The organism is Lachnospira hominis (ex Hitch et al. 2025), from assembly GCF_040096395.1.
GTDB lineage: Bacteria > Bacillota > Clostridia > Lachnospirales > Lachnospiraceae > Lachnospira > Lachnospira hominis.
This window is the reverse complement of sequence record NZ_JBBMES010000018.1, coordinates 1-49,892: the sequence shown is the minus strand read 5'-3', so window position 1 is coordinate 49,892 and position 49,892 is coordinate 1. Positions and strand designations below refer to the sequence as shown.

At 36.3% G+C, this 49,892-nt stretch carries 40 protein-coding genes; 5 read left to right on the top strand and 35 right to left on the bottom strand.

What is annotated here, in order from left to right; translation table 11 throughout:
* Nucleotides 1-357: hypothetical protein (locus WMO38_RS12730; protein WP_349162958.1), on the top strand; the 357-nt coding region annotated here is incomplete at its 5' end.
* A gap of 105 nt (nt 358-462) precedes the next feature.
* Here WMO38_RS12730 and WMO38_RS12725 read toward each other — a convergent pair.
* The 19 genes from WMO38_RS12725 to WMO38_RS12635 all read right to left on the bottom strand — a co-directional run bounded on the left by WMO38_RS12725 (nt 463) and on the right by WMO38_RS12635 (nt 25,275).
* Nucleotides 463-1,077 (bottom strand): hypothetical protein, encoded by a 615-nt coding sequence (locus WMO38_RS12725; protein ID WP_021865894.1) that lies wholly within the window; start codon nt 1,075-1,077, stop codon nt 463-465.
* A gap of 154 nt (nt 1,078-1,231) precedes the next feature.
* A complete protein-coding gene (locus tag WMO38_RS12720; RefSeq protein WP_349162957.1) occupies nt 1,232-2,581 on the bottom strand; it encodes a hypothetical protein in 1,350 nt (449 codons plus the stop codon).
* Nucleotides 2,582-2,683: 102 nt separating this feature from the next.
* Nucleotides 2,684-4,102, bottom strand: a complete 1,419-nt coding sequence (locus WMO38_RS12715; protein ID WP_349162956.1) for a LuxR C-terminal-related transcriptional regulator — start codon at nt 4,100-4,102, stop codon at nt 2,684-2,686.
* Nucleotides 4,103-4,136: 34 nt separating this feature from the next.
* Nucleotides 4,137-5,051 carry a DMT family transporter gene (locus WMO38_RS12710; RefSeq protein ID WP_349162955.1) on the bottom strand — a complete coding sequence of 305 codons (915 nt, stop codon included), beginning with the start codon at nt 5,049-5,051 and terminating at the stop codon, nt 4,137-4,139.
* A 13-nt stretch (nt 5,052-5,064) separates the two neighbouring features.
* Nucleotides 5,065-6,627, bottom strand: coding sequence for a Na+/H+ antiporter NhaC family protein (locus WMO38_RS12705; RefSeq protein ID WP_349162954.1), 1,563 nt, complete (start codon nt 6,625-6,627; stop codon nt 5,065-5,067).
* A 36-nt stretch (nt 6,628-6,663) separates the two neighbouring features.
* Nucleotides 6,664-8,010, bottom strand: coding sequence for an MATE family efflux transporter (locus tag WMO38_RS12700; protein WP_349162953.1), 1,347 nt, complete (start codon nt 8,008-8,010; stop codon nt 6,664-6,666).
* 44 nt (nt 8,011-8,054) lie between these two features.
* A complete protein-coding gene (locus WMO38_RS12695; protein WP_349162952.1) occupies nt 8,055-10,583 on the bottom strand; it encodes an ATP-binding protein in 2,529 nt (842 codons plus the stop codon).
* Entirely contained in the window at nt 10,584-11,183 is a 600-nt protein-coding gene (locus WMO38_RS12690) for a substrate-binding periplasmic protein (protein ID WP_349162951.1), read from the bottom strand.
* A complete protein-coding gene (locus WMO38_RS15305; protein ID WP_349162950.1) occupies nt 11,165-11,428 on the bottom strand; it encodes a transporter substrate-binding domain-containing protein in 264 nt (87 codons plus the stop codon). The genes WMO38_RS12690 and WMO38_RS15305 overlap by 19 nt, the downstream gene beginning before the upstream one ends.
* Nucleotides 11,429-11,748: 320 nt before the next feature.
* Nucleotides 11,749-12,615: an N-carbamoylputrescine amidase gene (gene aguB, locus WMO38_RS12680; RefSeq protein WP_349162949.1), complete on the bottom strand. Its 867-nt coding sequence runs from the start codon at nt 12,613-12,615 to the stop codon at nt 11,749-11,751.
* A gap of 33 nt (nt 12,616-12,648) precedes the next feature.
* A complete protein-coding gene (aguA, locus tag WMO38_RS12675) occupies nt 12,649-13,803 on the bottom strand; it encodes an agmatine deiminase (RefSeq protein ID WP_435391021.1) in 1,155 nt (384 codons plus the stop codon).
* Entirely contained in the window at nt 13,781-14,962 is a 1,182-nt protein-coding gene (gene nspC / locus WMO38_RS12670; RefSeq protein WP_349162947.1) for a carboxynorspermidine decarboxylase, read from the bottom strand. Before nspC ends, aguA begins: the two co-directional genes overlap by 23 nt.
* A 51-nt stretch (nt 14,963-15,013) precedes the next feature.
* Nucleotides 15,014-16,273, bottom strand: coding sequence for a saccharopine dehydrogenase family protein (locus WMO38_RS12665; protein ID WP_349162946.1), 1,260 nt, complete (start codon nt 16,271-16,273; stop codon nt 15,014-15,016).
* On the bottom strand, nt 16,273-17,127 hold the full coding sequence (speE, locus tag WMO38_RS12660) for a polyamine aminopropyltransferase (protein WP_186835758.1): 855 nt from the start codon (nt 17,125-17,127) through the stop codon (nt 16,273-16,275). The genes WMO38_RS12665 and speE overlap by 1 nt, the downstream gene beginning before the upstream one ends.
* A gap of 49 nt (nt 17,128-17,176) precedes the next feature.
* On the bottom strand, nt 17,177-18,631 hold the full coding sequence (locus WMO38_RS12655; RefSeq protein WP_021865880.1) for an aminotransferase class I/II-fold pyridoxal phosphate-dependent enzyme: 1,455 nt from the start codon (nt 18,629-18,631) through the stop codon (nt 17,177-17,179).
* A 565-nt stretch (nt 18,632-19,196) separates the two neighbouring features.
* The gene (locus WMO38_RS12650; protein WP_349162945.1) at nt 19,197-21,572 is read right to left on the bottom strand and encodes a glycoside hydrolase family 31 protein; all 2,376 of its coding nucleotides are present in this window, start codon (nt 21,570-21,572) and stop codon (nt 19,197-19,199) included.
* Nucleotides 21,573-21,735: 163 nt separating this feature from the next.
* Entirely contained in the window at nt 21,736-23,373 is a 1,638-nt protein-coding gene (locus WMO38_RS12645; RefSeq protein ID WP_349162944.1) for a glycoside hydrolase family 43 protein, read from the bottom strand.
* A gap of 113 nt (nt 23,374-23,486) precedes the next feature.
* Entirely contained in the window at nt 23,487-24,041 is a 555-nt protein-coding gene (locus tag WMO38_RS12640; protein ID WP_349162943.1) for a DUF4352 domain-containing protein, read from the bottom strand.
* A gap of 85 nt (nt 24,042-24,126) precedes the next feature.
* A complete protein-coding gene (locus WMO38_RS12635; protein WP_349162942.1) occupies nt 24,127-25,275 on the bottom strand; it encodes a protein kinase domain-containing protein in 1,149 nt (382 codons plus the stop codon).
* Between the two features lie 84 nt (nt 25,276-25,359).
* Here WMO38_RS12635 and WMO38_RS12630 point away from each other — a divergent pair, with 84 nt between their 5' ends.
* Nucleotides 25,360-25,827 (top strand): hypothetical protein, encoded by a 468-nt coding sequence (locus WMO38_RS12630; RefSeq protein ID WP_349162941.1) that lies wholly within the window; start codon nt 25,360-25,362, stop codon nt 25,825-25,827.
* A gap of 92 nt (nt 25,828-25,919) precedes the next feature.
* Here WMO38_RS12630 and WMO38_RS12625 read toward each other — a convergent pair whose 3' ends face one another.
* The 6 genes from WMO38_RS12625 to WMO38_RS12600 form a co-directional block, all read right to left on the bottom strand.
* A complete protein-coding gene (locus WMO38_RS12625; RefSeq protein WP_349162940.1) occupies nt 25,920-27,134 on the bottom strand; it encodes an LL-diaminopimelate aminotransferase in 1,215 nt (404 codons plus the stop codon).
* Nucleotides 27,135-27,256: 122 nt separating this feature from the next.
* Complete coding sequence (locus WMO38_RS12620) at nt 27,257-27,592, bottom strand: cupin domain-containing protein (protein WP_349162939.1); 336 nt, start codon at nt 27,590-27,592, stop codon at nt 27,257-27,259.
* Nucleotides 27,593-27,723: 131 nt separating this feature from the next.
* Nucleotides 27,724-28,860 (bottom strand): glycoside hydrolase family 88/105 protein, encoded by a 1,137-nt coding sequence (locus WMO38_RS12615; protein ID WP_021865872.1) that lies wholly within the window; start codon nt 28,858-28,860, stop codon nt 27,724-27,726.
* Between the two features lie 109 nt (nt 28,861-28,969).
* Nucleotides 28,970-30,619 carry a CvpA family protein gene (locus WMO38_RS12610; RefSeq protein WP_349162938.1) on the bottom strand — a complete coding sequence of 550 codons (1,650 nt, stop codon included), beginning with the start codon at nt 30,617-30,619 and terminating at the stop codon, nt 28,970-28,972.
* Complete coding sequence (gene coaBC / locus WMO38_RS12605) at nt 30,616-31,818, bottom strand: bifunctional phosphopantothenoylcysteine decarboxylase/phosphopantothenate--cysteine ligase CoaBC (RefSeq protein ID WP_349162937.1); 1,203 nt, start codon at nt 31,816-31,818, stop codon at nt 30,616-30,618. The genes WMO38_RS12610 and coaBC overlap by 4 nt, the downstream gene beginning before the upstream one ends.
* 81 nt (nt 31,819-31,899) lie before the next feature.
* A complete protein-coding gene (locus tag WMO38_RS12600) occupies nt 31,900-32,694 on the bottom strand; it encodes a type III pantothenate kinase (protein WP_349162959.1) in 795 nt (264 codons plus the stop codon).
* A gap of 172 nt (nt 32,695-32,866) precedes the next feature.
* Between WMO38_RS12600 and WMO38_RS12595 the strand changes: the two genes are divergently transcribed.
* Nucleotides 32,867-33,718, top strand: coding sequence for a patatin-like phospholipase family protein (locus WMO38_RS12595; RefSeq protein ID WP_349162936.1), 852 nt, complete (start codon nt 32,867-32,869; stop codon nt 33,716-33,718).
* Between the two features lie 33 nt (nt 33,719-33,751).
* Here WMO38_RS12595 and WMO38_RS12590 read toward each other — a convergent pair whose 3' ends face one another.
* Entirely contained in the window at nt 33,752-34,498 is a 747-nt protein-coding gene (locus WMO38_RS12590; protein ID WP_349162935.1) for a YdcF family protein, read from the bottom strand.
* A 152-nt stretch (nt 34,499-34,650) separates the two neighbouring features.
* On the opposite strand from WMO38_RS12590, the gene WMO38_RS12585 reads away from it, so the two are divergent.
* Nucleotides 34,651-34,974, top strand: a complete 324-nt coding sequence (locus WMO38_RS12585) for a cupin domain-containing protein (RefSeq protein ID WP_021865866.1) — start codon at nt 34,651-34,653, stop codon at nt 34,972-34,974.
* A 99-nt stretch (nt 34,975-35,073) separates the two neighbouring features.
* Here WMO38_RS12585 and WMO38_RS12580 read toward each other — a convergent pair whose 3' ends face one another.
* From WMO38_RS12580 to WMO38_RS12550, 7 genes are all read right to left on the bottom strand, one after another.
* Nucleotides 35,074-36,030 carry an SseB family protein gene (locus WMO38_RS12580; protein WP_349162934.1) on the bottom strand — a complete coding sequence of 319 codons (957 nt, stop codon included), beginning with the start codon at nt 36,028-36,030 and terminating at the stop codon, nt 35,074-35,076.
* A 41-nt stretch (nt 36,031-36,071) separates the two neighbouring features.
* Complete coding sequence (locus WMO38_RS12575; RefSeq protein ID WP_349162933.1) at nt 36,072-37,076, bottom strand: hypothetical protein; 1,005 nt, start codon at nt 37,074-37,076, stop codon at nt 36,072-36,074.
* A 122-nt stretch (nt 37,077-37,198) separates the two neighbouring features.
* Nucleotides 37,199-40,399, bottom strand: coding sequence for a carbamoyl-phosphate synthase large subunit (gene carB / locus WMO38_RS12570; protein WP_349162932.1), 3,201 nt, complete (start codon nt 40,397-40,399; stop codon nt 37,199-37,201).
* A gap of 1 nt (nt 40,400) precedes the next feature.
* Nucleotides 40,401-41,483, bottom strand: a complete 1,083-nt coding sequence (locus WMO38_RS12565) for a carbamoyl phosphate synthase small subunit (RefSeq protein WP_349162931.1) — start codon at nt 41,481-41,483, stop codon at nt 40,401-40,403.
* A gap of 171 nt (nt 41,484-41,654) precedes the next feature.
* A complete protein-coding gene (locus WMO38_RS12560; protein ID WP_349162930.1) occupies nt 41,655-43,091 on the bottom strand; it encodes an exo-alpha-sialidase in 1,437 nt (478 codons plus the stop codon).
* Nucleotides 43,092-43,152: 61 nt separating this feature from the next.
* Nucleotides 43,153-43,971 carry a hypothetical protein gene (locus WMO38_RS12555; protein ID WP_349162929.1) on the bottom strand — a complete coding sequence of 273 codons (819 nt, stop codon included), beginning with the start codon at nt 43,969-43,971 and terminating at the stop codon, nt 43,153-43,155.
* Nucleotides 43,968-44,633 carry an ATP-binding cassette domain-containing protein gene (locus tag WMO38_RS12550; RefSeq protein WP_349162928.1) on the bottom strand — a complete coding sequence of 222 codons (666 nt, stop codon included), beginning with the start codon at nt 44,631-44,633 and terminating at the stop codon, nt 43,968-43,970. Before WMO38_RS12550 ends, WMO38_RS12555 begins: the two co-directional genes overlap by 4 nt.
* A 140-nt stretch (nt 44,634-44,773) precedes the next feature.
* On the opposite strand from WMO38_RS12550, the gene WMO38_RS12545 reads away from it, so the two are divergent.
* A complete protein-coding gene (locus WMO38_RS12545) occupies nt 44,774-45,424 on the top strand; it encodes a phosphatase PAP2 family protein (RefSeq protein WP_349162927.1) in 651 nt (216 codons plus the stop codon).
* Between the two features lie 106 nt (nt 45,425-45,530).
* Here WMO38_RS12545 and glmS read toward each other — a convergent pair whose 3' ends face one another.
* Both glmS and WMO38_RS12535 read right to left on the bottom strand, forming a co-directional pair.
* A complete protein-coding gene (glmS, locus tag WMO38_RS12540) occupies nt 45,531-47,369 on the bottom strand; it encodes a glutamine--fructose-6-phosphate transaminase (isomerizing) (protein WP_349162926.1) in 1,839 nt (612 codons plus the stop codon).
* Between the two features lie 17 nt (nt 47,370-47,386).
* Nucleotides 47,387-49,699 (bottom strand): aldolase/citrate lyase family protein, encoded by a 2,313-nt coding sequence (locus WMO38_RS12535; protein WP_349162925.1) that lies wholly within the window; start codon nt 49,697-49,699, stop codon nt 47,387-47,389.
* Between the last annotated feature and the right edge of the window lie 193 nt (nt 49,700-49,892).

Here is a 49,892-nt window from a genome sequence, read left to right as displayed (position 1 = left end):
GTAAAACACGAATTAAAAACTACCAGGAAGGAAGTTACAGCAGCCAGACAGGAATTAAAAATCACCAAGCAGGAAGTTAATGCCGCTAAACAGGAAGTTAATGCCGCCAAGCAGGAAGTGGATGCTGCTAAACAGGAAGTGGATGCCGCTAAACAGGAAGTTAATGCCGCCAAGCAGGAAGTTAATGCCGCTAAACAGGAAGCAAATGCCGCTAAACAGGAAGCAACAGCTGCCAATGAAAGAGCTGAAAACGAAGCTAAGGCCAGAATCAAGGCTGAAAATGCTAAAGCACAATCGGATGCCAGAATTGCTAAACTTGAGGCCATAATTGAAGAACTTAAAAATAAGAACAATTAGCACATAACTTTAAATAAGGCTTCTTATGTAATTGCAATATGCAATTACCATAAGAAGCCTATACTGTTTAACAAAGCTTAAATGCTATATTTGTATTATTATTTTTTATTCAGACATATCAACAGATGTTCCTCCTACTGACGAATCCGAGCCGCCACTTGTTGAAACATCAACGGATATCTCAGGAAAATCTCCTGATGCCTCGGTATTATCCGCAATCTCATCCGGGTCAGGATTTTCTTTCTTATCATCATCTTCCCATAAAGAATCGTATTTCTTCCTGTCCTTTTCTCTTAATTTCAAAAGCATTGCTGCTGATTTTGCTGCCTGATACAGCTTATCTGAATACTCCATAAGCTTTTTTTCATCTTTATATGGTACTTTACCGCCTGTTGCTATACGCCTTGCAACTTCAAGAATCTTTCCGTATTCGGCCGCCAGACCTGTTTCAGGGTCAGATATCTGCCTGTTTACTTCTGCATTTGCTACATTACAATGCTGTTCGGCAAGATTATCAAGAATATCCTGATTCTTCAGAAACTTATCCTCTGTTTCTTTCAATGTAAGTTCAAGCGATGCAGCTTCATCACTATATGCAGAATCGCCTGTAAGTTCCGCCATTTTTTTTGCCTTATCACGTTGACTTGTTAGTGTTTTTTTCTGTTCTACCAGTGCACTCCTGTTTGCCAGATAGATTTTTTGTGCTTCAATAATTTTCATCTTTTCACATCCTTGTTCTAATGATAAATTAACACATAGTTACATTAATAAATACTTTATAGTAATATTATGTTATTTATATCGGATGTCAGTTTAAATTTTATAACTAATCTATTAAATATTTTAAAAACCTTTTTTAATCCACCCAGCTTCATTATACCCCTGCACTTTTCTTTAATACTGCTGATGAAACAAGAACTGACATAAACATAAGACAAACATACAACCCTGCCATATCATCATATCCTGTAACCGGCGAATCTGTCATACTATTTTTTATTTCTCCTATACCTGCATCAACACCGCTTTCTGCTGTATCACTACTGTCCTGACCTGCACCACTTTTTTCTTTTTTAAGAATAACATATGTTGAAAATCTATTCGTTTCAAATGATATAGTACCTTCATTTGCAGTTGTGTCAAGCTTTGTAATCTCTCCGTTATGATTTCTTATAACAATATAATCATAATTTTCATCATAATCATCTATTGACACATTAAGCGTAACAGGCTTTTCAAATTCCGTCACATCAGATACCCATGCACTTCCATTTCCTTTACTCACAAGCTGCTGTAAAGTAAAATCAACAGCAGATACATAAACCGATCCTTCTGCCACAGCCTGCTCTTTTTGCGAATCATATGAGGTATTATCTGACACTGTAAGTGCAAGATTACCGCTTGCCACAGCATTTTCACCATTGGAAATGCTTACAGATTTGACTGTATTTCCCTTATCAATCTTAATCTCGTCCGATGCCTTTTCAAATAATCCTTTAAGATGAATATTTGAATCTCCCATTACAAATGTGAATGTTGACACATTATCATCATCAGGCGTCAATTTTTCGCCCCCATTTAACGTAAGTCCCGCTACCTGCCAGCCATAATCAGGTATAAGCTTTATCGTTACCTTTCTACCTGTTTCAACCGCAATATGCCCGCCTTTTTCATCTCCGGGATTATTGGCAAATGGAATATCATGAAAATCATTTACGCCCTCTATTGCTGTAATTTGGGCACATCCATGTTCAAGCCATGCATCTTCTCCATATGTTTTCTCATCATATGCCCAGCTTACCGTAAGTACATTTTTATCAATCTGAATACTATATGTTCTCTTTTGTGTAAGCGTCTGTGCATTACTTATGCCTGTATCAAACATATTAAAATCCGTCATAAGCATATACTTGTCTTTATTTAATGTTATGTAAATACTTACAGACGAAACCTCTGCATTAAGGCTGTATACACCATTATTGTCTGATGCAGCCTGTGCAAGCGTTTTATACTCTGTATCACCTTGTGCTTTCACATAGACTTCAAACGAATTATCCTGTGCTTTCATTTCCTCATATGACGAAACCACTCCCTCAAATCTGAACGATATAGCTGTATTTTCTTCAGATGCTGCTATTCCTTTTGCTGGTATAAACTGCATTGTAAAAACAAGTCCCAGTATCAGCACTGTAAACCATGATATATATTTTTTTGAATTTTTCATGTATATCCTCCTTTTTTCTGCATAAAAATGTCGTATATGATACCAATTTAATATCACATACGACATTTTTTTGTAAGTTGACATATGTCTCAAATACACAAATCATCCATTTTCTACTGAATTCCAGGCATAATAATACTGAATAAGACCCACACGTTTATTTGTATTTGTTTTCTGATTGATACTGCTTATATGTCTGTATAAAGCCGCTCTTGATATAAAAAGTGACTCTGCTATATCCTGAACATCCTTATCTGAAAAAAGAAGTGCATGTAAAACTTCTTTCTCTCTTTCTGTAAGCGAATAACATTCACAAAACAGTTCAAATTTCTTTTCCGGACTTATTATTTCTTCTTGAATCTCATCTGTCTGTTCATCACTCTCTACCTGTTTTTGTGGATAATACTGATTAAGGTATATAAAAATAACAATACTTATAAGCACAAACAATATAACAGAAACAACAGTTATAACCATATTACTTCCCGAAGTGAGAAGTTTTACTGATACAGCAGATGTAATAACTGCACACAGATTATTTACTGCACGCCCAAGTCCTGCCCAGAATTCAGGATTTTTCATTTTATATGATAAACTCATAAATGATGCTGTAAAAAATACAGCAAAAAATCCTGCTGATATATAAAATATAACAAGCCCTGCAATAAAAATCCCACCGAAATTAATTATGACTATGCATAATGTTGATATAAGAGTTATACAATACATAATCATGCTCATATAACGTCCATTATGTATATCAAATAAAAATCCTGCACAAAGACCACTCAATGCAAGAAGTATTCTCGGAAGCTGCCCTATGTCAACACTTCCCTGTGCATGAACAAGTGTTACCGCATTATCAAGAGATACAAATATACATGACATAAGTGCAACCATAATAACAAGAAGCATACCTGTAAGCATTTTATTTTTAATCAAATATCCATCCGCACTGTCATATTTATCCACATTATCTTTCTCTTCTGCAAATTTTTTACGATATATAATAAGCCATATAAGGCTGACAGCCAACACTATTATAACCGCTTTTTGTGCGATTTCTTTTTTTATAATATTATTGTTGATAAATTGTAAAAATACACCTGCCGCATATGCAATTCCAACATATGATGATATTTGTGAACTTCCCCTTAAAATAACAGATGAATAATAAATCGCTGCACTTCCTGTTATTCCAAGTAATACAAAAAATATACATCCTATAATAATCATTATTTCATATGACGAATGTCCTGAAATAACAGCAACCGATACAGCTGCAATTATTGAAGCCACAATTCCAGCCACATATTCCAGGTATCCTTTCAGATAACGATTTATAAACGGAAACAATACAAAACCCAAAACACTGGCACCAAGTATATAATTTTGTACAAGAACAACTCCATCTGAATCCACAAGATTCATCATCATATTATCAAATAAATATTCTGTTCCTAAAAATACAAAATTAAATAAAGTGAGAATTGCTGTTACATATATTTTTTTATTTTTCATATTTATGTCATTCCTCTTAAAACTATTGCATGTTTTATTTTTCTTTTTCAGGTATCTGTGCAATTATAACTGCCGCAAACACAAGCACACATCCAACAGCCTCTCTTATGCTTAACACTTCATGCAGAATCAGCCATCCGGCAAGCACTGCAAACACTGATTCAAGACTCATAACTATAGATGCAACCGCCGGTTTTGTATATTTCTGTCCTATTATCTGCAATGTATATGCAATTCCATTGGACATAACACCTGCGTATAATATTGGAACTGCTGCTTTTACAATATTTCCTATATCGGGTTTCTCAAAAACTAATGCCAGAATAAGTGATATTACGGCACATGTTGCAAATTGTATACATGACAGTTTTATTCCGTCTTCAGACGAAAAATGTTCTACCGCAAATATATGGCACATAAAACACACCGCACATAAAAGCAGGCAGATGTCCGCCGCATATATACCTGAAAACCCACCTTTCATGCATAAAAGGTACATTCCGCTTATACATCCAATAACAGACAATACAATTACAGGACGTATTTTTTTCTCAATAAGTGCTGTCAACACAGCAACCATAACAACATATGTTGCCGTCAAAAATCCGGCTCTTCCGGATGCTGCCACTCCCTTAGGATATATGCTTATTCCATATTGCTGTAACGACATTGCAGCACATAATACGCAGCCACATATAATTCCGCCTGTTATCGGCCATTTTATTTTAAACCCATATTCATCTAATCTTACTTCCTGTTTTACATTCTTATTTGCCGACAGATGTACAACCATTATCACTATTACAAGAAATGCCGCTCCTACAAAGGAACGGCTTGCATTGAACGTAAATGTACCAACATTCTGAGAACCGCTTGTTTGTGCAACAAAAGCAGTTCCCCAGATAAAAGCTGCCAGCAGTAAAATCAAGCTTCCTTTAATATTCTTCACTGCATCCTCTTTTCTACATTTCTTTCTTTTTTGAATTAATAGAGGTTATATATTTAATTCCTATAAGTGTTCCAATCATAAGAACGATTCCTATTATAAGCGGAATTACCGGACTTTGAATAAATCCTGCAAGTATATAAGTCATGCATGATATAACCGCAACAACCATAACATACGGAAGCTGTGTGGATACATGATTCATGTGATTACACTGTGCTCCAGCCGATGCCATAATGGTTGTATCGGAAATAGGTGAACAATGATCTCCGCATACAGCACCAGCCATACATGCAGATATTGATATAATCATCATTGTATGATTTATTCCTGAAAATGTTCCTACAACAATAGGTATGAGAATACCAAATGTTCCCCATGACGTACCTGTCGCAAATGCGAGTAACGCACCAATTATAAATATAATTGCCGGGAACAGCGAAAGCCATGGACCTGATATATTTTCAACTAATGATGCAACATATTCTTTTGCACCAAGACTGTCTGTCATTGACTTTAATGTCCATGCAAATACAAGAATAAGAATTGCCGGAACCATCGCTTTAAATCCTTCAGGAATACAATTACAGCACTCTGTAAAACCCAGTACTCTTCTGACAGAATAAAATGCTATTGTTATTATAAGTGCAAAAAAGCTGCCAAGCATAAGTCCCATTGAAGCATCACTTCCTGAAAATGCTTCAATAAATCCTGTTCCGCTAAAAAATCCTCCTGTATAAATCATCCCGATTACACAGCATATTATTAATGTCACAATAGGGAAAATTAAATCTATAACTTTTCCTCTTCCCTTTATCACATCCTGCGATACATTCTCATATGGTCTGTCACCCGTTGTATAAAGGTCTCCATTTACAGCATTAGCCTCATGCTCTGCCATAGGGCCAAAATCAACCTTTAATATTACAAATGTAAGCATCGCAACTATTGTGAGCAACGCGTAATAATTATACGGAATTGCATTGATAAATATTGAAAATCCGTCTTCCCCCGGAACAAATCCGGTAACCGCTGCTGCCCATGAAGATATAGGTGCTATGATACATACAGGTGCTGCCGTTGCGTCAATAAGATATGCAAGCTTTGCCCTTGATACATTATGTTTATCTGTTATAGGTCGCATTACGCTTCCAACAGTAAGACAGTTAAAATAATCATCTATAAATATCAGCACACCAAGAAGTATAGATGCAAGCTGTGCTCCTATTCTTGTTTTAATATGTTTTCCTGCCCATTCACCAAATGCAGCAGAACCGCCAGCCCTGTTCATCATGCTTACCATAATTCCCAGTACAACAAGAAATACAAGAATTCCTACATTATACGAATCCGTAAGAACTCCAAGAATCCCGTCATCAAATATATGAAGAACAGATTTTTCCAGGCTGAATCCCGTCTGGAAAAGATTCCCATAAAATAAACCACCCATAACAATTCCAATAAATAAAGAACTGTAAACTTCTTTTGTTATAAGTGCAAGTATAATAGCCACAAGTGGCGGAATCAAAGCCCAGAATGTGGCATACATATTAGGTAAATATTCTACGATTTCGTTCATGAAATCTCCTTTCAACATTTGTTAATCTGACAGCTATTATACAGGACTGCAATACTGTTTTTCAAGTACCGGAATCATTTTTAATATCTGTATAATGAGTGGAATTACCATAATAAACCATACTATCGGCTCTGCAACAATAACACCAGCATATCCGAGCCACGGAACAAGCGTCGCGGCAATTATAATTTTCCCAACCATTTCCAGAGAACTTGATACAAGCGGTATTATATGTTCACCAAGCCCCTGCATTGCATTTCTTAGTATGCATATAAATGCTGTAACAAAATAAAATACCGTATCAAATTTAAGATAATTCACCGCATTTCTTATTACATTTTCATTATTGCTTCCTGTAACAAGATATATAAGCCAGTCTCCGATTGTATAACTTGCTATTACTGTAAGCACACACCATGAACATGTATATATAAGAGCGGATTTTATTCCTGTTTTAACGCGGTCAATTCTTCCGGCTCCCATATTCTGACCGCAATAAGTAGCCATTGTCTGCCCAAATACAGTAAACATTATCATAAACATCTCTGATATTTTTCTTGCCGCAGTATGTGCAACAATTATATCCTGTCCAAGCTTGTTAATTGCAGTCTGAAGTGTCAGCGAACCGATATTTACAAGTGAACTCATAAATCCCATTGAAAGACCTGAGCCCAGCATATTTCTTACAAGATTACCATCAAGAGATGTAAAATCACTCTTTGTAAGACGCAGTATCTCATATTTTTTAAACATATAAACAAAACATATTACAAATGCAATAATCTGTGCAAGCACCGTTGCTATCGCAGCTCCACGCACGCCGGACTTTAATACTACAACAAAAAATAAATCTCCGGTAATATTAAGAGCAACCGATACAAGAAGTATTATAAGCGGCGTTATTGTATCACCCAGTGACCTTAAAACAGCTGCACATGAATCATAAAGAAATGTTGCCGTCATTCCGGCAATTATAATAAATATGTATGCACCCGCTTCACCATATAGATTATGCGGTACATTTAAAAATCCCAAAAGTGTATTTTTAAATATCATTCCAAGAACAGTAAGCACTATTGATATTCCTGTTCCAAGAAGTATCGATGCCGCAAAAGATTTTTTCATTCCCTTTATATCTTTCGCACCAAATCTTTGTGCAGTTATAATTGCAAATCCGTTGGCAAGTCCAAGCAGAAATCCTATAATAAGATTACTTACTGTACTTGTCGAGCCAACAGCTGCAAGTGCATCTTCACCAAGAAAAGAACCTACAATCCTTGTATCTGCAAGACTGTACGTAAGCTGTAACAGATTTGCAAGAAAAATAGGAAACGCAAAAGATAAAATAAGCGAAGATGGTTTGCCTTTTGTCAAATCTTTCATATATTCAATTCTCCTATACTTCTAATTCTATGACTATAGTCATGTCAGTTTTTATCGCAATATTCTTTTATTGTCGCAAGAAGTTTATCAAAATCAAGCGGTTTTGCCATGTGAACATTCATTCCCGCTGCAAGGCTCTGCTCAACATCATCATGAAAGGCATTAGCACTCATTGCTATCATAGCAACTGTTTTTGCATCCGGTCTGTCCATTTTTCTTATATTTTTTGCTGCTTCAAGTCCACCCATTACAGGCATCATAACATCCATGAGAACAACCTTGTACTCTCCATATTGCGATGTTTCAAATATTTTAACAGCTTCTTCCCCATTGACAGCCGGCATAACCTGTGCACCGGCTCCTTCTATTATAAATCTTGCAATTTCCATATTAAGCTCATTATCTTCAGCAATAATAATTTTATTTCCATCAAGCCTGATTTTTTCATCTACAGCTATTTCCTGTTGTCTGCTTTCATATGAATCATCTATCTCAAAAGGTATTTTTACATAAAATGTTGTTCCATATCCCTGTCTGCTGATAAATTCGATAGTTCCTCCCATCTGGACAGTGAGCTTTTTTGATATTGCAAGACCCAGACCTGTTCCTGCATATGTTGTGCGTACCCTGGTTTTTTCCTGTGCGAATGGTTCAAATGCTTTTTTCTGAAAATCTTCACTCATTCCCTGTCCATTATCAGTACATACAAACTCAAACATTATATTTTTTTCATCTATCCTGTTTTCTGTGCAGCTGACCCTTACATATCCTCCACGCTTATTATACTTTACAGCATTAGATACAATATTTTGAAGTATCTGTTTTATATGAAGTGAACTTCCTATAAGATGGTCATTTTCTATATTAAGCGGAGCTTTTATATAATCCACGCCACTTTCATTTGCCTGCATTTCTATGACACTGTCAACCTCCATCAGTAGTTTTGAAAGACAGAATGGCTCTTTTGTAAGAACTATCTCACCTGATTCAAGCTTATTCATATCCAGAACATCATTAACCAATTCAAGTAAAAATCCTGATGCCGCCATTATCTTATCAAGACATTCTTCCGCTTTCTTTCTATCATTCAAATAAAAACGGCATATTTCAACCATTCCTCTTATACCATTAATAGGGGTTCTTATATCATGACTCATACGCCTAAGGAAATCAGTTTTGGCAACGTTAGCCTTTTCTGCCTGCTGTGCAGCTGCCTTTAACTGATGCTGGTATTTTAACTCCCGAAGCTTTTCTTCTGTAATATCACGAAAAAGCATGAGAATAGCAGCTATATGCCCATTTTTGTCATAACTTTGCGGAACAACTGCAATCATATACCATCTGCTGTTAATATTTTCAACAGTATATTCAAGATAACGGCTCTGCTCCAGACGTGTCATAAGTGTATTAATATCTGCAAACTTTCTGAAAGAATCTCTTTGAGACGGAATAATCCGGTTACTTGTATAGTCTTCAAGCATCTGTTTTACGTTATGTTTCTGGTCAAAAATATAATCGAGCTTTTCTGGAATTTTTATAAGTTCCCACTGGTCATTCTTAATATCGATAAGAATAAGTGCAGAATATATGCTGCTTATCGACTTGATTATACGAAACTGCTTGTCAAGCTGTCTTGTGTTTATATAAAGTATATGCTGCCTTATTGCCATAGCAAGAACAAGCATTGTTATGTATGCACCCGTACAGAATATAACCGCTTTTGTACGGTCACTGTAAATTGATGATGATGGAAAAAATACATATATTCCATATCTTCCATATATCATCCTGCTGCCATACCACTCAGACTGTGACAAACCAAACTTTACCATTTTGTTGCCACCATCATTCCAGTCTCCAAAAAAAACATCTTGATATTCGCTTAAAGTCTTCCCCTGATATTCTTCAATATTACAATTAACAATTTTATCATCACACGATATAAAAACAATTCCATCATTTTCAAATGTAAAATCCGTTATAAGTGATTCCATTGTTATATCACCATTGTTTTCAAATCCCGGCTGTTTCTTTTCATATGCAATGACAATTCCACCTTTATCTCTTCTAGAAACGGCTGCCATATCATATTCACCATCATCAAGTTCAATTCTTGTCATGTATGATTTCAATGGGTATTCTATAATCTGTGTAATAACATTATTATCGATATTAGCACTGTCAGAAATCTTTTTCCACCATATGTCCGAATCCTCAGTAAAATATTCACACTTCATATCCGAATCAAATATACATATTCCTCCGAGTCTCTGTTCATAAACATAATCCTCGAAAAAACTTTCATCATATACTTCTTTGTCAAGGCATCTGGCTGCTTCTGTCGTTTTATCAAGCAGTCTGTACAAACTCTTTACTTTGTCATTTTCTTTATAATCTTCATATCTTAAAATTCTTGCCTTTGCAAAAAGAAGCGTTTTGTCTGCTGCTTTTTCTGTCCTGCGTACACCATACACTGTAAAAAGACCATATACCGCAAATATCAGAAACAATCCTATAAATGTCACAGTATATACCATCTTAACGCTTATTTCATCTTTTTTTATAGCTCTCATTTAATTATCCCCCATAGATATATCTGCGTTAATTCCATATGATTCAGCAATTTTTTTAATCGTTCCATCATCAATCATCTGCTTTAATATATCATTAAGTATATCCGGAATATCATCACACCTTCCCTTTTTAAATGCAACTCCAAGTTCGGATTTATATAATGTCTCATCAAGAATAATAAACTGCTGCGGGTTAGTATCAACAAATCTTTTAATTGCAACCTCATGTCCTGCCGCAGCATCTATATATCCTTTTCTCAGACTCGCATACAATTCACTCATTGTAGACATGCTGTAAACAGCAGAAACTCCCTGAATTCTATCATCTTCACCACTTAATATAATATGTTCCGGTTTTGATGTTGACTGCACTGCAATTCTTTTACCCTTTAAATCAGCAAATGAATTGATTCCTCTGTCTTTCCTTGCAACAACAACCTGACGGCTGTACATATATGGTCCCGCCCATCTGTAATCATCAGTTCTTCCGCTCATTGTAAAACTTCCCCACAGACAATCAATCTCATTACTGTCAAGAAAGCTATCCTTCCTGTCCCATGTAATCTGCTTAAAAACAGGTGTTATCCCCAGCCTGCGCACGCCTCCTTTGCAATATCCACATCAATACCAACATTTTCACCAGACTCATCAATGTAATTATATGGTTCATAATTGTCACTCCCGATTACAAGACTGACAGCACTTATTCCTGACGATTCTTCAGCTTTAATCATATCATCTTCATCTGTATCATTGCTTTCCGAACATCCTGTTAAAAGCAGTATACAAACCATCATTAATACCAAAATATACTCACATGTCTTCTTAAAAATATCTCCTCGCATACATCTCTCCCCATTCTTTATAACCGTATCAATTAATTTACTGTATATTTATTATACAGCAAATATCATAAATTACAATTACAATTTTTATCTGTATGTTTTATTTTTTAAAAAACACAATACGCTTAATATTATTAACTATATTATGGCATACACAAAATTATGGTGCAAAAAAAGAAGACAGAATACGACGCCGCATACTAAGTACCGTCATCACAACTTCTGTCTTCTGTATTATAATAAGCTCCCTGCAGCTATATTTGCAAGTCCGCTCATGATGATATCATAGACATTTATTATTATTTACAAGACAAAAAAATTTAAAAATGATACATTTGGGGACGTCTGTCACGAAACAGCCCCCAGCTCACTCTCAAATCACGGTTTTCATCTAAATCCGACTCGCCATATACTATTTCTTCTTTATCACGTGAAGCCTGCATAACAATTTCTCCTGTGGAATCCGTGACAAATGAAGAACCATAAAATACAAGTGAAGATTTCTGTCTGCCATTTTCATCTGATGGCTCTACACACTCCTCTCCAATTCTGTTAGCAGCGACAACAGGAATTACATTGCAGGCTGCATGTCCCTGCATACATCTTCTCCAGTGTGGCATACTGTCAACTTCAAGAATCGGCTCAGAACCTATCGCTGTTGGATAAAATAATATTTCCGCTCCCTGAACAGCCATTCCTCTCGCAGTTTCCGGAAACCACTGGTCCCAGCATATTCCGACTCCTATTTTACCATATCTTGTATCCCACACCTTAAATCCTGTATCTCCCGGTGTAAAATAAAACTTTTCCTGATAATAATGGTCATCCGGAATATGTGTTTTTCTGTAAATTCCAAGAACACTCCCGTCTGCATCGATAACTGCCGTCGTATTATAAAAAACATTTACATCTTTTTCATAAAAACTTATCGGAAGCACAACTTCAAGTTCAGCCGCAACTTTTTTAAAATGATTAACCGCTTCATCTTCTTCTAAACTGCGTGCGTATAAATAATAATCATAATTTCTTTCCTGACAGAAATATTGTCTTTCAAAAAGCTCTGGCAGAAGAATAATCTTTGCTCCTTCTGATGCTGCTTTGCGAACCATTTTATCCGCTTTTGCGATATTTTCTTCTACAGATTTTGTGCATTGCATCTGGATGCCTGCGTATTTTACTTTTCGCATTTTATCTCTCCTCAAATTTTCAAAAATATAATATCAGTCAAAACCTTCCGCTTTCGGTATCTGCTGTGTAATGCAGTGTATATTGCCGCCTCCGACAATTATATCCCTTGCATACACTGGAATTATCTGTCTTTCAGGAAATGCCTCCGATAAAATATCACATGCTGCTTTATCATTTTTATCACCAAACTGGGGAACTATAACTGCTTTGTTTGATATATAAAAATTGACATATGATGCAGCAAGTCTCTCTCCTGCTTCCCTTTCATCCTCACCGTCCTCAAATTCAAGTCCTTTAAGGTCATACTCCGTTATGCATATATGATTTGAAGGAATTGGAAGTTTCCTAACCTTTATTTTTCTTCCTTTCGCATCTGTTTCATTTTCAAGAACTTTAAGACATGACATGCTCATCTCGTACTGTGGATCATTTTTGTCATCCGTCCATGCAAGAACAACCTCACCCGGCGATGTAAATGCACACACGTTATCCACATGCTCGTTGGTTTCGTCATTATATATTCCACAAGGAAGCCATATTATTTTGTGGACATTGCAATACATTTTAAGTTTTTCTTCAATCTGTGGCTTTGTAAGTTCCGGATTGCGTCCTTTGCTTAAAAGACAATTTTCTGTAACAAGAAGTGTTCCTTCTCCATCTGTGTGTATAGAACCGCCTTCAAGAACAAATGGTGCTGCATTGTAATAATCACATCCGAAATGCTTCATAAACTCTATCGCAATCTTATCATCCCTGCTCCAGTCGGCATACAATCCATCATACTCACCGCCCCATGCATTGAACTTCCAGTTAATTCCTCTTAAAATTCTATCTTTATACGAAACATCAGCATCGCCGCTTACGACAAATGTCGGTCCTGTATCTCTTGCCCATGCATCATCGGAATCCATAATAACTAATCTTATTTTGTCCGAAAGCATTTGAATGGCATTTTCATACTGTCTTTCTGAAACCAGCATATAAACCTGTTCGCTTTCTCCTATCGCTTCTGCTATGGAACAAAATGCCTTTCTCGCCTCTCTTGCTTCATATGCCCACGACCCAGGTCTTTCAGGCCAAATCATAATACATCCATGATGCTGCTCAAATTCCGCCGGCATACGAAATCCGTCGTAAGCTGGATTACATAATAATTCACCCAATTTACAATCTCCTTTTAAACTCATCGTAATCAAAATGTTTCCATACCCTGCAATCGCCATTTGTATCCATAATTGCAATGTCCGGCAATGGTATTCCGTTAAATGTATTGTTTTTTACCATTGAATATATTGCCATATCCTCAAATACAAGCCTGTCTCCTGCATTTACTTCTGAATCGAACTCATAATCACCGGTTATGTCACCTGCAAGACATGTATATGACGATAATCTGTACCTGAATCTTCCATCAGCAGGCTTTTCCCATATATCGGCATTGATATCATCAAGCCTTACGGCATCTCTTAATGGCGGCACATATGGCATTTCAAGCACATCCGGCATATGACATGCCGCTGATGTATCAAGTATAAGTGTTGTTATCCCATTTTCCACCTTATCAAGAACAGTTGTTACAAGATAACCGGCATTTAATGCAACAGCCTCTCCGGGTTCGACATAAACATCCACATTATAAGTTTTTTTAACATGATTTATGCACTTTTCAAGCCTTTTTATATCATAATCATCCCTTGTTATATGATGTCCACCGCCAAAGTTGACCCATTTTATACTGTCAGACTGCAGCAGAAAGCCGAATTTTTGTTCAACAACATTTAGAGTTTTCTCTAAATCATCGGAATTCTGCTCACATAGTGTATGAAAGTGAATACCCTCCATTCCGGCAAGTGCATCAGGATTTTTCTGCAGTGCTTTTTTCAGATTTTCTTCTGTTACTCCAAGTCTGCTGCCCGGGGCACATGGATCATATATTGCATGGTCTCCCTGTGTTGAATGCTCAGGATTAACACGCAGTCCGAAGCTCACTCTGTTATTTATACACTTCTCTTTATGGCATATAAGCTGATTTACTGAGTTAAAGACAACATGGTCACATATTTTTACAAGTTTATCCATATCTTCATCTGTAAATGCAGGTGCAAAAACATGATTTTCTTTTCCCATGCACTCATGCCCGAGTTCTGCCTCAAAAATCCCGCTTGCCGTTGTTCCGCTTATGTATTGCGATATAAGCGGATACAACGCATATGATGAAAATGCTTTCTGTGCAAGAAGTATATGACACCCCGTATGCTCTTCGACACTCTTTAATATTTCAAGATTATGTATAAGTTTTTTTTCATCAATAACATAAGCGGGTGTCTTTAACTCATCAAATTTCATAATAATTCTCCTTGTAATCCGCAAAAATTATCCGTTTACGGCACTTTAATATCAATCAACCAGTACGGGATTTTCGTCAACTTTCCATGGAAGTCCGTATTTGTTAAGTGCGTCCATATATGGATCAGGATCAAACTCATCTGTCGTAAATACTCCCGGTTTATTCCATACTCCTTTTGCAACAAGCATTGTTCCAATCATCGCAGGAACACCTGTCGTATAAGAAATAGCCTGTGAACCGACTTCTCTGTAACACTCCTGATGGTCGCATACATTGTAAATATATATTTTTCTTTCTTTTCCGTCCTTAATTCCCGTAAATATACAGCCAATATTAGTCTTTCCGACTGTTCTTGGACCGAGAGAAGCAGGATCTGGAAGAAGTGCTTTTAAAAACTGTATAGGAACTATCTGCTGACCGTTAAATTCAACAGGATCTGTTCTTAACATACCTACATTTTCGAGGCATTTCATGTGTGTAAGATAACTCTGTCCGAATGTCATAAAGAAACGGATTCTCTTAACATGAGGAATATTTGCGGCAAGTGCTTCTATTTCTTCATGGTGCAAAAGATACATATCCTTCATTCCTACGCCCTCAAAATCATATTCACGCTTGATTGACATAGGCGGAATCTCAACCCAGTGTCCGTCTTCCCAATAAGAACCCGGTGCAGAAACTTCCCTCAGATTTATTTCAGGATTAAAGTTTGTTGCAAAAGGATAACCGTGATCGCCACCGTTGCAGTCGAGAATATCTATTGTATGTATTTCATCGAAATAGTGTTTCTGTGCATATGCTGTAAATACACTTGTAACACCCGGGTCAAAACCAGTTCCCAAAAGTCCCGTAATTCCTGCCTCTTTATATTTTTCCCTGTAAGCCCACTGCCATGAATAGTCAAAATATGCTGTAAAACCGAGGCGTTTGCATCTTTCCTCATACACCTTTCTCCACTCAGGATTATCCGTATCCTCACACTCATAATTTGCAGTGTCAACATAAGGAACTTTGCATGCAAGACATGCATCCATAATCGTTAAATCCTGATACGGAAGTGCAACATTAAGAACAACATCAGGCTTGAATTTATTTATCAATGCAATAACCTCATCTGTGTTATCCGCATCAACCTTTGCTGTTGTAATGTTTGTCTTTGTATTTCCCTTTAATTCTTCTGCAAGCACATCACACTTGCTCACTGTCCTGCTCGCAATACACAAATCAGTAAATACATCACTCACCTGACATATTTTGTGAATTGCAACTGAGGCAACACCTCCACATCCGATTACTAATACTCTGCTCATTATTTTTCCTCCTGTTCTAATAATTCTTCAACATACTTTGGAAGCATAAATGCTCCTGTATGAAGATTAGTTGTGTAATATTCTGTATATATGTCTCTTTTTTTCCACTCGTCTGCCTTAAAATCTTTAAGCGGATGATACTTCTTTGAAGCAAAACCGAAAAGCCAGTAACCTGACGGGCTTGTAGGTATGTGTGCCTGATATACCCTGCTTATCGGAAATGTGTGAAATACTTTTTTATGCATGCTCCTGCATGCATCCTCATCCTCGTCATAAAATGGGCTTCCGTGCTGATACACAAGTATTCCGTCATCTTTTAACGCCTTGTAACAGCTTCCGTAAAATTCTCTTGTAAACAGTCCCTCAGACGCTCCAAACGGGTCAGTTGCATCATTTATGATAAGGTCATACTCATTCATTTTCGAGCGGAGAAATCTCAACGCATCATAATTGTATATATGCACTCTTTCATCATCAAGACCTATTGAGGTCTCCGGGAAATACTCCTTGCACACATCGACAAACATGCTGTCCTGCTCGACAATATCTATATTTTCGATATTGTCATATTGCAATAATTCTTTTGATACGCCGCCATCACCACCGCCAATGATAAGAACATTTTTCACATCAGGGTGCACCGCCATCGGCACATGCACAACCATTTCATTATAAATAAAGCAATCCTGCTCCGAAAATATAACGCTTCCGTTAAGTGTCAGGAATTTACCGAATTCAGGCGATTCAAACACATCTATCCTCTGATAATCGCTTTTTCCTGAAAATAACTGCTTTTCCACACGTATGTCAAACTTAACATGCGGCGAGTGCAGCTCCGAAAACCAAAATTCCATATTGCCCTCCAAATTATACATTGTTTATTTTTTATATTACATTTATTTTTTATATTTTTAATACATTCAAATATTCAAGAGCCGAATCTTCCATTCCCTGCATTGAACATCCTTTTTCAACGGAATATTGTATGTAATCAATAATTTCTTCCGTAATTTCCTCACCCGGTGCCAGTATCGGTATTCCAGGCGGATATGCCATTACAAATTCACCTGAAATATGACCTTTCGTATCGCGTATAGGCATTTTTATTTTTTCGGCGTAAAAAGCTTCCTGCGGAGATGCAAGAACCCTCGGAAGAAGCATCTGCCTGTCTACCTCAAATCTTTTCTCTTCTTTTGAGTAAATACGGCTTATTTCGGCGAGTGCACCGACAAGACGCTCAATATCCTGAATCCTGTCTCCAATTGAAATGTATGCCATAATATTTCCTATATCACCAAACTCAATCTGGATATCATATTCATCCCTTAAAATGTCATAGACCTCTATTCCGTCAAGTCCTATATCTCTTGTATACACGCACAGCTTTGTGACATCATAATCATATACCGTACCTCCGTTTACAAGCTCTTTACCGTAAGCATAATAACCGCCGATTGAATTAATTTCATCCCTTGCATACTGTGACCACTCGCTCACTTTTGCAAATGACTGCCTTCCCCTTAATGCAAGATTACGCCTTGATATATCAAGGCTCGTCATAAGAAGATACGATGCACTTGTGGTCTGCGTGATATTGATAATTGTCTGGACATAATCCGCATTCATTCCGTTATTCGTCAGAAGAATTGAACTCTGTGTAAGCGAACCACCGGATTTGTGCATTGATATAGCTGCCATGTCCGCTCCCGCTTTCATAGAATTCATTGGAAGATTATCCCCGAAATAAAGATGCGTTCCGTGTGCTTCATCGGCAAGCACTTTCAATCCGTATGAATGAGCTATGTCACATATTCCCTTTATGTCAGAGCATATTCCGTAATATGTCGGATTATTTACAAGCACCGCTACTGCCCGCGGGTGCTCCTGAATCGTCTTTTCAACCTGTTCTACGGTTACTCCGAGTACGATTCCTAACTTTGCATTAATCTCCGTGTTAAGATAAACAGGTATTGCACCGCACAAAATCAACGCATTGATAACACTTTTATGAACATTTCTCGGAACAATAATCTCATCGCCTGCCTTACAGACTGAAAGTACCATATTCTGTACTGCCTGCGTTGTTCCACCAACCATAAAAAAAGCATGCTCTGCACCAAACGCATCTGCCGTCAGCTCTTCTGCCTCTTTTATTACCGAAACCGGATGACAAAGATTATCAAGCGGTTTCATTGAATTTACATCAATTCCCACACATCGTTCACCAAGTAAATCGACAAGTTCGGGATTGCCTCTGCCACGTTTGTGTCCCGGAACATCAAACGGAACTATTCTTTTTTTTCTGAATCTTTCGATAGCCTCATACAATGGAGCTGATGCCTGTCTTTTTAAATCCATTTCCTCTCTCCCTGCCATTATATTATCGCAGCGGCCATCAGATTTCCGTATAATACAAATTCTAAATTTTCGTAAAATACGGACTTTGGCTTGCTGCCAACGTAAAATGTGTGCCGTAAGGCACAAAAAGGCGTGATTAATTTAAAATTAATCACGCCTGTAGTATATTCAATCATTCTTTTATTAATCCCTGTACATGTACGTATACATATTACTTCATGTATACAAAGCACTGAGATTCTGACCTTTCAGAGTTTATCCAAGTAAGTCACTGTTACCGCTCTTATTGACCGTTTCACAAGATGATATGCACCTTCGCATGATAATTTTAAAAATCAACTTATAAAATTTGGGCTTCTAACCCAATCAATAATGTGTGCCCTTGTCACACTCGGCAACCGACCCGCCCGTCCGCAAGGCTTAACATGTAATATAACCATGTGGTCTGCATGTTGGATAACTCTTATCCAAATCTTTTATAACTATAATATATCATTTTTTTAATGTCAACAAAAAAATTAAATTTTACTCCGATTTCACTTTATTTTTGCATTATTATGTAATATCACAAAAGATATTCCATAATTGCATCTGTAACTTTATCATTAAGTTTCATAGACATGATATTGGACATAATAACATTTTTGTCCTCACCGGATGTAAATAATCTGTAAATACTTCTCTTGTCATTATTATCCATCTGTGCCTGCAGAAGAAAATCATATATTTTATCATTAACATTTTCACCGTTGTATACAAGATTATTTTCTTCATTATCAGCAAATATTTCAAGCTCTGACGCACCATCACAGTTACATGTAACTGTCCATGTATTTGTTTTTATATCGTATTTGGCATTATCTGCATTTTCAAATCTTATACCACTTGCAAATCCTCTTAATATAAAACGGTACTTTCTGTTTCGTGGAATTACCGATAAGTCACCGCTTACATCTATGCTTATTTTTGCCTTATCTTCATTCCAGTCGAGCACAAACTCTGTCAAAGCATATTCGCCTTTTTCATAGTCAAATCCATCTCCAGAATCTTCGTACATAACAAATGTATTTGATGCACCCGGACATATAACCACATCAACTTTTTTCGGATTAATAATATCATTACTGCCACATTCCGAAGCAAGCGGTATTATTGCACCTGCACGTCCAAGCACAGGAATACTTTGAAGATTTCTACATAAAATCTGACTTTTTCCATTTTTACCGCCATTGTATACATCACCGGTAAATATATCTGTCCATATTCCGGCTGGTATAAAACATTCCTCACCGCTTTTTTGTGAATCTTCATCAATCTTTGTTGTAACAGGACACACAAGCATTTCACTACCAAGAAAATATTGATTTTTATAACTATATGCTTTCTCCTCAAATGGATAATAATAATACATTGGTATTATTACAGGAATATGCTCGCAATGACACCTGTAATTAAGTGTGTACATATATGGAATAAGTGCATGCCTGAATCTTAAAATCTTTTCCATATCACTGCAGTATGGCTCAGGATAATTCCATGGTTCTTTTCCACAGAACGGATTAGAGCTGCTGTGAAGCCTGTTTATCGGTGAAAACACACCAAACTGATACCATCTTAATGCAAGCTCGTTGTCTTTATATCCGTTCATATGACCGCCTATATCATGACTCCACCACGTATATCCCACATTTGATGCCGTTGCTGTAAAATAAGGCTGAAATTCAAGCGATTTCCATGTAACTATCGTATCTCCAGAAAATCCTATCGGATACCTATGGCTTCCAAGTCCGCCATACCTCGAAAGAATAAGTCCTCTTCTGCCTCTTTTTTCCATATCTTTAAAATGAAAATAATTAAGCATCCATAATGGGTCAATTCCGCTTGCTCCTCCGTTGTTGCCCTGTTGCCAGTCTATCCACCAGAAATCAACTCCAGCATTTTCATGTGGATGATGTGCAAACTTAAAATACGCCTCAACAAACTCCTTGTTAGTCATATCAAACTCTATAGTTTTTTTACTGTCAGGATTAATTCCTAGATACTCTGCCATATCTTTATACATTTTTTCAAAATTACGGATACCTGATGCCGGATGGACATTAAGTGTTACATGATAATTATGTTCATGCAGCCATGACAAAAATCTTTCCGGATTCGGAAATAAATCATTATTCCATGTATATCCTGTCCATCCGCCGCCAGATTCCATCGGCACATCAACTATATGCCAGTCCATATCCATAACAGCAACGGAAAATGGTATATTTCTTTTTTCAAATTCCGTCAGCAGCTCCATGTAGCTTTCTTCACTGTATTTCCAATACCTGCTCCACCAGTTTCCAAGAGCGTATCTTGGAAGAAGAGGAACAGCCCCCGATAATTTATAAAAATCACGCAGACACGCAAAATAATCACGCCCATATGCAAGATAATAAACATCAATCTCTTCATGTTTCCTTTTTGATGGCATATTTTCTTCATCAAACACAAACGATTTGCTGTCATCAAAAAACGTCCTTCCACTCTTATCCATAAGCCCGTATTCAAGTTCAACTTCCCCGTCAGCCCTGTCAAGAGTTCTCATTGTGCCTTTGAGATTATGCTCCCGAGGCGGAAAACTATACGTCTTTGCACCAAAATACCACCTTCCACCGTAATTAGTAAAATCATATTTTACATCTATAAAAAGTCCTTCTTCACTAAATTTCTTTTTATCGTATATCATATGAAATGCTTCTGTCTCTATCTCAAGGCGGTCGTCACTTTGTGTCACTGTATATTCCGGTACCGGAAATTCCCTGTTAAGCACAGTCTGTGTCTGTAAATCTTCAAACACACCAGTCTCTGAATATTCCATTCTCATCATAAACGGCGTAAGCACCGAAAAACGATATTTTTCCCCCTGAACAATACATGCTTTGTTACAACAACTTTCAGCCATTTTTTTCCTCCGTTATTAAGATAATCTTTACTTAAAGATTAACACAGTCAGTTATCTTTGTCTCTGTAAATAAAAATCAAAAATGCAAATAATACAGAAAAAAAGCTCCAAAACCCTATCAATTTTAAAATCATTTCAGGGTTCTGGAACTCTCTTCTATAAATTATTTGTATTCTACATAGTCAACAGTAACATATCCTGCTTCTGTTTTTATGCTGTTATCATGGCATGCAAACATACCGCTCTTTACACCAACCCAGCGTCCTGCTTTTGCCTCTGTTTCAATCGCCTTTGTATAATTTACACCGTCAAAACTGTACTCAAGTATAAGTTCTTCCAGCGGTGCATCTTTTACAGGAAGTCCAAGCTCATAATGTGTTATGTGCTCTTTTACGTTCACTTTGTATCTGAACCATATTGTCTTATTTGCATCTGTAAAATCAGAATCTTTAAGAGCTGTTGTCTTTTCAGCTTTTTCGTCTGTATATGCCGCATCGCAGTCAAAATCCTGTAAACCACGCACAAATTTCATTTCAAGATTTCCATTATTATTTGTAACAGAAATTGCAATATATTTCATTCCAAGTGAAATATAACCAGCTGTATCGCCGTCTTTTAATTCTGCAAGATTCATCTTTGTCTCTGCACAAAATTCCGGTGCCGGCCACTTCTGTAACAAAAGATTACGTAAATCGCCAAGAGGTCTTAAAGGTGAAGCTGCAACTGCATTTAACTTTAACTGATTATTTTCAAGTGAATACCACGAATCTTCAAAATTGGCATTCCACTGCCACTGCATTCCAAGCTTATCACCTGTGAAATCGTCGCTTGCATCAGGCTCGCATACCGGATACAGATTCTTATCTGCAAGTTCTGCTTCACTCTTTCCTATATCAGGTTTCTTATATTCCATAACCGGTTCACCATAGTCGTTACCCGGCTTGTTTACACCGATTACAGGCCAGTCATTCTCCCAGTGCATAGGCTGGAGATGAACTATTCTTCCGCCTGCATATACATCCTGAAAATGTAAGAACCAGTCCTCGCCGGTCTGTGTATCTACCCAGGCACCCTGATGAGGACCATTTACAGGTGAGTCACCCTGACGCATAACAACCTTGTACTCATAAGGTCCAAATACATTCTTTGAACGAAGAACTGTCTGCCATCCTGTCTTAACACCTCCGGCAGGTGCAAATACATAATACCAGCCATTTCTTTTATACATCTTAGGTCCTTCGATTGTAACCTGGTCATTTTCGTTGCCGTCAAAAATCTTGACTTCATCGCCGATAAGTCCCATGCCGTCAGGCTGCATCTCAACCATATGAAGCACACTCTTATAACCTATACGGCTCTTTGCCACACCTGCTACAAGATATGCTTTTCCATCATCGTCCCAGAAAGGACATGGATCAATCCAGCCCGCACCCGGTCTTATATTAACAGGTTTGCTCCATTTTCCAAACGGATCTTTTGTCGTAGTCATATAAATTCCCTCATCAGGCATAGGGAAACATACATAATATGTACCCTCATGATAACGGATTGAAGGTGCCCACACACCACAGCCATGAATAGGATTTCTGTATCTGAATTCAGGAATCTTGTCCAAAACATAATTAACTACTTTCCAATTTACCAGATCTTTTGAGTGAAGAACCGGAAGTGCCGGTGCATTACAAAAAGATGATGAAATCATAAAATAATCATCTCCGACTCTTATTGCATCAGGGTCTGAATAATCGGCATAAAGAACCGGATTGCGGTAGTTACCATTTTTTAAATCTGCAAGCCACATAAAAAACCTCCATATAACTGTAAAATAATTTTCTGTAATTTATACTTAGATATTACCGCATTTCCGTAAAGATTTCCATATGTTTTGCCAAATTCTTTTATAAAAGTTTTGTGTTAATTTTTAGGAACTATGAATGTCATAGCCTTACCCCAGAAGCTCGGTGAATATGACACTTCAAGTTCTTTCCAGTCAGACGGCACTTCATATACGATAACGCCGCTTAACTTCTTTCCCGGGGCAACCGTGCCGTCAAGTGTCTTTTTACCATTTTTGTTCCATGCCGATGCACCTGTCATGCTCTGGCTTATCGCATATCCGTCACAATAAGCATTGAAACTTACATAAGAACTTACATTAATCTCATTTTTTGAATTATTGGCAATCTCAAACTCACAACCCACAAATACATATCCGTCCTGCGGTGTAAAGAAATCTGCTCCTCCAAATTCTTCTGCATTGACAAGTGTCATCTGAACAGATTTTAACTCAGCCGTATCGCCAATTCCGAATGTAGTCTTATCGCTTGAAGGTGTTGTATTTGAACTTACTCCCTGTGAAGCACCGTCTGATGACGAAACCTTTTTTGCACTGCTGCCGCCTGCCGCAGCACCGATAATAACAATCACTGCAATCACAATTACAACTATAGGCCATTTTTTCTTTTTCATTTAATACTTCCTCCTGATATTTTAAAAGTTTTAGAATTAAATCTTCTAAGTCTGATTAAGGATAGCATTATATCAGGAGGATTTGTTATGCTGCCAGCACAAACATTACGGCAACCATAAGTACAATAATAGCAATTGCAGCAATAAACCATACCACAGCTGCAGAAATGAATTTTAACAGATTATTTTTCGATTTTCCAAACGGAAGCCTGCTCCTCATTCCAAGATAATCTGTCACCAGAAAAACTGTCATAAGCAGAATCAGGAAAAAAGCAATTCTTGCACAATTAGTTTCAAGCGGTGGCGACTGTGAACCATCTTTTTCTGTCATATTCATAGTCATGGTAAGCCATACCATAAAGCCATAACCCAGTACGGCTGTAATCATTTTCCACCATATAAGAGTACGGAATCCCGGTAAAAATCTGGGATTGGGCTTTATGCCCGCAATATTAAGCTGCGAGTCAAGAAACGATTTTTTATATTGATTTCCACTCTGCTGACGCATTCCAAGTACAACCATTATATCATTCATCAGCTCCCCGACATCATTATAGCGGTTCTGCGGCTCAATATTGATACATTTCTTCACAATCTCCCTGAATCCGTGTGACGTGCACAACTTATCTTTTGGCAATTGTCCGGTAAGGCATACATTAATAAGCACACCCAGTGCATATATATCTGTTCTTTTATCCGACTGTCCAAAACCGAACTGTTCCGGTGCCGCATAATTTTTTGTTCCAAAAAGAATCGTATCTTCACTGCTGTTTTCATGAAATTCTTTTGCAGAATTAATGTCTATTATTTTCATGATGTTGTCATTGGTAATCATGATATTAGACGGTTTAATATCACGATGGATAAATGCAGGAACATGGCTGTGCAGTAAACTAAGTGCCCTGCACAGTCTTATTGCAATGTCTCCTGTCTCCTTTTCGCTGAGCATGCCCCGCTTTCTTATAATCTCTTCCAGCGTATCACCGTTAATATACTCTTCAATTACAATAAGATGATTATCCTTCTCAACACATTCATATATTTTCGGGTAAAATGCACTTCCTGTGCTTTTTATGTATTCATAAACATCCTTGTTATATACAGAAAGTGTCTTTTTCACATATATTTTTTTATCTTCTACATTCTGGACATAATATACGTTATGTTTTTCATTAACCGTTCCTATAACTTTAAAATATGACAACCTGCACTCATTTTCAATTTCACTGCTCATAATTCACCTTCAACTTGCATACTTCATTTTTATTAATTATACTATAATAAACAATTTAATCAAACGCAAAGGGAATTTTGACTTATGATTTCAGACAAAAGAACTTCCGGGCTTCTTGGGCAGCTTGGAAATATAAAAAATGATGAAGAATTTGAAAAATATATTTCTGAAAATACATTTAACAACTATTCTGATGACAAAAATAATGCACTCACATTTTCAGCTTATTACAATTCAATTCTGGCAGAAAAAAGTATTCCATTAAAAAATGCTATAAAAGAAAGCGGTCTGCCCGATTATGCTTATCAGATAGTAAACGGAACACGCAGCAATCCCGGCAGGGAAAAAATCATATGTCTCTGCATAGCCGCACACATGAATATTACAGAAACAAAGAGAGCTCTTGAAATTGCACAGGCAGGAATTCTTTATCCAAAAAATATACGTGACGCCATTATTATAAAACATATAAATACAGATGATTTTTCTGTTATGAATATTAACTGTGATTTGGATAAACACGGCCTTCCATGTCTTAATGATATAAAATAATGAACTATATAAAAAGCTGCCGCCAACGGATATCTGACATTTCCCTTGACGACAGCTTTTATATTACGGATACATATTTAAAATATTATTAATTACATTCTTTTGATTCTTTCAATAGCCTCGACTGTATTCTCATATGAACCAAATGCAGTCAATCTGAAGTATCCTTCACCGCTTGGACCGAAACCTGAACCAGGTGTACCAAGTACATTAGCTTTTTCAAGAAGATAATCAAAGAAATCCCATGATGACATATTATCAGGTGTCTTTAACCAGATATATGGTGCGTTTACACCGCCTGATACAGAATATCCTGCCTCTTTAAGACCTTCCTTGATAACCTTTGCATTCTTCATATAGTAAGCAATCTGCTCTTTTGTCTGATTTTTGCCAGCTTCTGAATATACAGCCTCGCCTGCACGCTGAACGATATAAGGAGCACCATTAAACTTAGTTCCGTGTCTTCTTGCCCAAAGACTGTGAAGTGTTGTCTCACCACTCTTTAAATCTCTAGGAATTACAGTAAATCCAAGTCTTAAACCTGTAAATCCTGCATTCTTAGAAAAGCTTCTAAGCTCAATGGCACATGTTCTTGCACCTTCACACTCATAGATTGAATGTGGAACATCATCTTCTGAAATATATGCCTCATAAGCCGCATCATATATGATAACAGCACCTACTTTATTAGCATAATCAACCCATTCCTGAAGCTGTGATTTTGTGATAGTTGAACCTGTAGGATTATTAGGAAAACAAAGATAAATGATATCAGGTGTTTCCTTTGGAATCTCAGGTGCAAAGTTAGTTGCTTCTGTACATGGCATATAGATTACGTTGCTCCACTTCTGCTGGTCAACAAGATAATCTCCTGTTCTTCCTGACATTGCATTAGTATCAACATATACAGGATATACAGGGTCACAAACTGCAATTTTATTATCTACGGAGAAAATATCCCCAATGTTACCAGAATCAGACTTGGCACCATCACTCACAAAAATTTCATCTGCAGAAATATCACATCCACGGCTCTTGTAATCATTTTCAGCAATTGTGCTTCTTAAAAATTCATATCCCAAATCAGGTGCATAGCCATGGAATGTCTCTGCGTGAGCCATCTCATCAACTGATTTATGCAATGCATCGATTATTGCAGGTGCAAGAGGCTGCGTTACATCGCCAATACTTAACTTGATAACTTTCTTGTCAGGATTGGCAGCCGTAAATGCGGCAGCTTTCTTTGCAACTGTTGAAAAAAGATAACTTCCCGGCAATTTGAGATAATTGTCATTAATCTTAAACATTTTATTTCTCCTTTTCAATCATTCAATTTGTGATTTATTATACATCAACAAAAGTCATGCCACAACTTTTTTATTTTAGTTATTTTGCGTCAGACGATAAAATTTCTCATCTTAATACATTCTTAAATGCCACTGTGAAACCAGAATACTTTTACAGGAGTACATCCTTCTTTAGTTCTTAATGTGTGTTTTACTCCCGCAAGTGCAACAAATGAATCTCCTGCTTTTATCGGAAATACCAAATCATCAAGCTTGGCAAAACCTTCACCTTCAAGCACATAAAAACCTTCCTGATCATCATGTGCACCCGGATGGTCTGAAAATTCTGTATTTGCATAAACTGTTGTTCCTGAAGCACATCCGTTTACACAACCATTTTCTGTTGTAAGAAAACGATATGTTCTCTGATTTTCTCCCTGCTTTTCTATTACTTCTTCCGCTGTTATATATGGCTTCATATTTTTCCCTTTCTTTTGCTTCTTTAGAATGACTTTATTTTATTAATCAAATAATCTTCTGTATAACAAATGTGCCACACAGATTTTTAAAAAAAGGGACGCACATAATTCTTATGCACGTCCCCATCATTTTACTTATTCTGATATCTTAATAATTCTGTATATGCAAGAAGGAATGGTCCAACACCCTTTGCATCATCTTCAACGATTGGTTCTGACATGTAATAATCATATGTACCCGGTCTTCTGTCTTTACCGCCAAGTCCGGCAACAAGACAAATTCCTCCAAGTGACATCTCGCCTTCTTTTGTCTTTAAATACTTGTCACAAATACCATCAATAGCTTTCTTAGCATATTCTACATATGATTCAGGAAGAATGCCAAGTCTTACACCTTTAAGCAATGCATATGCCATAATTGAGCTTCCGCTTGTCTCAAGATAATTCTTGTCCATTCCGCCATAATTAACTATCTGATACCACATACCGCTCTCATCCTGATATTTAATCATTGAATTAATCAAATCAACAAATGCATCCTGTAACATCTTAACTTCTGCATCAAACTTATGGTCTGAATTGTCTACAATTTCGAGGCTGTCAAGAAGTGCCATTGAATACCAGCCAATTGCACGAAGCCAGCTGAGCTGTGAAAGGCCTGTTACCTTATCACACCAGAATGCTTCTCTGCTTGTATCCATTGCATGGAAATATAATCCGTTAAGTGGATTTCTCATATTTTCAATTACAAACTTAAACTGTGAGAAAATATCATCATAGTTCTTTCTGTTATTAAATCTTGTCTCATATTCAAGATAAAATGGCTGTCCCATATACATGCCATCAAGCCATACCTGATTTGGATATATATCTTTATGCCAGAAATTGCCAGATTTACATCTTGGCATAATCTCTATCTGCGAATAAACAAGGTCAATTGCTTTTCTGTACTTTTCCTTTCCTGTCAGGTCATAAAGTTCAAAAAGTGTCTTACCCGCATTAACATTATCGATATTTTTCTCACCAACATTATATCCGTCAATTGTTCCATCCTCAAATACACGATAATCAATAAAATCATCTGCAAATTTAAGATATTTTTCGTCTTTTGAAATTGCATACATCTGAAGTACGGCCTTAATCATACATCCATCAATATAATTCCATTTAGATTTAAGTCCCTGCTTAATCTTTTCAATATTCCACATTGGTGCTTCAGGTGTGCTTTTCTCTAAAAGCTCGTCAATATACTTAACAATAATATCCATTTTCCTTCTCCTTAAAAATTACATTGCTAATTTTGTTCATTATACTACATTTGCAAAAATTTTACAATCAATTTAACCAATTATATCACTTATATTATGTCTGATTATTTTATTTTACAGGTTTTGCATCATTAGTTTTATCATTTTCCGTATAAGACAGTTTTATGACATCACCCACATTATATTTTATTATCTCAGGATTTTCTATCACATTGACATCAAATATTGCATCCGAAGAGTCAATTGTTATATAAAAATGAGAATTGCCATCAACTACTGTCTGTATTATTTTTGTTATTGTTCCGGAAATGTTTTTCTCTTCCTGCTTTTCCTGCGTTATGACACCACTCTGTGACATCATTTTAATATAATTAGCTTCACATTCACTCACTGTTTCGCCGATTGCAACATTCTGATATTTTTCAATATTAAGCATAGCATAAGATTTTACAAGTCCGGCACTGTCCTTTAAAGCCATGAAATATGTCGGCTCACCTCCTACATTAAGAAGCAGCGGAAATGTTGCCGCATAATTAAGATGCTGCACTTTTCCCTCAGCCGAACTCATCGCAGAATTCTCTTCTGCACCGGAAATCTCATAATAACGTGTCTCCATGGTTCTCTGGTTCATAAGAACAAAACCTACGTTGGATTTATCCTGTCCTACTGATGTTATACCGGTATAAACCCATACATCATCATCAAGAGCTATATAATTATAGCCGTCAGTAGTTTTCACACAATCTTTCTGACGCAGTACACTGTTCAAAAATCCGTGTTTGAGTGTTCCATAATAATCATATAGATTTATAAGCATATCAGCCGAATAAACCTTGTCTACCCACTGTGGAACTTCACTTACGTCATAATCCTGCATCTGTCCCGTAACAGCATTGCATAAAACAACACGGCCTACTGTAACACCACCGAAAAGTCCTACATTATATTTCTTTGCCGGACATATCCAGTACGGTGTTCCGTCATCATCAATCTCAAATCTTATATCATCAAACATATATGTCGGATACGCAAATCTTAAATGTCTGTATATATTTCTACCAAAATGGTCACTTGTCGAATATCTGATGCCTTTTTCAAGACGCACAACTTCAGCCTGCTGTGTTGTCATGTCAATTCTTATATATCCCGGTATTCCGTCTGATTTGTTAGTAAGCCACTTTATCAGGCTTCCATATTGTAAAGGTGAAACTCTCACAGGTTTGTTCTTATAATTAATCTGTGTATACATGTCATTTACTTCAAACTGCGATACAAGGTCAACCATTGTTCCCATAACACGATTACCGATTGTCTCTGCCGAATCCTTGTCAAGAATCGGAATCTGATCATACGAAACTTCTTTTATATCATCTTTAAAACTTCTTGTCTCAACATCAAGAAGCTTCTGATATTTTGAAGCATTTATAATCTTTGAAGATAATAGGCTTCCAATGGCAAAAACAGCAGCGACCACAATACATACTGCTGCCATTATCTTAAATATCTTTGCAGACTGCGGTGTCTTAAATTCTATACCAAATCTGTCTGCCGAAAAATACCCACTCCCCGCACTCTGCGTAAAACGAGTCTGAAACAGCAGATATATAATCATTGCGGCAACAAGCACAACTATTATAAACTTCCAGAATCCCGGCGAATGAATATTAATTGCCGGAAGTGCTATATAATAATAAACCGATGCTACAATAAGAAGCAGTATTGTTCCTGCTATAATTGTTTTTGCTTTCCAGTTCTTCATACTATCCCCTTTCTATTTGCAAGAATATTGTTAAAAATCTCATCTGCCACATCTTCCTTACTCATAATCGGAAGCTCTTTTATCTCATCTTTTGTTATCAGTGTTACAACATTCGTATCCGTCCCGAAGCCTGCACCTTTGACTTTCACATTATTGGCAATTATCATATCAAGATTTTTCTTTTCAAGCTTTGCTTTTGAATTCTCAAGCATATGTTCCGTCTCCATTGAAAATCCGCAAAGGAACAGATTATCACGTTTCGTTTTACCAAGTGTGCCTATTATGTCATCCGTTCTTTCAAGTGCAATTGACATATCGCCGTCTTTTTTCTTGATTTTTTCATCTGCCACAACCGCCGGTCTGTAATCAGCAACCGCTGCAGCTTTCACTATTATATCTGCCGTTTCTGCCTCTTTTGTCACCGCTTCAAACATCTGTCTTGCCGATTCAACGTGAACCATTTTTACAAATGGTACATCCTTTAATTCCACAGGTCCCGATACAAGCGTTACATCAGCACCTCTTTCCATGGCATTTTTAGCAAGTGCAAAGCCCATCTTTCCTGTTGAACGGTTAGATATAAATCTCACAGGGTCAATCGTTTCTCTTGTCGGTCCTGCTGTGACACATACTTTAAGCCCTTTCATATCTTTCTCATGTGCAAGTTCTCTTAAAATATATGAAAGAAGCACCTCCGGTTCAGGCATCTTGCCCTCTCCCGTATCACCACATGCAAGATATCCGCTTGCTGGATTTATAACATCAATACCATAACTTTCAAGTTTTTTCATATTGTCTTTGACAACCGGATTGTTAAACATCCTCGTATTCATAGCCGGTGAAACTATTTTTTTACACTCACATGCCATAAATGTTGTCGTAAGCATATCATCAGCTATACCGTTTGCTGCTTTGCCGATAAAATTCGCCGATGCAGGAGCGACAAGAAATAAATCTGCTTTCTTTGCAAGTGAAACATGTTCTACGCTGTACTGAAAATTTCTGTCAAATGTATCTACAAGGCATTTATTTCCCGTAAGTGTCTCAAATGTAATCGGATTAATAAAATTACATGCATTTTCTGTCATAATTACATCAACATTACACGAAAGCTTTTTTAATGCACTTGCAAGACTTGCTATTTTGTATGCTGCAATACTTCCTGTAACTCCAAGAATCACATTTTTACCTTTTAACATATCTTTTCTCTCCCTTATCATGCGGCTGATACCGGAATTCATACCGTCACATATCTACCTGGCCTGCCGCATAAATACAAATCATTCTACATTTTTATCATATATTATCTTCAGACCCTTTAATAACAATGCATGGTCAACTATTATATCATGTCTGCACTCCGGCACAATCACCCTCGACAGTCCACCTGTTGCAACCACCTTGATTCCATGCGGATTTTCCTTTGATGCAAGCGGAATTCCGATTTCATCTGCCATTCTGTCTATCATTCCGTCTATACATGACGCATTGCCATAAACCACACCGCTCTTCATGCAGTCAAGCGTATTCTTGCCGATTACATGTCCGGGAGCTTCAAGGCTTATACGCGGGAGCTGTGCTGTTCTTGATGCAAGTGCATCAACCGATACACGTATTCCCGGAAGAATGACTCCGCCGACATAGCTGCCTTTATCATCAACAATCGAAATTGTTGTCGCTGTACCCATATCAATAATCATTACCGGTGCACCATATTCTTTTATTGCTGCAACTGCATCAACAATCAGGTCACTTCCGACACGTCTTGGCTCATCCATATGTATATTAAGTCCTGTCTTCACTCCCGGTCCAACAACCATCGGTGTTATATCAATAAGCTTCTCGACTGCTTCACGGATTATATTTACAAGCTGTGGCACAACCGATGAAATTATGGCACCGCTTATCTGGCTGCTGTCTATTCCATAAAGTTCAAGCACTGTCTTTATAAGAACTACATACTCAAGTTCTGTCTTTTTCAGATCTGTTGCCAGTCTCTCTTCAAAATAAACTTTATCATCATCTATACAACCGATAACTATATTAGTATTTCCCATGTCAATCGCAAGAACCATTCCGCGTTTATTTGCTCTGTGAATATTATTATCTGTCATTTACCAATTCCTCTATTCCAAAAACTATTGTAACTTCAATTTTATTATAAAGTAAGATTGTCAAAATGTCTATTGACATTAAATCATTTTAAGACGAAAATAGTTTTATCAAAAATAAGGAGAATCTTGATTTATGAAAACTGGAATCGTATTTGAAGGCGGTGCTTTCAGGACTATATTTTCATGCGGCGTAATGGATGCTTTTCTTGAAAAAAATATTATGCCTGACTACATAATAGGTGTTTCCGCAGGTGCTGCATATGGCGTTTCATACGCCTCAAGACAGCCTGGCCGGAATTTGAAAATCATCCTTGATTACTGCGATGATAAGCGTTATATGGGTATCAATAATCTTCTTAATCCCAAAAATAAATGTTATTACGGACTCGATTTTGCATATGACACAATCCCTAATAAACTTGTTCCATTCGATTATGACGAATTTGACAAATTCCATGGTGAATTTTATGCTGTTGTGACAAATGTTTTAACAGGTGAACCTGAATATATGAAATACACAACAGCCGACCGCAGCAATCTTATCCTTAAAGCGACATGTGCCCTTCCAATTCTTTTTCCTAATATATATATTAATGACACACCTTACCTTGATGGTGGTCTGAGTGACTCAATTCCATATGAAAAAGCATTTGAAGACGGCTGTGACAGAGTTGTTGTAGTCCTGACAAGAGAATCAGGATATAAAAAATCAACAACATCATCTACAAAAGCTATGGCAAGAGCTTATCACCGCTATCCTAATATCGCGATAGACCTTGTGAAACGTGCCGGAAGATACAATCACAGCCTGAAAAAATTAAGACGTCTTGAAAAAGAGGGCAAAGTTATTGTCATACGACCTGACTCAACAGAAGGTTTTTCAAGACTTGAAAGAGACAAAGAAAAAATTCTTAATATGTATGATGAAGGATATGCCAAAGGAATTGACATATCCGGCAAAGTAGCTGAATTTTTTGCAAAATAAGGTGCAAATATTCATATACGCACCTTTTTCCATCTAAAAATTATGGCAGATAAAATCCTTTAATATTCCTATAGCTTCTCTTACCATATAATTAGTTATAAGAACTTTATCGCTGCCTGCGGCAATTCCATAAGTATTTGTTATGCCTTTTGCCGCAGCCAGCTTTTTTGCCCGGTATACATGAAAATTACTTGTGACAATGGCTGTCTTTGCTGTTGTATCATCCATCAGTTTTGCACTGTATCTCATATTCTGGTCTGTATTGTAAGATTTATCTTCCTGTATGATTCTTTCAGGGCTGATTCCTTTTTCAACGAGATAGTTAAACATAGCTTCTGCTTCTGTCGTATTTTCGCCATTGCCTTTACCACCTGATACAATTATAACCGCATCTTCATGTTTTTTGCCGTAATCATAAGCTTTGTCAAGCCTTTTCCTTAATGACCTTGTTATTCTGTCACCTCTTATCTGACATCCGAGAACTATTACATAACGGCAGTCCTCATCTGTATTTTCCGTCATCCCCGAAATAACGAGGCACTCCAACATAACAAATAATATGACACCAATTATCATAACTGCCGCAAAAGCAGTTGAAATTTTATGTGATACAGATATAATTCCCATTACATGTGCGAATCTTACTCCGAATACCACTGAAAAAAATATACCTCCTATAAGCCATATAAATATAAACGACGAGCCTATACCTGCATATGATGCACAAAGTATATAATATGCAAAACATATCAATGCTGCTGCCAGCCACAAAAAATACATAAAATTCCTCCAAAAAGCAATAAATCTGTTTTTTAAATATATCGTACCATATTTTTATTGTTATTTCACCCTTTTTGTTTTATAGTGGTTACAGTATAAATAATCAGTTTGCAGTTGTAATGCAGAACTGACACTTAGAAAGGAGAATTTTTATGTTCAGATTTAATAAAGACGTAATTCCTACAGACTGCGAACCGGGAGTTACAAGAAAAATTTTATGTTATTCAGACGACCTTATGATGTGCGAGATTTCTTTTAAGAAAGGTTCTAAGGGAAATTTTCACAAACATGAGCATTTACAGATTACTTACATTGCTGAGGGAAGTTTTGAATTCACAATCGGCGGTGAGACTAAGATTGTAAATAAAGGCGACAGCGTTTACATGCCATCTAACGTAGAACATGGTGTTACCTGTCTTGAAGAAGGAAAACTTGTAGACGTATTTAATCCTATGCGTCAGGATTTCCTCAAGTAATCAGGCACAGACATAAATATACCCGGAATGTATCCACAGCCTTACATGGTCTGTGATAATTCCGGGTTATTTTTATTTTTAATATAAATTGTCAAAAATTTATTTAAGTATCTTTTTCATAAGTGCTGTTCTCATAAAATAGCTGATACCGAGACAGTTGATTATTATGCCTGAAGCTCCAAGCTCATCCATAAGCGATACAAGTTCATTAAACTTATAGAGCATATTCTCATGATGTCCTTCATAACACTTGTCCATCTCAAAACCATCTGTGAATACAGGGATGGCAATCACATGCTCACCCTCTTCTTTTTCTGTAACACGGTCTGTTATGTCTATAAAATGATGCGAAATCTCAACCTCTTCTTCAGTCTCTTCCTTAACACAAGGAACCATATATTCAGCATTGAGCATCATATCAATCATAATCTGCTCGCGGCGTTTTAATATATCACCTCTGTTTTCAAGCGGAGCCTGCTTTCTGAATTCCTGAAAATAATTGAGCATTGCAGCCTGAAGTCCCGGATTAGTTATATAATCATCTTTGAAAAATTCTTCATACGGATATAACTCTTCTCTTTCTACAACAAAAGGTTCCATCTTTCCATCCATAAAACGGATTTTCTTATAACCGTTTCTGTACATATGTGCAATCTCTGTTTTGAAAGCATCCTTGTCAACATTGCCGAATGTAACTCTGTATCCTGCTTTATTGAGGTCTGCTTCAATCTGCTTTGCTGCCGCAAAATCATAGATAACAATCATGTCACCATCAATCATATACGGATATCCTGTCAAATCTGTATATGCAATCCATAAAAGATTTTCTTCCTTTATCTTGTCAATTATAAGTGCTCTGTAATTTTCTGTCATCTTTGAAAAAAAGCCCGCATCATTATCATTGCCGTCTTCATATGCCTTTTTCTGGCATTCAGGAAGAACATTATTAACCATTGATATACATTCTGCAAGTGATGCCTTCTGCATAGCCTTTAAGCCATAATCTTCATCCTGTGTAATATGTTTTAATAAATCCTGTGCTCTTCTAGCGTCCATACTGTTCTCCAATCATGTTAAATTGTATTTATTTTAACACATCAAAGCATGTTTTTCAACTTTTTATACCTTGTCTTACGGCATGCCTCAATCGTGAGATAAATTATATTTTCACTGTCTTTATCCACTTGGTTTTCAAGCACTGCATTAAAATATCCACAGCCTCTTGCCTCGACATCTTTATCTTCAAACGGAACATATTTTCCGTACTGTGCCCTGCCTGTTTTCTTTATCATAACCGGTTTATCATCATATGAAATATAACAGTCAAGCATCGCATATTCCGACCCGTCCGGAATATCAAATTCTTCCGTTTTACAAAAACTTATTTCGCGGTAAAATCTTGTATTTTTAATTATCTCTTCACGGCATTCATCGAATTTTTCAAGACATCTGTATACATATTTTTCACCGTCTTTTTCAATGTAAATACATGTTTCTACTGCATAAATATCAGAAATTTTTACAATTCCCATCAAAGCACCATCAAATTTTATAACATTTCCTTCTGTAAATACATTTTCAAACAACTCATGATCTCTTTGTGCCAGCATATCTATGCCGAATTTATCCATAAACTGCGGCCTGAAAACCATTGTAAGATTTTTAGTTGATAAAAGCACCATATAATTGTCATCACCATCGGCATTAAGCCATGCAAAATATTCACAGCCTGACACATTATCTCCCGGAAATGCACCATCATAATCATCCTGCTCACGTCTTCTTGTAAGCTTCGTAAGTGCTGTCTCTTCTTTTCCCTCAGGCGGAAGATAATATATTATCTGGTTCTTTCTTGTTTCTTCCGGAAATTCATAATTTTGTATTTCCTCACATATTATTTTTTTGTCAAGCGATACATTTTTTTGTGCATCGCAGTGATTATATGTTATAAACTGATATTTTTTACCGTCTTTTTCAAGATAAATATATGTATTTACCTGTATTTCCTGCCCCTCATACCTCATAAGTTCAAGTGCTGCACCATTAAACCTAACTATATTTTTTTCCTGCAAAATATCGCAATTTATATTCAGATTAAGCATCTTTTCTCCTTTATTCCCGTCTTAACAGGATTATCTTATAACTTCAAAAGGCTGCCTTCCTATGAAAGCAGCCTCTTTTAAGCTTTACACGCCACCTCTGTTACGTGCCTGCAATGTAATTTTTATATTTCTGCAATATCAACAATTGAAAGATCCCTATTGTTAAATGCATGCTCAAGACTTGAAATAAGTGCATGAGCTGTATCAAGACTAGTAAGGCAGTGAACGCCTGTCTCAATAGCATAACGTCTGATAAGGAAACCGTCTCTTGCTCTCTCAATACCATTTTCAGGTGTATCAATAACAAGGTCAATCTTATGTTCAAGAATTAAATCAAGAAGTGTTGGTGCTTCCTGTCCAATCTTATTTACCTGAATTGCATGGACACCATGTTCCTTCAATACTTTAGCTGTTCCTCTTGAAGCATAAATTTTATATCCAAGTGCCTCAAATCTCTGTGCTATATCTACACCATCTTCCTTATCTGCATCGCAGAGAGTCATAATAATCTGCTTATGCTTTGGAAGACATATTCCTGCACCCTGGAATGCTTTGTAAAGTGCCTCATCGAAATCTTTTGAAATACCAAGGCACTCACCTGTAGACTTCATCTCAGGTCCTAAGCTGATATCTGCACCACGGATTTTCTCAAATGAGAACACAGGCATCTTGATTGCATAGTAGTCTGATTTCTTCTGTAAGCCCGGTTCGTAACCCATATCTGTAATCTTGCTTCCCGTGATTACCTTTGTTGCAAGTTTTACAATAGGAATACCTGTAACCTTGCTGATATAAGGTACTGTACGGCTTGAACGAGGATTTACCTCAATTACATATACCTGGTCGTTGTATACAATAAACTGGATATTGATTAAGCCCTTTACGTGAAGTGAACGTGCAAGTTTTGCAGTGTAATCAACAATCATGTCTGTAATTCTAGGTGTAAGTGACTTTGCAGGATATACTGAAATACTGTCACCTGAGTGAATTCCGGCTCTCTCGATATGCTCCATGATACCAGGAATGAGAATATTTTCACCGTCACATACAGCATCTACTTCTATTTCCTTACCCATGAGATACTTATCTACAAGAATTGGATGATCCTGTTTAATTCTATTGATGATATTCATGAATTCAACTACATCTTCATCTGATACAGCAATCTGCATACCCTGTCCGCCAAGTACGTATGAAGGTCTTACGAGTACAGGATAGCCAAGTTCGTTGGCTGCCTTTAAAGCCTCTTCTACAGTAAATACTGTCTGACCTTTAGCTCTTGGAATCTCACATTTTTCAAGAATTTCATCAAATAACTCTCTATCCTCGGCAGCATCTACATCTTCCGCACTTGTACCAAGAATAGGTACACCCATCTTCATAAGTGCTTCCGTAAGCTTGATAGCTGTCTGTCCACCAAACTGTACTACTGCTCCGTCAGGTTTTTCAAAATCAACTACATTCTGTACATCTTCCGGTGTCAATGGCTCAAAATAAAGCTTGTCGGCAATATCAAAGTCAGTTGATACTGTCTCAGGGTTATTATTAATAATAATTGTCTCATATCCCTGCTCTTTGAACGACCATGTACAATGAACTGAACAGAAGTCAAATTCGATACCCTGTCCGATTCTTATAGGACCTGAACCAAGTACAAGAACTTTCTTCTTGTCATTAGTCTTTACAGCTTCATTTTCACTGCCGAATACTGAATAATAATAAGGTGTTGTTGCCTCAAACTCAGCAGCACATGTATCAACCATCTTAAAAGCAGCATGAATATCATACTTATCTCTTAATTCTTTGATTTCTTTTTCTGTCTTTCCTGTAAGCTGTGCTATTACATTATCAGGAAATTCAATTCTCTTTGCTTCTTTTAAAAGTTCTTCTGTGAGCGGTTCATTCTTTAATGAATTCTCCATCTCTACAATAATCTTGAGTTTATCAATAAACCAAAGGTCTATCTTTGTAATATCATGCATCTTTTCAGCAGGAATATTTCTTCTTAAACCTTCAGCTATCTTCCAGATTCTTCTGTCATCTACAATTGCAAGTTCTTCGAGAAGTTCTTCATCTGTAAGCTTTGTAAAATCATATGACATCAGACTGTCAACATGCTGTTCAAGTGAACGGATAGCCTTCATAAGACCGCCCTCAAAGTTGTTGGCGATACTCATTACTTCACCGGTTGCTTTCATCTGTGTTGTAAGTGTTCTCTTTGCAGAGATGAACTTATCAAACGGAAGTCTTGGAATCTTAACTACACAGTAGTCAAGTGCAGGCTCAAAACTTGCATATGTCTTTCCTGTAATTGCATTCTTGATTTCATCAAGTGTATAACCGAGTGCAATCTTTGCTGCAACCTTGGCAATCGGATAACCTGTTGCCTTAGAAGCAAGTGCTGATGAACGGCTGACACGAGGATTTACTTCGATTACACAGTATTCAAAGCTGTCAGGATTAAGTGCATACTGCACATTACATCCACCTGTTATTCCGAGTTCATCAATAATATTTAATGCAGATGTACGAAGCATCTGATATTCCTTGTCTGAAAGTGTCTGTGAAGGTGCAACTACGATACTGTCACCTGTATGTACACCTACAGGGTCGATATTTTCCATGTTGCAGACTGTAATGCAGTTACCGTTGCTGTCACGCATAACTTCGTACTCGATTTCCTTCCAGCCTGCGATACAGCGTTCTACTAAAACTTCACCAACTCTTGAAAGACGGAGACCATTTTCAAGAATTTCTCTTAATTCTGTTACATTATGTGCGATACCACCGCCGCTTCCGCCGAGTGTGTATGCAGGACGTAAAACTACAGGATAACCGATTTTGGCTGCAAATGCCTCACCTGATTCAACATCATTAACAACAAGCGAAGCAGCACAAGGCTCACCGATTTTTTCCATTGTCTCTTTAAACATAAGACGGTCTTCTGCTTTCTTAATTGTAAGTGCAGTTGTACCGATAAGTTTTACGTTATGTTCCTCAAGGAAACCTGTCTCTGCAATTTCCATTGCAAGATTAAGTCCGGCCTGTCCACCGAGTGTCGGAAGAATACTGTCAGGCTTTTCCTTTAAAATAATCTGCTCTAATGCTTTTACTGTAAGAGGTTCAATATATACCTCATCAGCAATATCTTTATCTGTCATGATTGTAGCAGGATTGGAATTGACTAAGACTACCTCTATGCCCTCTTCCTTTAATGAACGACAAGCCTGTGTTCCGGCATAGTCGAACTCTGCTGCCTGTCCGATTACAATAGGACCTGAACCGATTACTAATACTTTTTTAATATTTGGATTCTTTGGCATCTTACTGTTCCTCCTTCTTCATCTTCATCATGTCAATAAATCTGTCAAAAAGATATGCTGTATCCTGAGGACCTGCACATGCTTCCGGATGGAACTGAACCGTAAATATATTCTTACCTACATATTCAAGACCCTCATTAGTCTTATCATTAACATTTTCAAATGCAGGATTAGCCACATTCGGATCAAGTGTTGTCTCGTCTACAACATATCCATGGTTCTGTGATGAAATGTATACACGGCCTGTCTTCAGATCTTTTACAGGATGGTTTGCACCACGATGTCCATATTTAAGCTTGTGAGTATCTGCACCTGTTGCAAGAGCCATAAGCTGATGTCCGAGACATATTGCAAACATAGGTACATCACTTGCATAAAGCTTCTTTAATTCTTCAATAATTTCCGTACATTCCTTAGGATCTCCAGGACCGTTGGAAAGCATAATTCCGTCAGGATTTGAAGCAAGAATCTCTTCTGCCTTAGTCTCGGCAGGATAGATAGTAACCTCGCAGCCTCTGTTATTTAATGAACGAGCAATATTTTTCTTTGCACCAAAATCCAAAAGAGCAACTTTAAATCCATCACCATTAAGTACACTCTTCTCTTTACATGTAACCTTTTTGACAACGCCTGAAACTGTATATTCTTTAATCTTAGGAAGAACCTCTTCAAGATTATAATTTTCATTTGTTGTAATCATTCCGTTCATCGTACCCTTTTCACGAAGAATCTTAGCAAGTGCTCTTGTGTCGATTCCTGCTATACCCGGAATATTATTATCAACGAGGAATTTCTGTATAGTATCTTCACATCTGAAGTTACTTGGCATTCTGGAAAGTTCTCTCACAATAAATCCATCCGGCCATGCCTTTAAAGACTCCATATCTTTATAGCAGATACCGTAATTACCAATTAATGGATATGTCATTGTTACTGCCTGTCCTGCATATGATGGGTCAGTAAGAACCTCCAAATATCCTGTCATCGACGTATTGAAGACAATCTCACTTATAACTTCACGTTCAGCACCAATGCTGGTTCCGCTAAACACTGTTCCGTCTTCAAGTATTAAAAATGCTTTCATGAATGCCACCTGTTCCTTTCGTATTTTGGACAAAAAAAAAGACAAAAAATTGCCTTTTTTCTCAAATTTTATAAATTTTACCACACTATCGAGTTTTTTTCAAGTATGAAATCAATCAAGTTTTATGCAATTTCAGGTATTTTTATAAATTTTTTCCTATAACGATTATTGCTAATTATTCTTGTTAATTTCATACTGTCCAATATATTTGAATGTTGTGCCCTTATCTGTTGACTGATACATGGCTGCCGTTTTTCCGTTATTATAAACGCCGCCGGCTCCCTGCGTAAGGTATACCGTTATTGTTCCGTCGCTTCCATATACAGGCACAAGAGCCTCCTTATATACATCAGACCACTTCAGCTTATTATCAGCAGATGACGACTGACCGGATGAAACGGCATCAAGTGCTGTACTGTCAAGTTCCTGTGGTTCAAGGATTATCTTTGAAAATGTCTTTCCTGAATCAGATGTCATGTAAAGATTGCTGTCCATTCCGTCAACATAATCATAGCAGAAAAATCCAATCTTTTCGTCAATATACTTAATACCTTTTATTATATTAGTCGCAGGTCCGGCACCGACCGTGTTCCATGTCTCTCCACCGTCTGTTGTCGAATAAATCCGTGATGACTGCTGCTGCTCATTTTTATCATATCCAACTGCCATGACACCTGAATTTTCATCAAAAAATTCCACATAATAATATGTAGATGTGTATATTTTATCAATTTCACATGTAATCCAGTTAGCACCCATGTCATTTGTATATACAAGAGTTACAGGAACCTTATTATTTCCCGATACTTTTCCTCCATATACAAATGCAGTCTTTGTCGTACTTATATAATAACTTCCCTTTTTAAGTTCAGTCGTTGAATCGCCTGAGAAAAGCAGATTTGAAGTATCAACCGGAACATTAATATACTTTTCACCGCCATCATATGTAACTGACAATGTATTATTTTTTATCTCATAATTTGTAAGTGACTTTTTCTGTGTCTCGTCAACTTTATCAACATTATTTTTCTTATTCTGATTATATTGGGCAATTCCATAATCTTCAGGTGTATCAATTGATTTTACATAAATAGTAGCTGTTCCGTCGTAATGATTATCTATGTAAAATGACACAACCCACTCACAGCTTAATCTTCCATCATCAAGTACACCATTCCATGAAGCAAAATTTTCCGAATCATGTTCATTCATTCCGGCTGAAAAACTTATTAAAACGGTATTTTCGCTCTCATTTAAAATCTGGGTTTTATTGAGTGTTATCTTTTTAAGCTGCTTTGACCATGCAAGATATTTCTGTGTATACTGTGCAGTAAACTCTCTTATCCATACATCACCGATTTCATCAATCTTCAGATTGCCGAATGCATCCGCAAGTGTATGGTCAACCGAATCACTGTCCTCCTCGCCATTTACTACATTTCCGCTAGAATCTATGCGGACGCTGAACGTATAACGCGACTTCAAAACTATCTGTCCAGCCTTATCTTCTCGGTAATGATAATACCATATAAACCAGAAAACAAGGATAAATCCGGCTGCTATCGCTGCTTTAAGGATTATATTATAAATCTTTTTCTTATCTGACATATCAGCCACCTCTTTCTCCCTGCTCTATTTTTATAAATAACTATTTCCATTCAAAAACCGCTTACATTTCGCGTTTTATATACATAGCTTCTCTCATTATCTTTCTGTAATGTTTGTACCACCACAGGAAAAATGATGCCCCGGCACCAATCAGTACCATAAATATTACAAATCCCGGATGAACTACTGACATCCACTCTGGTGAAAGCTTTCTCTGGAATACCGGCACTCCATATGCAATAATAACGCATAATGCCATTACTAATCCATTGTAAATACCTCTGTTATTATAAATCGCTTTTATTTTATCAAACATAATAATAGCAATCATCTCACCAACCGGACGAAGTGATGCCGTAACTATACTCAGTGCAAGACTATGTCCGAATGAAATACCGAATATCGTAAGTATAATTGTAAAATAAACCAGATCTGTCGCAATCTTGTATACAATCTTTCCGAGAAAATTCATGTACGGGCTTATTAACATTATTCTTATCATAAGATAATCCCTGTCACCCATCGACATAAGCGTGGTATTTGCCAGACTTCCACATATTGTTGAAAGCATAAAAAACAAAAATATCATTGTCAGCTCTCTGTGTGATGCAATGAGCGGACAAAAATGTGCTATAATTCTGTATGGCAGATACACAAAAAATCCGACATATAAAAATTTGCGTAAAAGTTCAAATAAAACAATGCCAATCTGGGCAATCACGCCAAATGTCATCTTTAATCTGTAATTATCATTCTCTTCTATCTGATTTCTTATCTTGTCACCAAGATGCGGCATACGCATAAGCAGCTCTGAGAATCTGTTCATTGCTTCGTGGAATCTCAGAATCTTCTCGGCAAACATTTTCTTGAAAATAATCATTCTTCTAATTCTCCCAATATATCAAATATCGCTTTTTTAATTTCAGGAATATCTATCATCTCATAAGTAACTTCATTTATCTCGCCATTACTTAAAACAAGCACATCTTTAGCAATCCTTTTTGCCATTGCAAATATACCTGTTGTAACAATTACAATATGACCTTCCGCTTCCTCATTAAGAACACGAAGAAACATATCTATATATTCATCACTGCAATAATCAAAAGGTTCGTCAAACATAATAACATATGGTTTCTGAACAAGATATGCCGCAAGCTGGATTCTTTTCTTTTCTTCAAATGTATATTCACATATCATTCTGCTGCGGATTTTTTCATCAAGACCAATGCGTTCAAGATAATACTCAGGCTCTCTTGCCTGTTTCTGAAGTTCACAAAGATAATGTATAAATTCATTACCTGATATATACATAGGAAGAATACTCTGTTTTGAAGCAAGAAATATATCCTCTTTTTCTTTTGTGACAATAGTTCCGTCATCTATAGACAAATCACCGCATATACACTCAAGCAATGTGGTTCTTCCTGCACCTGCACCACCAAGAAGAGAATATACTTTTCCCTCTTCAAATGTATATGTGACATCCGTAAGGACTTCTTTTTTGTCATACGACTTTTTTACATGCTCAAGCTGTAACATAACATTCTCCATTTGTTTTTTATCGTTCCTATTATTATATTACATTGATATATAATTTGTAAAGTTTCAGCTTTTGATTGCATAAAAACAGCATCAATGATATAATGAAATATCTTTGTTTTCGGAAAGGTTATTTTATTATGGGTTATAAAGAAAATAAAAAATATATCAAACGTTGCCTTTATGGTCTGTATGTATTCATATATATGCCATGGTTTTTTACGCTTGAGCATTTTATCCAGCCGGATATGCCCGGAATTCATATTTTAAATACACCCCTCGACGATAAAATCCCATTTTGTGAATATTTTATAATTCCATATATTTTATGGTTTTTCTATGTTGTAGGCTCATGTATTTTTATGATTTATAAAGCATCCGATAAAGAATTTGTACAATTTGCCCTCTCTCTTATAATAGGAATGAGCCTTGCACTTACGATATGTATGATTTATCCAAATGGATTAACACTTCGTCCTTCATATATTCCTGATAATATATGTGGTAAAATCGTAAAAGGACTTTACAAAACAGATACATCCACTAATGTATTTCCGAGTATTCATGTATACAATTCGCTTGCTGTACACATTGCACTTGCAAAATGTAAAGCACTTAAAAATAAACCGGCAGTCAGATATGCATCTCTTGTTCTTTGCATTTTAATCTGCATGTCAACTATATTCTTAAAGCAGCACTCTGTCATAGATGTTATCGGCGGATTTGCTCTAATGGCTGTTATGTATGTATTTATTTATGTTATAGACTATAAAAAAATAATAAAAAGATAAATAGCTGTGGCTTTAACGACAACCGTTAAGCCACAGCATTTTTTGTAATAAAAGATTAGTAATTTCCTTTCCAGAATTTAGTACTTCTTTATTAAATCGCTATATTTTACTCCACCGTCACGCTCTTCGCCAGATTTCTAGGCTTATCTACGTCAAGTCCTCTTGCAACTGATACATAATAGCCAAGCAGCTGAAGCGGCACTACTGCAAGACTTGCTGCAAAATGTGGGTCTGTCTTAGGAACGTATACAACAAAATCCGCTGTATCCTCAATTGAATAATTGCCAAATGTTGTAAGCCCCATAAGTGATGCACCGCGGCTCTTACACTCAACCATATTACTTACTGTCTTCTCAAATAAATCCGGCTGTGTAAGTGAGCCGATAACAAGTATATTGTCCTCAATAAGACTTATCGTTCCGTGTTTCAACTCCCCGGCGGCATATGCTTCAGAATGAATATAACTTATTTCTTTTAATTTGAGACTTCCTTCAAGGCATACCGCATAATCAATTCCTCTGCCGACAAAGAAAATATCCTTTGCATTTGCCTGTTTTGCTGCAAACCACTGTATACGTTCTTTATCTTCAATAATTCTATTAATCTTTTCCGGAATAGATTTAAGTTCTTCTATATATTCAAAATACTGTTTTTCTGTAATCTGTTCTCTCACTTTTGCAAACTCTATTGACAATAAATATCCTGCAATAAGCTGTGCACTGTATGCCTTTGTAGTAGCAACCGATATTTCAGGACCTGCTAATGTGTAAAATACATTATCCGCTTCTCTTGCTATTGATGAACCAACAACGTTGACAATTCCAAGTGTTTTTACTCCCTGTTCTTTTGCAAGTCTTAAGCCTGCCAACGTATCAGCAGTCTCACCCGACTGGCTTACAACTATCACCAAATCATCTTTATCAAGAATAGGTCTTCTATATCTGAATTCAGATGCCAGTTCCACACGTACAGGAACTCTTGCCAAATCTTCCATTACATATTGGGTAACGACCCCTGTATGATATGCAGATCCGCACGCAACAATATAGATATGAGAAATTCTTTTTATATCTTCATCACTAAGTCCTACATCCGACAAATCAATCTTTCCATCTTTTAACTTTGAATTCAATGTATCAAGGATTGCTCTAGGCTGTTCATGGATTTCTTTCATCATAAAATGTTCAAAGCCGCCCTTTTCAGCTGCCTGTGCATCCCACTTGATTTCAACAAGTTCTTTCTCAATCTCATCACCATCAAGATTATAAAATACTGCTTTACCATCACCCAGCTTGGCAATCTCCATATTGCCAATATAATATACATTTCTTGTATACTTCAAAATTGCAGGCACATCAGAAGCTACATAACAATTGCCATCTGATACGCCTATAATCATAGGACTATCTTTTCTAGCAACAAATATCTCATCCGGATAATCCTTAAAAATAAATGCAAACGCATATGAACCTCGAATACGAACCATAGCATGATTAATGGCATCTACAGGTGTATGCTCATATTTTTTGTAATAATAATCCACCAGTTTTATTGCAACTTCTGTATCTGTAGATGAATAAAATGAATAACCTTTCTTTAAAAGTTTCTCTTTTAATTCCTGATAATTCTCAATTATTCCATTGTGCACGCCAACAACATTTCCATCATCACTCATATGCGGATGTGCATTTGTCTCTGATGGTTCACCATGTGTAGCCCATCTCGTATGCCCGATGCCACATGTTCCAGGAACTGCATTACCACTGTCAGTTTTTTCAATCAATCCCTTTAATCTGCCCTTTGCCTTGACAATATTAATATTTCCATCACTGTCTCTTACTGCTATTCCTGCTGAATCATATCCTCTATATTCAAGTTTTGATAATCCGTCAAGCAAAATCGGTGCTGCCTGTTCATTTCCTATGTAACCTACTATTCCACACATGATTTTCTCTCCTTAAGTCACTTAATAAAGTTAATTCCCATTTCTTTAAATTTTTTCTTCATAATCTGCATTCCCAAATTCATATTATCAACCTGCTCCATGCTACTTGCTAATTCCAATTCATTCAAATAATAATTTTCTTCTGAATTATATGAATATCCATCCATTCCTATTACATTTATTCCAGAACATTCACACAATGATAATAATTTTAAAAGCATTAAACCTGAATTATCTTTTACATATTCTTGAGAATTAAGCAATAATGAATATTTTATTCTTGCATAAACATTTGATACTGGAATATTTGATGTAGCTATTACTTTATAATAATATTTTTTATTCAATTCGGACATTCTTCTTATATTTCCAACAAAAATATAATCTACAAGTTCTTCATCATACATAAAATTAATCGAAATGATTAATCCACCATCCTGTTTTATTTTCGATGCTATTTTTTTATTTCGTTCAGATGATTTTCCAGGTGCTATTACAACAATATTTCTATGGTAAAATAGTTTTCTTATTTCATAAAAATCTGTATTATCAACAGGATTATTCAAAGTTTCTTCATATAATGCCTCAATATAGTTCCTGTCAAAATATATTTTTTTATTTTCATCTATCATAGAAAAAATATTATTCATTTCTTTAAGAGTTAAATTATTCTTTTCAACAAGATATTTAGCATAATCAGGATTAGCATTATAATTAGCTGATAAATAATTTGGCAACGAATATCCCCAACTTTTTTTAATATATACATTATTGACAACCGAATCCATTATTTCTAATATAGGAATAATTTCATATTCATCATTATAATTATCATTCAAATATTCAATCAATAATTCAGTATTTAACAAACCTGCCCCGCTACCCATTCCATATATGGATGAATCAATAATTATATTTCTTTGCGAATTTTCTAACAATAGAATTGCATTTGCCATCGCAAGTTGCTTATTATTATGTAAATGAAATCCTATATAGATATTACTATTGAGTAATCTTTCAATCATTTTGTAATAATATAATATCTTTTCTCTGCTCATCATTCCAAAATCATCTGAAATGAATACAGCATATGGCTTAATATCATTACATACTTTTATAAAATATTCATATTCATTATCAGAATAATCAAAAATTGACTTAGCCTCTAAAATAACCTGATATCCTTTAGCTATCAATATATTTACATCACCCAATAATTTCAATAAATCATTTTTGTAAAAACAAATCCTAATTTTTTTTATTCCATAACCATTATATGGCTTAATGCTTTCTATTTGATATTCTCCATATTCAATCTTAACAAAATACTTTTCCGGATTCCTATTATTTAAAATTTTATTAACTTCTATAATATTATTAAATTTTGTTCCTTCCGGGTTTATTATATCATTCAATATACCCATCTCAATAAATTCAATCTTTGAGTTCTCAAGTTTATCCAAAATAAATTTTATATCCTTATCTGAATATTTCCAATCTATTACCTGACCACCATTACTTAATGTACTATCTAAAACTAAAGACTTTTTTTCTTTTTCTCCACACATTCGCAATGCATTATATACATCGCGAGAATAATCATAAAACATTCCTGAATCAGTAGAATAACTTATATACTGAACTCCCATATTTTTCCATTTTGTCACCATTTCATAATCATCTGTAAATGTTCCAACAACTATATTTTTCTCTTTTGCCTTTTCAACAATATTAATCATAGCATTTAAAACTTTAGGATTTTTAATATCTCCTGGTACACCTAAAGACTGTGACAAATCATATGGACCAATAAAAATAATGTCTATTCCTTCAACCTCTAAAATTTCATCTAAATTAGATATTGCCTGCACTCCTTCTAATTGAAGAATTACAAGCAAATCTTTTGAACTTTTAAAATATTCATTTCTATCTTTTGCTGAATAATCAGCTGCAGACACAAATCTACAAACACCTCTTTCTCCATAAGGATAAAACCTTGCATATTTAACAGCTTTTTTAGCCTGTTTTGCATTTTCTATTTGAGGTACCTGTACGCCTAATGCTCCTATATCTAAGGCTTTACCAATCATGTTTTCGGAAAGTTCACTTACTCGTACAATAGGAAGTAAACCTCTTAATAACGCCGCTCTTATATTATTTTGTTGCTGTGAAACAGAATAAGGTCCATGTTCAGAATCTAAAATCACAAAATCATACTCAGATATTCCCTGAATTTCGACAAACATTGGGTCCTGCGATTTCGTAAATATACCATATACAAATTCATTGTTTTTAATCTTTTCTCTAAATTTTAATACTATATCATTCATCGCAAGACCCTCCATTATTTATCTACTACATTTTATAAATTTTGTATCATCATATTTTGGACTTATTATATCGGTGCTTAAAGCTCTTACTGTATAATAATATGTAACATTTTCCACTGCTGTTCTATCGGTATAGCTTGTTCCTGTTGCACTGCTTGTCAGTGCCATCCAGTTTCCATTTACTGTTCTCCTG

Bases quoted from the DNA above. Each gene is read 5' to 3' on its own strand.
- WMO38_RS12725 (WP_021865894.1), bottom strand. From the start codon at position 1,077: ATGAAAATTATTGAAGCACAAAAAATCTATCTGGCAAACAGGAGTGCA.
- WMO38_RS12720 (WP_349162957.1), bottom strand. From the start codon at position 2,581: ATGAAAAATTCAAAAAAATATATATCATGGTTTACAGTGCTGATACTG.
- WMO38_RS12715 (WP_349162956.1), bottom strand. From the start codon at position 4,102: ATGAAAAATAAAAAAATATATGTAACAGCAATTCTCACTTTATTTAAT.
- WMO38_RS12705 (WP_349162954.1), bottom strand. From the start codon at position 6,627: ATGAACGAAATCGTAGAATATTTACCTAATATGTATGCCACATTCTGG.
- WMO38_RS12700 (WP_349162953.1), bottom strand. From the start codon at position 8,010: ATGAAAGATTTGACAAAAGGCAAACCATCTTCGCTTATTTTATCTTTT.
- WMO38_RS12695 (WP_349162952.1), bottom strand. From the start codon at position 10,583: ATGAGAGCTATAAAAAAAGATGAAATAAGCGTTAAGATGGTATATACT.
- WMO38_RS15305 (WP_349162950.1), bottom strand. From the start codon at position 11,428: ATGCGAGGAGATATTTTTAAGAAGACATGTGAGTATATTTTGGTATTA.
- aguB (WP_349162949.1), bottom strand. From the start codon at position 12,615: ATGCGAAAAGTAAAATACGCAGGCATCCAGATGCAATGCACAAAATCT.
- aguA (WP_435391021.1), bottom strand. From the start codon at position 13,803: ATGAGTTTAAAAGGAGATTGTAAATTGGGTGAATTATTATGTAATCCA.
- nspC (WP_349162947.1), bottom strand. From the start codon at position 14,962: ATGAAATTTGATGAGTTAAAGACACCCGCTTATGTTATTGATGAAAAA.
- WMO38_RS12665 (WP_349162946.1), bottom strand. From the start codon at position 16,273: ATGAGCAGAGTATTAGTAATCGGATGTGGAGGTGTTGCCTCAGTTGCA.
- speE (WP_186835758.1), bottom strand. From the start codon at position 17,127: ATGGAATTTTGGTTTTCGGAGCTGCACTCGCCGCATGTTAAGTTTGAC.
- WMO38_RS12655 (WP_021865880.1), bottom strand. From the start codon at position 18,631: ATGGATTTAAAAAGACAGGCATCAGCTCCATTGTATGAGGCTATCGAA.
- WMO38_RS12650 (WP_349162945.1), bottom strand. From the start codon at position 21,572: ATGGCTGAAAGTTGTTGTAACAAAGCATGTATTGTTCAGGGGGAAAAA.
- WMO38_RS12645 (WP_349162944.1), bottom strand. From the start codon at position 23,373: ATGTGGCTTGCAGATTTAAAAAATGGTAACTACCGCAATCCGGTTCTT.
- WMO38_RS12640 (WP_349162943.1), bottom strand. From the start codon at position 24,041: ATGAAAAAGAAAAAATGGCCTATAGTTGTAATTGTGATTGCAGTGATT.
- WMO38_RS12635 (WP_349162942.1), bottom strand. From the start codon at position 25,275: ATGAGCAGTGAAATTGAAAATGAGTGCAGGTTGTCATATTTTAAAGTT.
- WMO38_RS12630 (WP_349162941.1), top strand. From the start codon at position 25,360: ATGATTTCAGACAAAAGAACTTCCGGGCTTCTTGGGCAGCTTGGAAAT.
- WMO38_RS12625 (WP_349162940.1), bottom strand. From the start codon at position 27,134: ATGTTTAAGATTAATGACAATTATCTCAAATTGCCGGGAAGTTATCTT.
- WMO38_RS12620 (WP_349162939.1), bottom strand. From the start codon at position 27,592: ATGAAGCCATATATAACAGCGGAAGAAGTAATAGAAAAGCAGGGAGAA.
- WMO38_RS12615 (WP_021865872.1), bottom strand. From the start codon at position 28,860: ATGGATATTATTGTTAAGTATATTGACGAGCTTTTAGAGAAAAGCACA.
- WMO38_RS12610 (WP_349162938.1), bottom strand. From the start codon at position 30,619: ATGAAGAACTGGAAAGCAAAAACAATTATAGCAGGAACAATACTGCTT.
- coaBC (WP_349162937.1), bottom strand. From the start codon at position 31,818: ATGTTAAAAGGTAAAAATGTGATTCTTGGAGTTACAGGAAGTATTGCA.
- WMO38_RS12600 (WP_349162959.1), bottom strand. From the start codon at position 32,694: ATGGTTCTTGCGATTGACATGGGAAATACTAATATAGTTATCGGTTGT.
- WMO38_RS12595 (WP_349162936.1), top strand. From the start codon at position 32,867: ATGAAAACTGGAATCGTATTTGAAGGCGGTGCTTTCAGGACTATATTT.
- WMO38_RS12590 (WP_349162935.1), bottom strand. From the start codon at position 34,498: ATGTATTTTTTGTGGCTGGCAGCAGCATTGATATGTTTTGCATATTAT.
- WMO38_RS12585 (WP_021865866.1), top strand. From the start codon at position 34,651: ATGTTCAGATTTAATAAAGACGTAATTCCTACAGACTGCGAACCGGGA.
- WMO38_RS12580 (WP_349162934.1), bottom strand. From the start codon at position 36,030: ATGGACGCTAGAAGAGCACAGGATTTATTAAAACATATTACACAGGAT.
- WMO38_RS12575 (WP_349162933.1), bottom strand. From the start codon at position 37,076: ATGCTTAATCTGAATATAAATTGCGATATTTTGCAGGAAAAAAATATA.
- carB (WP_349162932.1), bottom strand. From the start codon at position 40,399: ATGCCAAAGAATCCAAATATTAAAAAAGTATTAGTAATCGGTTCAGGT.
- WMO38_RS12565 (WP_349162931.1), bottom strand. From the start codon at position 41,483: ATGAAAGCATTTTTAATACTTGAAGACGGAACAGTGTTTAGCGGAACC.
- WMO38_RS12560 (WP_349162930.1), bottom strand. From the start codon at position 43,091: ATGTCAGATAAGAAAAAGATTTATAATATAATCCTTAAAGCAGCGATA.
- WMO38_RS12555 (WP_349162929.1), bottom strand. From the start codon at position 43,971: ATGATTATTTTCAAGAAAATGTTTGCCGAGAAGATTCTGAGATTCCAC.
- WMO38_RS12550 (WP_349162928.1), bottom strand. From the start codon at position 44,633: ATGTTACAGCTTGAGCATGTAAAAAAGTCGTATGACAAAAAAGAAGTC.
- WMO38_RS12545 (WP_349162927.1), top strand. From the start codon at position 44,774: ATGGGTTATAAAGAAAATAAAAAATATATCAAACGTTGCCTTTATGGT.
- glmS (WP_349162926.1), bottom strand. From the start codon at position 47,369: ATGTGTGGAATAGTAGGTTACATAGGAAATGAACAGGCAGCACCGATT.
- WMO38_RS12535 (WP_349162925.1), bottom strand. From the start codon at position 49,699: ATGAATGATATAGTATTAAAATTTAGAGAAAAGATTAAAAACAATGAA.